The following is a 57,671-nucleotide window of genomic DNA, read 5'->3' on the forward strand; positions in this document are numbered from 1 at the left end:
CGACCTTCGGGTTATGAGCCCGACGAGCTACCAGGCTGCTCCACCCCGCGTCCGTGGAAGCGCACTATACGCTGCAAACATTATGATGCAACCTTTTTTTTGCCCTGGTACGCAATTAACGGAGATTATGTGTAAAAACAGTACAATTAGTTCGTTTTTTGCACGGAATTTGTGTCAGGTTGCGCTGACGCATTTCATTAGCGAGTGGGGTTTGTTATCTTCACCCCGCTCCGGGTTAACCAGAAGATGAGAGAGAATGAAAGGACGTTGGGTTAAGTACGCACTCACGGGAGCGATGGTTGCTATCCTCGCAGCCTGTACTTCTAAACCGACCGATCGCGGTCAACAATATAAAGACGGGAAATTTTCCCAGCCATTTTCCCTGGTGAATCAGCCCGACGCCGTTGGTGCCCCAATTAATGCTGGCGATTTTTCTGAGCAAGTGAGCCAGATTCGCAGCGCCGCGCCACGCCTCTATACCAGTCAAAGTAATCTCTATAATGCCATCCAGGATTGGCTGCGCGCCGGTGGTGATACGCGCACTCTGCGTCAGTTCGGCCTTGACGCCTGGCAGATGGAAGGTACCGATAATTACGGCAACGTCCAGTTCACCGGCTATTACACCCCGGTTATTCAGGCGCGCCATACGCGTCAGGGCGAGTTCCAGTATCCTATTTACCGTATGCCGCCCAAACGCGGCCGTCTGCCCTCACGTGCGGAGATCTATGCAGGTGCGCTGAGCGAAAGCTACGTGCTGGCTTACAGCAATTCGCTGATGGATAACTTCATTATGGATGTGCAGGGCAGCGGTTATATCGACTTTGGCGACGGCAGCCCGCTTAACTTCTTTAGTTATGGTGGTAAAAATGGCCATGCCTACCGCAGTATCGGCAAAGTGCTGATCGATCGCGGAGAAGTAAAGAAAGAAGATATGTCGATGCAGGCTATCCGTGAATGGGGCGCAAAACACAGCGAAGCGGAAGTGCGCGCACTGCTGGAAGAGAATGCCTCGTTTGTGTTCTTTAAACCGCAGTCCTGGGCGCCGGTAAAAGGGGCCAGTGCGGTGCCGTTGATTGGCCGGGCTTCTGTTGCCTCCGATCGTAGCGTGATCCCGCCGGGAACGACGCTGCTGGCCGAAGTACCCCAGTTGGATAATAACGGTAAATTTAACGGCCAGTATGAGTTACGTTTGATGGTGGCGCTGGATGTCGGCGGCGCTATCAAAGGCCAGCACTTCGATATTTACCAGGGTATTGGCCCGGATGCCGGTCATCGCGCTGGCTGGTACAACCATTATGGCCGCGTCTGGGTGCTGAAAAACGCGCCAGGCACGGGCGGCGTCTTCAGCGGCTGAGTGTGGTAAACTTCTTCCCTTGCCCGAATCCGGGCGAGGGGAGTTTCCTTGTTTTCATGTCTGAGGTTTTATGTCTGTAGTCATCAGCGACGCCTGGCGCCAGCGCTTTGGCGGTACGGCGCGTTTATACGGTGAAAATGCCCTGCAATGGTTTGCCGAGGCGCATATTTGCGTGGTGGGCATTGGCGGCGTTGGTTCCTGGGCGGCGGAAGCGCTGGCAAGAACGGGTATCGGCGCCATCACGCTGATTGATATGGATGATGTCTGCGTGACCAATACCAACCGTCAGATCCATGCCCTGCGCGACAACGTCGGCCTGGCAAAAGCGGAGGTGATGGCAGACCGCATACGGCAGATCAATCCGGAATGTGTGGTCACGGTCATTGATGATTTCGTTACGGTCGACAACGTGGCCGAACTGATGAGCCGTGGTTACAGCTATGTGATCGATGCCATTGATAGCGTTCGCCCGAAAGCGGCGCTGATCGCCTGGTGTCGTCGCAACAAGATCCCGCTGGTCACCACCGGTGGCGCGGGCGGGCAGATTGATCCTACCCAGATCCAGGTGAGCGATCTGGCGAAGACGATTCAGGATCCGCTGGCGGCAAAATTGCGCGAGCGGCTGAAAAGTGATTTCGGTGTGGTGAAGAACAGCAAAGGTAAACTGGGCGTGGACTGCGTGTTTTCCAGCGAGGCGCTGGTTTATCCGCAGGCGGATGGTTCCGTCTGTGCGATGAAAAGCACGGCGGAAGGGCCAAAACGGATGGACTGCGCCTCGGGCTTTGGTGCGGCAACTATGGTCACCGCGACCTTTGGCTTTGTCGCGGTGTCCCATGCGTTAAAAAAATTGATGGCGAAAGCCTCGCGTCAGGCCAGCGCCTGACGGGCGGCATCCTGTACGGCGGCGGCCAGCGCCGCCAGCCCCTGACTACGCGACGCGCTAAGCTGCGCGCGCAGACCAAGCTCATCAAACAATGCCAGCGGATCGCCTTTCAGCAGATCGGCGGGCTGCTTCCCTTCTATTGAGGTTAATAACACCGCCATTAATCCGCGCACAATCCGGCCTTCACTGTCGCCAAAGAAATGCAGGCGGCCATCGGCCGCAGGCGTCGCGCCCAGCCAGACACGATTTTCACAACCGGGAATTTCCCGCGCCAGGGCTTTGAGTTCGTCACTGGCTGCAGGCAGCTGTTTGCCCAGCATGATCAGCTGGCGGTATTTATCTTCCCACTGGGTGAGCGCACCAAAGGTCTGGCGCAGTGTTTCTTCGGTGATCACGGAGCCGAACGGGTGTCCGGCAAAAGCTGTGTTTGTCATTCATCCACCAGTATTTCCAGCGCGCGGTCAACAGCGTTCACCAACGCATCTACATCATGTTGCGTATTATACGGGGCGAAAGAAGCCCGCAATGTGCCTTTTACGCCAAGGGCTGCCAACAGCGGTTGCGCGCAGTGCTGCCCGGCACGCAGAGCGATACCGTAGCCCGCCAGCAGTGTCACCATATCGCTGTGATGGACGCCGGCAAAATCAAACGCCAGCAGGCTGGAGTCCTGGCAGCGGAACGAGCGAAACCCCGGACGCTGCGCCAGTTTCTCTTCCGCAAGCGTTGCCAGGCCCCGGCTATAGCTTTCTGCCTGGGCGTTATCCTGGGTGTTCAGCCATTCAAGGGCGGCGCTCAGGCCAATCACACCAGCCACATTTGGTGTGCCCGCTTCCAGTTTGTAGGGCGCAGGTTGCGTAGTAAAACCATCGAAAGAGACTTCGGTGATCATCTTGCCGCCGCCAAGCCACGGCGACATTGCCTCCAGCAGAGCGGTTTTTCCATACAGCACGCCGATCCCATTTGGGCCATACAACTTATGGCCCGAAAAAGCATAAAAATCGATATCCAGCCGCTGAACATCCGCCGGAAAATGCACCACGCCTTGTGCGCCATCCACCATCACGACCATACCCGCCGCATGCGCAAGGGTAATGGCACGCTGGAGATCCGGGCAGCCGCCAGTGACGTTCGACATTTGGCCCAGCGCCAGGATGCGGCTACGCGGGGTAATGAGCTGCGCAAGTTGCGCGATGTCTGGCAGGTGATCGGCGCCCAGCGGTAGTTTGACGACCCGTGCGCCAGTCTGCTGAGCGACCATCAGCCAGGGCACCAGGTTAGCGTGATGCTCGGCTTCGCTGACGATGATTTCATCGTCGGGTTGCAGCCGTGGCCGGCCATAACTCTGCGCCACCATATTGATGGATTCCGTGGTGCCGCGTGTCCAGACAATATTTTTACCGGAGGGGGCGTTAATCAGCGCTGCGACTTGATCCCGGGCGGCCTCATAGCGCGCAGTCAGTTGTTGTGCCTCGGCAAACTGGCTGCGGTGTACGTTTCCGGCACTCAGGCTGTAGAACTGTTGGGTGGCATCGATCACCGTCTGCGGTTTTAAGGCAGTGGCGGCGCTGTCGAGATAGACGCCAGCATCAGCAAGTGCCGGAAACTGGGCGCGAAAAAGCGATGGATTAAATGCGTTCATGGGATTCCTCATGCCAATGATGCGATCGTCGCGCAATTTTTCCCCCGGAGCAAGGATGTTGCGCACCATCAGAATTGTCTGTTTGTCCTGGCAGAGTCGGCGAAGCAGGTTATGCTGGATAATGTTAGTTAAATGTTTTGGCCTCTTCCCGGAAGAGGTTTTCACAGCATTAATTGCCAAAAGGAGAAGAAGATGAAAAAGGCTGCCGCAATTATATCTGCCTGTATGTTTACTTTTGCACTGAGCGCCTGTTCTGGTCCGAACTATGCCCTGCATACCAATGACGGGCGGACTATCGTCTCTGAGGGGAAACCGAAAACGGACGATCAAACAGGATTGATTTCTTATAAAGATGCCAACGGGAATGAGCAGCAGATTAACCGTACTGACGTGAAAGAGATGGTTGCGCTGGAGAAAAACTAAGCCAGTGCAGGGTAAAAAAAAGCACCGCAATTTTGCGGTGCTACATTAATCACTATGGACAGACAGGGTAAATGTACAGGAAGTGAAAAAGGGGTAGCGTTGCTACCGGGGTCTGAATAGCAGACCAATTGCAAACACAACAACACAACATCACAACCGTAAGCCAAAAGCCCTTCAGAACACGCATTCCAAAAAAAGCTTCTCGTTCCGGCTCAGGAAGTGCCGCCACTATAGGTATTTGCTGGTAGAAGCTCAACGGACAATTTATAATGGCTCAGATAAAAAAAACTAATAGGTTAACCATTGTTTCCTGTTTGTTAAATTGAGTTTACATCTAAGCCTGATAACCATGTCCAAGCGATTACCACCACTGAATGCATTACGTGTTTTTGATGCCGCTGCCCGCCATTTAAGTTTTACTCGCGCTGCTGATGAGCTTTTTGTGACGCAGGCCGCAGTAAGCCATCAAATCAAGTCTCTCGAGGATTTCCTCGGCCTGAAACTCTTCCGGCGGCGCAACCGATCGTTGCTGCTTACTGAAGAAGGTCAAAGCTATTTTCAAGATATCAAAGAGATTTTTTCTCAGCTGAATGAAGCGACCCGCAAGCTCCAGGCGCGTAGCGCGAAAGGGGCGTTGACGGTCAGTTTATTACCCAGTTTTGCCATTCAATGGCTGGTGCCCAGACTCTCAAGCTTTAACTCAGCTTATCCGGGAATCGATGTGCGTATCCAGGCGGTGGATCGTGAAGAGGATAAACTGGCGGATGATGTCGACGTGGCGATTTTTTATGGCCGTGGTAACTGGCCAGGCCTGCGCGTTGAAAAATTGTACGCAGAATATCTGCTTCCTGTCTGTTCGCCGTTGCTGCTTACGGGCGATAAGCCCTTGAAGAAACCCGAAGATCTGGCGCAGCACACATTATTACACGACGCATCCCGCCGGGACTGGCAAACTTATACGCGCCAGTTAGGTCTTAATCTCAACGTCCAGCAAGGGCCGATATTTAGCCATAGCTCAATGGTGCTGCAGGCGGCTATCCACGGGCAGGGCATTGCGCTGGCCAATAACGTGATGGCGCAATCCGAAATTGAGGCGGGTCGGCTGGTCTGTCCTTTTAATGATGTTTTGGTCAGTAAAAATGCGTTTTATCTGGTTTGTCATGACAGTCAGGCAGAACTGGGTAAAATAGCCGCCTTCCGTCAGTGGATACTGGCAAAAGCGGCAAACGAACAGGAAAAATTCCGTTTTCGCTACGAACAATAATTCGCACGCTGTTGCGTGTATGACTTTTAGGGTAACCACATGACCAGCCGTTTTATGCTGATTTTCGCCGCGGTAAGCGGTTTTGTGTTTGTCGCGCTGGGTGCGTTTGGCGCGCATGTTTTACAAAAATCATTGGGCGTGATCCAGATGAGCTGGATCCAGACCGGCCTCGAATACCAGGCATTCCATACGCTGGCTATTTTTGGGCTGGCAGTGGCGATGCAACGCCGCATCAGTATCTGGTTCTACTGGAGCAGTGTTTTTCTGGCGTTGGGTACGGTGCTGTTTAGCGGCAGTCTCTACTGTCTGGCGCTGTCGGGTTTACGCCTGTGGGCGTTTGTTACACCAGTCGGTGGTGTGTGTTTTTTAATCGGCTGGACATTAATGTTTATTGGCGCAATCCGTTTGAAACGTAAGGGCGTTGTTCATGAATAAAGTGGTGTTGCTGTGCCGCCCAGGTTTTGAGAAAGAGTGTGCCGCAGAGATTACCGATAAAGCCGGCCGCCGTGAGGTGTTTGGTTTTGCGCGTGTGAAAGAGAACGCGGGGTATGTGGTTTTCGAATGCTACCAGCCCGACGATGCCGACAAACTGGCGCGCGAGCTGCCGTTTAGCTCCCTGATCTTTGCCCGCCAGATGTTCGTGGTCGGCGAATTGCTAAAAGACCTGCCGCCGGAAGATCGCATTACGCCGATCGTCGGCATGCTGCAGGGCGTAGTGGATAAAGGCGGCGATCTGCGTGTTGAAGTCGCAGATACCAACGAAAGCAAAGAGCTGATGAAGTTCTGCCGTAAGTTCACCGTGCCGCTGCGTGCGGCGCTGCGTGAGGCTGGCGTGCTGGCGCGGAGCGATTCGCCGAAACGCCCGGTGGTGCATATCTTCTTCATTGCGCCTGGCTGTTGTTATACCGGCTACTCCTACTCCTTTAACAACTCACCGTTCTATATGGGCATTCCCCGGCTTAAATTTCCGTCCGATGCGCCGAGCCGCTCAACACTGAAACTGGAAGAGGCTTTCCACGTCTTTATTCCGGCGGATGAGTGGGACGAACGCCTGGCTAACGGTATGTATGCGGTAGATTTGGGCGCGTGCCCCGGCGGCTGGACCTATCAGCTGGTGAAACGCAACATGTGGGTCTACTCGGTAGATAACGGCCCGATGGCGCAAAGTCTGATGGACACCGGGCAGGTGACGTGGCTGCGGGAAGATGGCTTCCGCTATCGCCCTAACCGCAACAACATCTCCTGGATGGTGTGCGATATGGTGGAAAAACCGGCGAAGGTTGCCGCGTTGATGGCGCAGTGGCTGACGCAGGGCTGGTGCCGTGAAACCATTTTCAACCTTAAATTGCCCATGAAAAAGCGCTACGAAGAGGTGTCTAACAATCTGGCGTATATCCAGGCGCAACTGGATGAGCACGGTATTGCAGCACAGATCCAGGCCCGCCAGTTGTACCACGATCGTGAAGAAGTCACGGTGCATGTGCGCCGGATGTGGGCTGCGGTGGGCGGTCGCCGGGACGAACGCTGATCACCGTGCGCGTTTATTGCCTGAGCCCTCTGAAAAAAACGCCTGCGAAAGCAGGCGTTTTTTTTCAGGCTCATTTGCCCGCTTTTGCCAGCTCTTTAACTAACGGCAGCATAATGCGCATCACATCGCGGCTGCGGCGTTCAATGCGGCCTGGCAGGGCGTGGTCAATATATTGCTGGTTATCCAGCCGGGCATTGTGGCGGCTGATACCGTCCGGGAAGGCTTTCGATTTTGCCCGTTGTTGCTCGCCATCTTTATTACCTAAAGACCAGTTTGCGGCTTCCACCGACAGCACAGGAATGCCTGCCTTATCAAAAATCTCGGCGTCGTTGCAGCAACTGGTGCCTTTGGGGTAACGGGCATTCAACCCTAGATTACTGGTGGCCGCAATGCCCAGCGAGCGGGCCAGGGCTAAAGCCCGATCCCGCGTCAGTTTGCGCACGGAAGCGGGCGTATTCTTACCGCTGTTGAAATAAAGCTTATCGCCGACGATTAAATTATTCAGGTTGATCACCAACAGGGTGTGTTTCTTCTCTACATCGCTCATGCGATCCAGCAAGTTTGTGGCACCGAGCCTGCCTTCCTCTTCGCCGCTGGTGGCGATAAAACGGATGCTGTATTGCGTCTGCACGGGTTTAAGCGCCTGCGCCAGTTCCAGCATCACTCCCAGACTGGCCGCATTATCGTCAATGCCCTGCAGCGTTAAACCGCCCAGGTTGTTGTCGACATCGGCATCGCTGCGCGGCGCATACGTATCGAGATGCGCCATAATGATGATTTGCAGCGGCGACTTGCCACTGTGCGCGGCGATGACGGTACTGCCGGTCACGTTTTGCCAGCTCTGCTGATTATCTTTTGCCGTGTAGCTGTAACGCGTTTTGAATTTACGAATATTACTCTCGTACCCCATTTGCGTGAACTGCTGCTGAAGATAGTCAGCCGAGAGCATTTCTGCGGGGGTTCCGGTCATGCGGCCAGGAAATAGAGTGGCAATATGACGCGCCTGTTGGTTGGCAAACTCACCGGGCTGGGAAGGGCGGGCATGCGCCGGGAGGATAAAGCATACGCCGAGCGCCAGAGCAGCGGTACGGTGGCGCAATGCGGAAAACATAGAGAATCCTTTATGCAGTATTATTTTTGACGCGCTTAGTATGAAACTGTGACCCGCTTTACACAATTTCATTTTTCTTAACCTTGCGAAAATGCTGGCGTTAAGCACTTTTTGGTATTTGCTTTGCCTGAGCGTTATTCCTTTGCGGAACTACTCATTCCAATTCGTAATTTCATTCGTTCTAAGCCGCCCCCTATAGTCCCTCTATTACTGGCTGTGAGTGAGTTGTCGCGTTGTGGATTACCTGCCGTTATTTGCTGCTGTAAAAGACCGCCCGGTTTTGGTGATTGGTGGCGGCGAGATCGCCGCGCGCAAAATCACTTTTTTGCGTCGTGCCGGGGCACGCGTCCTGATCGTGGCGCGGCATCTGGAGCCAGAGCTTTTGACGCTTGCCGAACAGCAGGCGGTTCAGTGGCTGGCGAGCGAGTTTGATGAATCCCAACTGGACAATGTCTTTCTGGTGATAGCTGCGACCGACGACAGCGCGCTTAACCGCCGTGTTTTTGATGCCGCCAATGTGCGCCACCGTCTGGTGAACGTGGTGGATGACCAGCCGTTGTGTTCCTTTATTTTCCCGTCGATTGTTGATCGATCGCCCCTGTTGGTGGCCATTTCGTCCGGCGGCAACGCGCCGGTGCTGGCACGCCTGCTACGCGAAAAAATCGAGGCGTTACTGCCGGGCAATCTGGGGCGCATGGCTGAGGTGGCCGGGCGCTGGCGCACGCGCATTAAAGCTTTTCGTCGCTCGACAGATGAGCGTCGGCGTTTTTGGGAGAGCGCCTTTCGCGGGCGTTTTGCCAGTCTGATGGCTGCCGGAGATGAACCGGCGGCAGAAAAAGCGCTGGAAGCAGAACTGACGCAGCCTGGTTCTGCAGGCGGGGAGATTATCCTTGTCGGTGCCGGGCCTGGCGATGCCGGGCTGCTAACGCTTCGCGGTTTGCAAGTGATCCAGCAGGCGGATGTGGTTTTTTACGATCATCTGGTCAGCGCGCAAGTGCTGGAGCTTACCCGCCGTGACGCCGAAAAAATTTGCGTTGGCAAACGTGCCGGCGGGCATGCGGTAGCGCAACACGATACCAATCGAATGTTGGTAGACGCTGCCCGCGAAGGGAAAACGGTGGTGCGCCTCAAAGGTGGCGATCCGTTTATTTTCGGCCGTGGCGGTGAAGAGTTACAGGCCGCGGCGCAGGCTGGCATCCCTTTTCAGGTGGTGCCTGGCGTGACGGCGGCATCGGGCGCTACCGCGTATGCCGGTATTCCGCTGACGCACCGGGATTTTGCCCAAAGCGTGACTTTTGTCACCGGGCATTACAAGGCCGACAGCGCGCCATTCGACTGGTCACTGCTGGCGCAAAGCCGCCAGACGCTGGCTATTTATATGGGCACGATGAAAGCGGCGGAAATCAGCGCCCAACTGATCGCCCACGGGCGCGACAAAACAACCCCGGTCGCGGTGATCGCACGTGGTACGCGCACGGATCAACATGTGTCGACCGGCACACTGGAACAACTTGAGGAACTGGCGAAAGCGGCCCCCATGCCCGCTTTGTTAGTGATAGGCGAAGTGGTTCGGCTGCATCACGAACTCGCCTGGTTCCGGCATACGACAGGAACGGAAGCGTTCGACGCTTCTGTGATTAATCTGGCTTAAGGAATGGTTATGGACCAAAAACGACTCACTCATCTGCGACAACTGGAAGCGGAAAGCATCCATATCATCCGCGAAGTGGCCGCCGAATTTTCCAACCCGGTGATGATGTATTCCATCGGCAAAGATTCCAGCGTGATGCTGCACCTGGCGCGTAAAGCCTTTTACCCCGGCACGCTGCCGTTCCCGCTGCTGCACGTGGACACTGGCTGGAAATTCCGTGAGATGTATGAATTCCGTGACCGTACCGCGAAAGCCTACGGGTGTGAGCTACTGGTGCATAAAAACCCGGAAGGGGTGGCGATGGGGATCAACCCGTTCGTGCATGGCAGTGCAAAACATACCGACATCATGAAAACCGAAGGACTGAAGCAGGCGCTGAATAAGTACGGTTTTGATGCGGCTTTCGGCGGCGCGCGCCGGGACGAAGAGAAATCCCGTGCGAAAGAGCGTATTTACTCTTTCCGTGACCGTTTCCACCGCTGGGACCCGAAAAACCAGCGTCCGGAATTGTGGCATAACTACAACGGGCAAATTAATAAAGGCGAAAGCATTCGCGTGTTCCCGTTGTCGAACTGGACTGAACTGGATATCTGGCAGTATATCTACCTGGAAAATATCGAGATTGTTCCGCTGTATCTGGCGGCTGAGCGCCCGGTACTGGAGCGTGACGGCATGCTGATGATGATTGATGACGATCGAATCGATCTGCAGCCGGGTGAAGTGATCGCGCAGCGGATGGTGCGTTTCCGTACGCTCGGTTGCTGGCCGCTGACCGGGGCGGTGGAGTCGGAAGCGCAGACCCTGCCGGAGATCATTGAAGAGATGCTGGTTTCCACCACCAGTGAACGTCAGGGCCGCGTGATTGATCGCGACCAGGCCGGCTCGATGGAGCTGAAAAAACGTCAGGGATATTTCTAAGGAGCCGCCATGAACACCACAATTGCACAACAAATTGCTAATGAAGGCGGCGTCGAAGCTTACCTGCATGCCCAGCAGCACAAAAGTCTGCTGCGCTTTCTGACCTGCGGCAGCGTCGATGACGGCAAAAGTACGTTAATCGGCCGTCTGTTGCATGACACTCGCCAGATCTACGAGGATCAACTCTCCACGCTGCATAACGACAGTAAGCGTCACGGCACCCAGGGCGAAAAACTGGACCTGGCGCTGCTGGTCGACGGGTTACAGGCGGAGCGCGAGCAGGGCATCACCATTGATGTCGCTTACCGTTACTTCTCCACGGAGAAGCGAAAATTTATCATTGCTGATACCCCAGGGCATGAGCAGTACACCCGCAATATGGCGACCGGTGCGTCGACGTGCGATCTGGCGATCCTGTTGATGGATGCGCGTAAAGGCGTGCTGGATCAGACCCGTCGCCACAGTTTTATCTCCACGCTGCTGGGGATTAAACATCTGGTCGTTGCGGTAAACAAAATGGATCTGGTGGCGTTTAGCGAAGAAACCTTCGAAAGCATCCGTCAGGACTATCTGACCTTTGCTGAACAACTGCCGGGTAATCTGGATATTCGCTTTGTGCCGCTGTCGGCGCTGGAAGGCGACAACGTGGCCAGCCAGAGCGCGCAAATGCCGTGGTACAGCGGCCCGACACTGCTTGAAGTGCTGGAAACCGTTGAGATTCAACGTGTTGTTGACACGCAGCCGATGCGCTTCCCGGTACAGTATGTGAACCGCCCGAACCTGGACTTTCGTGGCTTCTCCGGCACGCTGGCCTCCGGCGTGGTGAGGGTCGGCCAGCGCATCAAGGTGCTGCCGTCTGGCGTCGAGTCGGCCATTGCACGCATTGTCACCTTTGATGGCGATCTGCAAGAAGCCGGTGCAGGCGAGGCGATCACGTTGGTGCTGAAAGATGAAATTGATATCAGCCGTGGCGACCTGATCCTGGATGCGCAGGAGACGCTACCCGCGGTGCAGAGCGCAGCGCTCGACGTCGTCTGGATGGCGGAGCAACCGTTGCAAGCGGGGCAAAGCTACGACGTAAAAGTCGCGGGCAAGAAAACCCGTGCCCGCGTGGATAACATTCACTATCAGGTGGATATCAATAACCTGACTCAGCGCCAGGTGGAAAGCCTGCCGTTGAACGGCATTGGGCTGGTGGATTTGACCTTTGATGAACCGCTAACGCTGGATGCCTACCAGCAGAACCCGGTGACAGGCGGCATTATCTTTATTGATCGACTGAGTAATGTGACCGTGGGTGCAGGGATGGTACGTGAAGTGTACCAGCAGCAACAGGCCAGCGCCGGGGAGTTCAGCGCCTTCGAACTGGAGCTGAATCAGCTGATTCGTAAGCACTTCCCGCACTGGGGCGCGCGCGATCTGCTGGGAGGTAAGTAATGGCGCAGCATGACAAAAACGTCGTCTGGCATGCTCATCCGGTCACGGCTGAGCAGCGCGAGCAACTCCACGGTCATCGTGGGGTTGTGCTGTGGTTTACCGGGCTATCCGGCTCGGGCAAATCCACTGTCGCCGGGGCGTTGGAAGAGGCGCTGCATCGCGCAGGGGTCAGCACCTATTTGCTGGATGGCGATAATGTGCGCCACGGCTTATGCAGCGATCTGGGCTTTAGCGATGCCGATCGTAAGGAGAACATCCGCCGGGTGGGCGAAGTCGCCCGTCTGATGGTCGACTCGGGGCTGGTGGTGTTAACCGCTTTTATTTCTCCGCACCGGGCAGATCGCCAGATGGTGCGCGAACGCCTGGGAGAAGGGCGTTTTATCGAAGTGTTTGTCGATACGCCGTTAGCGATTTGCGAAGCGCGCGATCCGAAGGGACTGTATAAGAAAGCGCGTGCGGGTGAACTGCGTAATTTCACCGGTATCGACTCGGTTTACGAAGCGCCGGATTCACCGGAAGTTCACCTCGACGGAGAACAATTGGTAACAAATTTGGTGAGCCAATTATTCGATCTCCTCCGACAGGGCGATATTATCAGATCCTGAGACGGTACTGGCGATACCCGCCATCTTCAGGTCACCCCGGCGTTTACTCACGCGCTTCCTGATGATTGCGCGTATCCCCTTTTGCCGGTCGTTCAGGTAACAGGATCAGATATGCGCAACAGTCAGAACATCACCCTCTCCCGGTCAGAGTCGCTAACGACTCCGACACACGACGAAACCACATGGTCGCTACCCGGCGCCGTAGTGGGATTCATCGCATGGCTGCTTGCGCTGGCGATCCCGTTCATGATCTATGGCCCCAATACCCTGTTCTTCTTTCTCTACACCTGGCCCTTCTTTCTGGCGTTGATGCCCGTTTCGGTGGTGGTCGGCATTGCGCTGCACTCGTTGCTGAGTGGTAAACTGCTGTTCAGTAGCGTGGCGACACTGCTCACCGTGATCGCGATGTTCGGCGTGCTGTTTATGTGGCTGCTTGGCTAAGCAGAGACCTGCTTCAAACGGTAACGCAGGTTAAGGCAATGTGTCCGGTATGTAGACTACGGATCGGCGTACAAATATGCTAAAGTCGGCGCTTGCGCGGTATCACCCGGCCCCGGAGTGGAGCCTGACAAAAAGTTATGGGATGATGATGCCGTTTTTCAGGGGGCAGGATGGGTAAACTAACGCTGCTATTGCTGGCTTTGCTGGTCTGGCTACAGTACTCGCTGTGGTTTGGCAAGAATGGTCTGCACGATTACGGCCGCGTCAGCGAAGATGTGGCAGCACAGCAGGCGACGAACGCCAAATTAAAAGCGCGCAACGATCAGCTTTTCGCCGAAATTGACGACCTCAATGGCGGTCAGGAAGCTATCGAGGAACGTGCACGTAATGAATTAACCATGACGAAACCGGGCGAAACCTTTTATCGTCTGGTGCCGGATGCATCGAAACGCACGCCGGGGTCAGCGCAAAACACACAAAATACACAAAACAGACCTTAACCAGTCCCGGATTTACGACATGTCAGCAATGATTCCGGACGTCTGTGCTGTGGTGCCGGCCGCCGGATTCGGCCGCCGCATGCAAACGGAATGTCCTAAGCAGTATCTCTCCATCGGCGATAAAACGATCCTTGAGCACGCGGTTTCCGCGCTGCTCGCGCACCCGCGCGTTGGCCGGGTGATCATCGCTGTGAGTCCTGGCGACGAACGCTTCGCCAGTCTTTCCCTTGCTCAACATCCGCAGATCACGGTGGTGGATGGCGGTGCCGAGCGTGCCGATTCCGTGCTGGCGGGGCTGAAAGCCGTCGCGGGCGCAGAGTGGGTGCTGGTGCACGATGCTGCGCGCCCGTGCCTGCATCAGGATGATCTCGAACGTCTGCTGCAATTGAGCGCCACCAGCCGCATTGGCGGCATTCTTGCAGCCCCGGTACGCGATACCATGAAACGCGCTGAACCGGGGAAAACCGCGATTGCCCATACCGTTGAGCGCAATGATTTATGGCATGCGCTGACGCCGCAATTTTTCCCGCTGGCGCTGCTGCATGACTGCCTTGTTCGGGCGATGAACGACGGGGCGGTCATTACAGATGAAGCATCGGCGCTGGAACATTGCGGTTTCCATCCGGAGCTAGTCGCCGGGCGAGCAGACAATATCAAAGTGACACGACCTGAAGATTTACGACTCGCAGAATTCTATCTGACCCATTCAGACCTCCAGGAGAAAGCATAAATGCGCATAGGACACGGTTTTGACGTACACGCCTTTGGCGGAGAAGGCCCGATTATTATCGGTGGCGTACGCATTCCCTATGAAAAAGGGCTGCTGGCGCACTCCGATGGCGATGTGGCGCTGCACGCGCTGACCGATGCCCTGCTGGGTGCTGCGGCGCTGGGTGATATAGGAAAGCTCTTTCCGGATACTGACGCGTCCTTCAAAGGCGCAGACAGCCGTGGGCTGCTGCGCGAAGCCTGGCGCCGTATTCAGGCCAAAGGTTATACCCTGGGTAACGTTGACGTCACCATCATTGCGCAGGCTCCCAAAATGTTGCCGCATATTCCGCAAATGCGAGTTTTTATTGCCGAAGATCTCGGCTGCCACATGGATGATGTCAACGTAAAAGCCACCACCACCGAGAAGCTTGGTTTTACCGGGCGTGGCGAAGGTATTGCCTGTGAAGCGGTCGCGCTGCTGGTAAAGGCGGCCAAATGATCGATTTTGATGATTTGACTTTTTTGCACGGGAAACCGGTTAGCAAGGGTGTATTGAAGGCCAGCCCGGAAGATTTTGTGGTGGTGGAAGATCTTGGCTTCAAACCGGATGGCGAGGGCGAGCACATTCTTGTCCGAATTCTGAAAAAAGGGTGTAACACGCGCTTCGTCGCTGACGCGCTGGCAAAATTCCTTAAAATTCATGCACGCGAAGTGAGTTTCGCCGGGCAGAAAGATAAGCATGCTGTCACGGAGCAGTGGCTGTGTGCGCGCGTGCCGGGTAATGCAATGCCGGATCTCAGCGCATTTCAGCTTGAGGGCTGCACAGTGCTGGAGTATGCCCGTCATAAACGCAAACTGCGTCTGGGTGCCTTACAGGGGAATGCTTTTACGCTGGTGTTACGTGAAATCAGCGATCGTGCAGATGTTGAAACGCGTTTGCAGACCATCATGGAGCAGGGCGTGCCTAACTATTTTGGCGCGCAGCGTTTTGGCATCGGTGGCAGTAACCTGCAGGGCGCGCTGCGTTGGGCGCAGAGTGATGCGCCTGTGCGCGATCGTAATAAGCGCAGTTTCTGGTTGTCGGCGGCACGCAGTGCATTGTTTAACCAGATCGTAAGCGAGCGACTGAAGAAAACGGACTTTAATCAAGTTGTTGATGGCGATGCGCTACAATTAGCGGGGCGCGGCAGTTGGTTCGTTGCCACCCCGGAAGAGCGGGTGGAACTGCAATCGCGCGTTGACGATAAAGCGTTGCTGGTGACCGCAGCGCTGCCGGGCAGCGGTGAATGGGGAACTCAGCGTGAAGCGCTGGCCTTTGAACAATCAGCCATTGCCGATGCGCCGGAATTACAGGCGCTGCTGCAGCGCGAGAAGGTCGAGGCCGCACGCCGTGCAATGCTGCTCTATCCGCAGTCGCTTTGCTGGGACTGGTGGGATGATACCACTGTCGAAATACGTTTCTGGTTGCCGGCGGGAAGCTTTGCAACCAGTGTTATCAGGGAACTCATTAACACATCGGGTGATTATGCGAATATTGCTGAGTAACGATGACGGGGTCCATGCGCCGGGTATCCAGACGCTGGCTAAGGCTCTCAGGGAGTTTGCCGATGTTCAGGTCGTCGCTCCCGATCGTAACCGCAGCGGCGCATCGAATTCGTTGACGCTTGAATCCTCGCTCCGAACTTTTACGTTTGATAACGGCGACATTGCCGTACAGATGGGCACCCCGACGGACTGTGTCTATCTTGGCGTTAATGCGCTCATGCGTCCGCGACCAGACGTCGTTGTCTCGGGTATTAACGCCGGGCCAAATCTTGGCGATGATGTTATCTATTCCGGGACTGTCGCCGCCGCAATGGAAGGCCGCCATCTGGGCTTCCCCGCGCTAGCGGTGTCGCTCAACGGTCATACCCACTATCAAACCGCGGCAGCGGTCACCTGCTCAATCCTGCGGGCGCTGAGCCGCGAGCCGCTGCGTACCGGACGGATTCTCAATATCAATGTGCCGGATCTCCCGCTTGAGGAGATCAAAGGCATCCGTGTTACCCGCTGTGGCAGCCGCCATCCGGCCGATCAGGTGATCCCGCAGGAAGATCCCCGTGGCAATACGCTGTACTGGATTGGGCCGCCTGGTGAGAAATGCGATGCCGGGCCGGACACCGATTTTGCCGCCATTGATGAAGGTTACGTCTCCGTCACGCCGCTGCATGTGGATTTAACGGCTTACAGCGCGCATGATGTGGTGTCGGGTTGGTTGGAGCGTGCCGGGGTGAACAGGCAATGGTAAGCAAACGCGTACAGGATCTTCTCGCTCAATTACGCGCGCAAGGCATCAAAAATGAACAGGTGCTTGAGGCGCTGTCATTGGTGCCGCGCGAGAAATTTATCGATGAAGCGTTTGAACATAAAGCGTGGGAAAACGTCGCGCTGCCGATTGGCCAGGGGCAAACTATTTCCCAGCCTTATATGGTAGCGCGAATGACCGAGCTGCTGGAATTGACCCCAGCCTCCCGCGTGCTGGAGATCGGTACAGGCTCCGGGTATCAAACGGCCATCCTGGCGCAACTGGTGCACCATGTCTGCTCCGTTGAGCGAATTAAAGGATTGCAGTGGCAGGCGCGTCGACGGCTGAAACAGCTGGATTTGCACAATGTCTCTACGCGGCACGGTGATGGCTGGCAAGGCTGGCAGGCGCGCGCGCCGTTTGATGCGATTATCGTCACCGCCGCACCGCCGGAAATTCCAGCTGCGCTCATGGCGCAGTTGGATGAGGGCGGCATTCTCGTTTTGCCCGTGGGCGATGAACAACAGCAGTTGAAGCGTGTTCGTCGGCGTGGCAGCGAATTTATTATCGATACCGTTGAAGCCGTGCGCTTTGTTCCGCTGGTAAGAGGCGAACTGGCCTGAGAAACAGAGTTTTCCTGGGTTTTTCAGGCAATAACAGCGTATGGTGGGCAAATTTGCCGCCGACGTTAGCGGTTATTTTTTAAGTCATTGGTAACATACATATTGTTGGGGGAAAAATGAGCACGGGAAGCCCTAAATTCACCGTACGTCGTGTTGCGGCAGTGTCGCTGGTTTCAATTTGGCTGGCGGGGTGTTCAAATTCCACTAACGCGCCAGCGCCTGTGAGTTCCGTAGGCGGCACTAGCAGCGCAAGTTCCGGTTCCAGTTCCGGCGGGATGCTGATTACTCCGCCGCCAAAACTGGGCACTTCTGCACAGCAGCAACCACAAATTCAACCGGTGCAGCGTCCGACTGTACAGCCCACACAGATCCAGCCTGTGGCTCAGCAGCCTGTGCAGACCGTGAATGGTCGTATCGTCTATAACCGCCAGTATGGGAACATTCCGAAAGGTAGCTATACGGGCGGCAGCACTTATACCGTTAAACGCGGGGATACGCTGTTTTATATCGCCTGGATCACCGGGAACGATTTCCGCGATTTGGCGCAGCGAAACCACGTTGCAGCCCCGTATGGACTGGAAGTCGGGCAAACGCTGCAGGTTGGCAATGCATCTGGTACACCAATTACTGGCGGAAATGCAATAACTCAGGCTGATGCAACTGCGCAAGGAATCGTCTCAAAACCTGCACAAAATTCAACCGTAGTGGTTGCTTCAAAACCGACAATTACGTATTCTGAGGATTCAGGTGAACAAAGTGCTAATAAAATGTTGCCTAATAACAAGCCTGCAACAGTAGTTACAGCGCCTGTTACTGCACCCTCTGTTAGCACAACCGAACCGACTGCCAGCAGTACTTCCACCAGTTCGCCAATCTCTTCCTGGCGCTGGCCGACTGAGGGCAAAGTTATCGATAACTTCTCTGCTACCGAAGGTGGCAACAAGGGGGTCGATATCTCGGGTAGCAAAGGACAGGCTATCGTCGCGACCGCAGATGGGCGCGTTGTATATGCCGGTAATGCGCTACGCGGTTACGGGAACCTCATCATTATTAAACATAACGATGATTACCTGAGCGCCTACGCCCATAACGATACGATGCTGGTCCGGGAACAACAAGAAGTTAAGGCGGGGCAGAAAATAGCTACCATGGGTAGCACCGGAACCAGTTCTACACGCTTGCATTTTGAAATTCGTTACAAGGGGAAATCCGTTAACCCGCTGCGTTATTTGCCGCAGCGATAAATCGGTGCAAAGTGTTTGAAACACGCCTTTGTTGAGCCGTTGCAGCGCGCGCAGATGCCGCTGCAACGGGCGAAATAAAGTGTGGTTTGGCGCTTTGCCCAGGGATCACGGGTAGGAGCCACCTTATGAGTCAGAATACGCTGAAAGTTCATGATCTAAATGAAGATGCGGAATTTGATGAGAACGGAGCAGAGGTTTTTGACGAAAAAGCCTTAGTAGAAGAGGAACCCAGTGATATCGACCTGGCCGAAGAGGAGTTGTTATCGCAGGGTGCCACCCAGCGTGTTTTAGACGCGACTCAGCTGTACCTGGGCGAAATTGGATATTCCCCATTATTAACGGCCGAAGAAGAAGTCTATTTTGCACGCCGTGCATTACGTGGAGATGTTGCCTCCCGCCGTCGCATGATCGAAAGTAACCTGCGTCTGGTGGTTAAAATTGCCCGTCGTTACAGCAATCGTGGTCTGGCGCTGCTGGATCTGATTGAAGAGGGTAATCTGGGCTTGATCCGCGCTGTTGAAAAATTCGACCCTGAACGTGGGTTCCGTTTCTCAACATATGCGACCTGGTGGATCCGTCAGACCATTGAACGGGCGATTATGAATCAAACCCGTACCATTCGTCTGCCGATTCACATTGTTAAAGAGCTGAACGTCTATCTGCGTACAGCGCGCGAGTTGTCCCATAAGCTGGACCACGAGCCGAGTGCGGAAGAGATTGCCGAACAGCTGGATAAACCCGTTGATGATGTCAGCCGTATGCTGCGTCTCAATGAGCGCATTACCTCAGTTGACACCCCGCTGGGTGGTGATTCTGAAAAAGCGCTGCTGGATATCCTGGCCGATGAAAAAGACAACGGCCCGGAAGACACCACGCAGGACGATGATATGAAGCAAAGCATCGTCAAATGGCTGTTCGAACTGAACGCCAAACAGCGTGAAGTGCTGGCGCGTCGTTTCGGTCTGCTGGGTTATGAAGCTGCGACACTGGAAGATGTTGGCCGCGAAATTGGCCTGACGCGTGAACGTGTTCGCCAGATTCAGGTTGAAGGTCTGCGTCGTTTGCGTGAAATCCTGCAAACGCAAGGGCTGAATATCGAAGCGCTGTTCCGCGAATAAGCACCTATTCAAGCCAAAAAGGCCGGTCGCATACGCTCCGGCCTTTTTCTTTGCCTGTTTTCCGGCTACTGCGCTTGTGCCGTTTCCTGCAAGTGACGCCAGACCCGCCGGTCGCCTTCCTGTCTGAATACTACCGTTGACCAGCGTACATTTCCCCCGGACGGCAGACTGTGCGTTTCCTGGTAGCGCAGCACGGCGCCATCCTGCCACTCCGCCAGTACTTCAATGCAGTCCACCTGGATACGCAGCCCCGGTCGGACACCGCATTGCGCACGGAAAAAATCCGCCAGCGTGGCGTTATCAAGGCATGCGCCGCTGAGCGTTACCATCGTGAAATCCGGAGCAAACCGCGCCAGCAATGGTTCAAGGGGGCCTTCCCCCCGGCTAAGCCAGTTCTCAATGGCGATATGGGCATTAATCACTTCTGTGATGTTCGGGTTCATAACTTCTCCTGACGAAGGTGGTGAAGGGTGTGCCGGTTATCCAGCCGGAATGCGGCAAACAGAGGCAAAAGTGAGATAAACGCCGCCGCGCTGAAGGTCCAGCGCCAGGCCTGCACCTGCGGCAGAACCTGCTGAAGCAGCCCCAGCCAAAGCGTCAGTGCAGTAGCGCCTGACAAAAAACTCAACTGTCGGTTGATGTTCCACAGTGCTGTGGCATCGGGCATATCCTGATGTGAGACGGTCAAAAAGGCGCTGCTTTGCGCAGTACTACTACACAAACTGCCGCCTGCGCCCATTAACCCAAACGCGGCAATAAGCATGCTGTACGCGCTCCCCGGCGTGATGGCGGTCAGCATCAGAATGCCGACGGCCTGCAGCAGACAGCCGCTAATAATGAGCGGCCTGGGGCCGACGCGATTGAAAAATTTACCGCTAACCAGAATGGCGATAAACGATGCCAGCGACCATGGGATCATTAATGCGCCGCTGGCGGCGGGCGTCATTCTCAGCGTCTGTTGCAGGTAAAACATCCCGACGACACTAATGCCAATAAACATCCCTGGCACGCAGAGGTAAACCACCATGGCAAAGCGCAGCAACGAGTTTCTTAGCAGCTGCAAGTGCAGCAGTCGCTTACTCCCTGCCGTTATCGGTGTTTCGTTAAGCCAAAGGCAGGCCAGCAGCAACGCCATGAGGGCTACAGGCACAGTAGCGAAGAAGGTCCAGCGCCAGTTTAAGGTTTGTACCAACAGTCCGCCGACCGCAGGCGAGCATGCAGGAGCCAGCAGGGCAACCAGCATAACCACGGAGGAGATTTTTGCGCGCTGATGCGGCGGGAACTGTTGCCACGTCAGAGCCTGTCCCACCGGGATCAGCAGACCACCGCCGACCCCCTGTATTACGCGCCAGAAAATCAGGCTGGCGAGCGAACCCGCGAGCCCGGCAGCAAGAGCGGCGGCGCTGAACACTGCCAACGACAGTATAAACAGCCGCCGTGCGCCAACCCGGCGTGTGAGCCATGCACTCAATGGCATGACCAGTGTCAGCCCGGCGATATAGCCATTGCTGACCCAGGCCAGTGCGGAGACGGAAGCCTGCAGTGTGGCCGCCATCGCCGGAAAGGCGACACTGGCAATAAACATATTGATTAAGTCGAGAAAAAAGCCCAGCAGGTAAACCACCGCGACTTTATTGCGATAAGCCATTCTTCATCCTCCGGAGTGGGTGCGGTAATGTAGCGGCCGAAAGCAGCGGGATAAACGGCGACAGCGGCGATATACTGTCAAATTATTTTTGACAGTAACGGGGCGCGCATGCTCAATTTGCAACGGATGACCTTCTTTGTGGCGGTGGTGGACAGCGGCAGTTTTACCGCCGCCGCCGCTGCGCTGGGGCAGACCAAAGCCGTGGTGAGTTTTAATATTCGCCAGCTGGAAAATGAGCTGGGAGTAACCTTGCTTCTGCGATCTACCCGCCGTCTGACGCTGACCGATGCGGGCACGCTGTTTTATCAACGAGGGGTGGAGTTGTTAAATGCCGCGGTGAACTTGCAGGATGAGGTGAGGGCCAGTCACACCGGGCTGAGTGGTGAACTGCGCATTACCACCACGCCGGAATATGGCGTGCAGGTCGTGATCCCTGCACTTGCGGCGTTCAGCCAGCTTCATCCGGCGCTGCGTATCCGTCATGTGGCGTCCTCGCATCATGCGGATTTGATTTCAGATCGTTTTGATGTGGCCATTCGTCTCGGCCAGCTTGCTGATTCTCGTTATCGCGCGGCTTTACTCTCGCAATTTGCGATTTTGCCCGTCGCCGCGCCGCAGTGGCTGGCGACACAGCCTGTCACCTCGCTGGAGATGCTCGCGCAGACGCAGTGGATCATCCACGAACGGCTCACTACACCGCTGCGCTGGCAGGTGTGCGATGCCAGTGGCAACAGTGAAACGCTGGAAATTAAAACCGCAATGCGTTTGTCGGCAGACAGTGCTCAGGCGTTGATGGCCTTTGCCCTTGCCGGGTGCGGAGTGGCTTTGCTGCCGGAGTGGCTGGTGAGACGTGCGCTGGCAGAAGGGCGGTTAGTCCACGTTTTGCCCGCATATACCTTTAGGCAGCAAGGAGTTTATGCTTTGTACGCAGATGCACAGCATGTTCCGGCTAAAGTGCGCGCTTTTGTCGACTTCCTGCGCGCACGGCTTGATTAGCGCGACATCATTATCCGGCCTGCAACGGAGACAGGCCGGATAAGCGGCCCGGTTTTACACCAGGCTTTTCAGTCGGTAAATCCACTCCAGCGCCTGACGGGGCGTTAAGGTATCCGGATCGAGACTTTCCAGCGCTTCCAGCGCCGGGCTGGTTTCTTCCGCAGTAGCCAGCAGGGACATTTGCGTACCATCAATCTGCGTGGCCGCCGCACCTGGTGACAGGCTCTCCAGCTCTCGCAGTTTGCCGCGCGCACGTTTGATCACCTCTTTTGGCACGCCGGCCAGGGCCGCCACCGCCAGACCATAACTTTTGCTGGCTGCGCCATCCTGCACGCTATGCATAAAGGCGATGGTGTCACCATGCTCGAGTGCGTCGAGATGCACATTGGCCACGCCTTCCATTTTTTCTGGCAGTTGCGTCAGTTCAAAATAATGGGTCGCGAACAGCGTCAACGCTTTGATTTTATTCGCCAGATTCTCCGCGCAGGCCCATGCCAGCGACAAGCCATCATAGGTAGAGGTGCCGCGTCCAATCTCATCCATTAACACCAGGCTATTTTCCGTGGCGTTATGCAGGATGTTGGCGGTTTCGGTCATCTCTACCATAAACGTGGAGCGCCCGCTGGCCAGGTCATCGGCAGCGCCGACGCGGGTAAAGATGCGATCGATTGGCCCGATCTCCACTTTCTGTGCCGGTACGTAACTGCCGATATAAGCCAGTAGGGCAATCAGGGCAGTCTGGCGCATATAGGTGCTTTTACCCCCCATATTCGGCCCGGTAATGATCAGCATCCGACGCTGGGGCGATAAATTCAGCGGGTTGGCAATAAACGGCTCTTTCAGCACCTGCTCCACCACCGGGTGACGCCCCTCGCTGATGCGAATGCCCGGTTTTTCGCTAAAAGTCGGGCAACAATAATTCAGCGTATCCGCGCGTTCCGCCAGGTTCACCAGCACATCCAGTTCTGCCAGCGCAGACGCGCTCTGTTGTAGCTCTGCCAGGTGCGGCATCAGCAGATCGAACAGTTCGTCGTAAAGCTGTTTCTCCAGCGCCAGCGCTTTGCCTTTCGATGTAAGGACTTTGTCTTCGTACTCTTTCAGCTCAGGAATAATGTAGCGTTCGGCGTTTTTCAGCGTCTGGCGACGCACATAATGGATCGGCGCAAGGTGGCTTTGCCCACGGCTGATTTGAATAAAATAGCCATGCACGGCGTTATAACCGACTTTGAGCGTATCCAGCCCGAGGCGTTCGCGTTCGCGGATCTCCAGCCTGTCCAGATAATCGGTGGCGCCGTCAGCCAGGCCGCGCCACTCGTCGAGCTCAGCGTTATAGCCTGGCGCGATCACGCCGCCATCCCGCACCAGCACCGGCGGCGCGTCGATAATCGCACGCTCAAGCAGCTCACGCAGTTCGCTGAATTCGCCCATTTTTTCACGCAACACCTGCACCGGCGCGCTGTCGACATCCGCCAGCAGGTTGCGCAGCTCCGGCAGTTGCTGAAAAGCGTAGCGCATCCGCGCGAGGTCACGCGGGCGGGCTGTACGCAGCGCCAGGCGCGCCAGAATACGTTCCAGATCCCCGACCTGGCGCAGAACCGGCTGCAATTCGGCGGTACGTTCCTGTAACGCGCCGATGGTTTGCTGACGTTCAGTTAACACGCGGGTGTCGCGTACCGGCATATGCAGCCAGCGTTTCAACATGCGGCTACCCATGGCGGTAACGGTGCAATCCAGCACCGAGGCCAGCGTGTTTTCAATGCCGCCGGCCAGGTTTTGGGTGATTTCCAGATTTCGCCGCGTGGCGGCATCCATAATGATGGTGTCCTGCTGGCGTTCCATCGTGATAGAGCGGATATGCGGCAGGGCGGTACGCTGCGTGTCTTTCACATATTGCAGCAGACACCCGGCGGCGCACAGACCGCGCGGTGCGTTTTCCACGCCAAACCCCACCAGATCACGGGTGCCAAATTGCAGGTTCAGTTGCTGGCGCGCGGTATCGATTTCAAATTCCCACAGCGGGCGGCGACGCAGGCCGCGACGGCCTTCAATCAGTGCCGTTTCGGCAAAGTCTTCTGCATACAGCAGCTCCGCCGGGTTGGTGCGCTGCAACTCAGCGGCCATGGTGTCGCGATCGGCCGGTTCGCTAACGCGAAAACGCCCGGAACTGATATCCAGCGTGGCGTAGCCAAAGCCTTTGTTGTCCTGCCAGATTGCCGCCAGCAGGTTATCCTGACGCTCTTGCAGCAGCGCTTCATCACTGATGGTGCCCGGCGTGACAATACGCACGACTTTACGTTCGACCGGCCCTTTGCTGGTAGCCGGATCGCCAATTTGTTCGCAAATAGCCACCGACTCGCCAAGGCTTACCAGCTTCGCCAGATAGTTCTCGACGGCATGGTGCGGAACGCCCGCCATCGGGATCGGTTCACCCGCCGAGGCACCACGTTTGGTCAGCGAGATATCCATCAACTGCGATGCGCGTTTGGCATCGTCATAAAACAGCTCGTAGAAGTCGCCCATACGGTAGAACAGCAGGATATCCGGATGCTGCGCTTTCAGCTTCAGGTACTGCTGCATCATTGGGGTGTGGGCGTCGAAATTCTCAGTCGTACTCATCAGCTTATGATGTCCATTTTCTTAAATTTTAATGAGTTAGTGATATTTATTGTTCTCATTGAGTTTCACATCATCTCATCAGATCTTCTGAAACACTGGATTTCAGTTTTCAAATGCGCAGAGTGCATGATAACGGAGTCTTGATAGCAGGAAAACAAGAGGAAACCACCGTCGTTGCAAACGACAGAAATGCTGAGTGCGGGGGAGAAAGATATCGGTGATGCCTGGCGCTCAGTATTTCTGCTGATTCTTAACCCTTGCAGCAGTTGAGCTGCGCCCGGTTACTATGAAGACAAAGCCGAATATGCCCCGCTACCCCTCAGGTTTTTGATACGAGGCTCGGCACGTGGGGAATAAATTGCGTCAGGTAATTCAAATATAAACCCAAGACGTGGCCCTCTTGTTACAAATTAAATAGTGATAATTTTTTCAGTTCCGCTTCCGGGTTTGCTTTTTTTACGGCCAGTAAAAAGCCCGCAAAGTTATGGTTAAACAATGTTAAATTGCTATAGAAATGAACCTCTTTTTTCTGGTTATGGATTAGATAGGTCACGCACCAGTTTCGTCTGTTATTTATTTTTGTAAAACCTGGTTTAACACGGATTATTTGAGAAAGCTGAATTTTATGCGGGTTATTATTTTTAACTTCATAAAAATAGTGATCATCATAATAATAGTCTGCATCCGAGGATGAACCTCCAAAATAGGAGGGTGATGATGATATTTTCATCATTCCGTTAGGTTCTGGAATGATTTTTTGGGGATGGTGAAGCATTCTGGAAAACCACTTTATCAGGATGATAAACAGAATAAAGGGCAACACCATCAACAAAAAAGTCACTAATTCATGCATATTTCACCTCAACTATTTGCTGGCGTGAATCTTCAACGATGGCATCAACACTGTCAACTTTGCAGGATGAAAACGTTGCGGTTCTGTCGTCAGTAAATGTGAACTCATCACAGCTGTTCATGGGCTTAACAGCGAATTTCTGATACCGCTTCTGGCTGTCGGATATACGGTTCCGGTTAATCAGCATGCCTGGCTATCAGGGCAAGAACGAAAAAAGTCTGTGTTCAGATAAATCTAAAGCGTCAGGAGTCTGCCATTATTAAATGGATTTACCTGCCATCGCCGCTCTGGTGGATGGGGCCAACGACTGAGACAACGGAATTTGCGATGAAAGTGATCCTGGTACGGCACGCCGAAACGGAATGGAACCAGCGTGGAATAATACAAGGGCACCAGGATAGCCCCTTAACCGCACGGGGCGTACTGGAAACTTCCGCATTACTTGCCGCATTAACGGATGCCGGGTATGCCGTTGAGTCTGTTTATGCTTCGCCTCTCGGCCGCGCCTGGCATATGGGCCTGGCGCTGGCGGAGCATTTCTGCTGCCCGCTGGTGGCGCAAGACGCCCTGAAAGAACAGGCGTTTGGTCTTTATGAAGGGATGACAACGCAGCAACTCCAGTGCGATCACCCGGGTCATGCCCGGGCGCTATTTGAACGAGACGCCGGGTTTTGCCCACCCGACGGCGAGTCGCTGGTGCAGGCTGCTTACCGGTTGATGGATTTTTTACGCCTTTTGATGGCGACGGCTTCTCATCAAACCCTCTGTGTCGTCACGCATGGACATGTGGTGCAAGGGGCGCTTGCGCTCCTCAAAGAGGGCAAGATTGACCCTTTCTCGCGTTATGCGCACCCAAATGCGAGTTATTCCGTATTAGAGATGCAGGAAGGTAACGCGATGGCGATCCGCTGGGGAATAGCCACGCACTTACTGGGTCTGCCTGAAAGTTAGAAAGACATAGCAGGTTTGAGACTGATGCCAACTGAAGAGTCTGCTGCATCGGGAAAGCGACTCTTTTTTACCTGCACATATTTGTAACCTCAGGATTTTAACCCGGCGGATCATTCAGTATTCACAGACAACGCTGTCACAAGCCGGGAAATCCCGGGAATTTCCAGGAAATACGCACAGGGAGCAATGGATGAACAAACAGTTAATGCCCTTACTGCTTTCAGGCGCAATGGCGATAATTTCTGCAGCGCAGGCTGCGGAACCACCGTTGCAGGTCACGCTCGCCGGCGGGGTAATTAGCGGGACGAAGCTCGATGGCACCCGAGCCTGGCTTGGTATTCCCTACGCTAAGCCGCCAACGGGCGATCGGCGCTGGCAGCCGCCGCAGGATGTCGAACCCTGGCACGGCGTTAAAGAGACACGCCACTACGGCGATGATTGCCTACAGAAGCCGTTTGAGGGGGATGCCGCGCCATCCGGTGTAGGATTCAGCGAGGATTGCCTGACGATCAATGTCTGGCGGCCCGATGAAGAAAGCGATCATTTACCGGTGATGGTGTGGATTTATGGCGGCGGATACGTCAACGGCGGATCGTCGCCAGCGGTTTACTCAGGTCAGGCTTTCGCCCGCCAGGGTATTGTCTTCGTCAGTTTTAATTATCGTGTTGGCCGTTTCGGGTTTTTTGCCCATCCTGCTCTTGCTGGCGAGAGCCTTCGCGGAAACTATGGGCTGATGGATCAATTAGCGGCGTTGCGCTGGGTGCAACAGAATATCCAGGCATTCGGCGGCGATAAAAACAATGTCACACTGTTTGGTGAATCGGCGGGGGGGATGTCGATTCATTCGCTACTGACCACACCGCTAAGCCGCGGCCTGTTCCAAAAAGCTATTATCGAATCGGGTTCCGGTCGCCACAATAAGACGGCAAATCAGAGCTGGCAGCAGGCAGAACACTATGGCGTGGCTTTTGCGGAGAAAAATGGCATTTCCGCAACGGATGCCAGTGCGCTGGCGAGCCTTCGGCAGTTGCCTGCGGCAAAACTGGTCGATGGCCTGAATATGGCGACAGTCCCCGATGGCACCTATTCCGGGCCGATGATTGACGGCAAGATCATCCAGGAAGAGCCGCAGCAACGCTACGACAGAGGCGATTTTATCCAGGTTCCTTTGCTGGTTGGTGTGAACAGTTGGGAGATTGGTTTCCCGCCCGCAGTGACCACCCTGGACGAGGCCTTAAAGCCGTTTCCGGAGGAGGCCGCTTCCCGCGCACAGCAGGCTTTTGCGGGCTTAACCCCGCAGGTCGCAGCCATGCGCATTGCGCAATATAAACTTATGACCGAACCGGCACGTTATGTCGCCAGAGTATGGGCAAAAAACAGTCTCCCGGTCTGGTCGTACCGTTTTGCTTATGTTGCCGATTCGATGAAAAACAGCTGGGGTGAAGCGCCGCATGCCAGCGAAATACCCTATGTGTTTGACACGATGGCGGCGCGGTTTGGCCAGGCGGTCACCCCGGAAGATCAACGTGTAGCGGATATTATGCATCGCTACTGGGTTAATTTTGCCAAAACGGGTAACCCGAACGCCGCTGACTTACCCAACTGGGAGCCTTACGACACGCAGAAAGACAACCTGCTTTCGATCCCGCCACAAGGTGCGGCAGACATCACGATGATGCCGGACCCGCTGCGTGAGCGTCTCGATCTGATCGAGGCCATTAACCGCTAACACTAAGCCTGCATTCGGGAGTGGGGGACTCCCGGATGCGTCCCGTCTGGACGCAGTGAGCAGGTTGCCACCCAAGCGAACGGAACGCGCTTTGTGCGTTCGCTTTCATTTTGGCTACGCTTTAAAGAAACACGTGACGGAGGTGGCAAATGAGTAAAACAATCATGCAGGAGTACCTTGTGCTGGGCGGTAAACATCACGGTGAAGTGTGGCGCGGCGTTTATCCGGCCATGGGGTTGAACCTGTCAAAGAAAGATGAGCGCTACGGGCAATTTTTTGACCGGGAGGGGCAGCAAAAAATCGGGCTGTCGCGCAAAGAGAACTATTTCATCTCGGAGTGGCTCTCGCCTGAAGGGCATACTTTTTTGCTGGCGACGGCAGAAGATCTGACCGAATTTAATATCGAAGACGAAATCGAACGCATTACCCCTCCGCTCAGGCCGCTGGATAACCCGGTCGAAGATTGGATCTGAAGGCTGAATTGATATTACACACCCTCAGCGCTATCCCTGATTTCCCTCTTTTGGCATCACTCATCATGCCCGCCTGGCGGGCGGGAGAGCGGTGCGATGTATTCGCCTGGCCCCCTTTATCGTCTGTATTCTTTTACTGGCAATTTGGCGACCGCACGGACCGTTCCCGCATGCGTAATAGGTTTTCCTCTTCCAGAAATAAATAATTTAATAGATTAAATAACATGTTTAATTAACGGTGGCTTGCGCTAAATAATAAGTTTTGCCATTGAATTGCTGTGATGAATGTATTATTTGTCGCTGTATTTATTTGCTGGCTTTGATATAGAATAAAGCCGCTCTTATTCAGGGGTTAATAAATAAAATTTTAATATATTGTTTATTCTTTCCAAATAATGGGCGCATTAACGGTTTATTCTAATTAATCACATGGATTGTCTGATATGAAAAAATCACTGCTCGTGCTGTTTATCTCTGCGGCCTGCGGTAACGCCTGGGCGCAGGCGCTGCCCGTTGAGGAGCGGCTTGCTCTTCTGGAACAAAAACTGCTGGAAAACTCCATTGAACTCAGCAAAACGCGTACGGAACTGGAACAGTATAAAAATGCTGCCAAACCAGTGGCCGGAATGATGAATTCACCAGCTAATAATCATCAAAACAATGCACTTAACACGCAGGTGGAAAATAAACCTGCCGACACAAAAAAAGTATTAACACTTAAAGAAATAAGCCAGTTTGTGAAAGAAGACATCGGTTTCTCATTCACGGGATATTTACGTTCCGGTTGGGGTACCGCGGATCACGGTGCGCCAAAAGAGTATGCCATTGGTTCGCTGGGGCGTTTTGGCAATGAATACTCCTCCTGGTTTGATCTGAAATTCACACAGAAAATGTACGAGCAGAATGGCAAATCTGCCCACGCGGTGGTGCAGCTTGATGGCAATGTTGGTGCGCAGTACGGCGATGCCTGGTTTGATAAAGGTTCCGAAAACATTCTCCAGTTCTCAGACATCTATCTCACCACCCATGGGTTTCTTGGCTTCGCGCCAGACGCAGATTTGTGGGTCGGTAAACACAATCTGCCGAAGTACGAAATTCAAATGCTGGACTGGAAAAGTCACCAGACCAGCAGCGGCGCCGGTATTGGCGTAGAAAACCTGCCCGTTGGCACAGGCAAGCTGAATGTGGCGCTGGTTCGCCAGGACCTGAACGCCCATCCGGTTAACGCGCCGGTAAACCAGGGGGCGATGCAGGTAAACGCCAATACGATTGATGTGCGCTATAAAGATCTGCCACTGTGGGATGACGCCACGTTGGAACTGCTTGGCCGCTACTCGCTGACTAATAAATCAGACGACTACAAATCCCATGAAAATAGCGGCAGCCATTACAGTATCAAAGATAGCTGGCTTGCTGGTGCGGTGCTACGCCACAACTTCCACAGCGGCGGTTTTGAAGAGGTCACATTGCAGGCGGCAGATAACTCCCTCGCCAGCGGTTTTGCCCTGATCTCCGGTGCCAGCCCTGGGTTGGGTAATGGCGATGATTACTATGGCGATCACAGCTACGGCAAAGCCTGGCGACTCATCTCTCAAGGGGAGTTTTACCCTGTTTCAAACGTGGTGCTGGCGCATGCGCTGGTCTGGTCGATGGGCCGCGATATCTACAGTTATGACACAGGCGCGCATACCGACTTTCAAAGCTACCGGGCCGTTGTACGTCCTGCGTATATCTGGTCGGATTATCATCAAAGTGGCGTAGAGCTGGCATGGTTTAAGCAAACCAACCAGCAGCAGGGCGTGGATTACCATGAAAAAGGCTATAAAGCGACGCTTTACCACGCCCTGAAAGTGGACACCAGCCTGTTGCAGTCCAGGCCGGAACTGCGTTTTTACGCCACCTGGATGCGCGCGCAGGACAATGCCATCAGTCAGTTTAAATTCGGCGATGGGCAGAAAGATCAGTTAACCATTGGAGCGCAGGCCGAAGTGTGGTGGTAAGCCACTTGCCTTGTGCAGTGTAATGATTGCGGCGCAAGGTGCGCCGCAATTTCACTTACACATCAAGAAAAGTCCCCAGACGATAGCCCCGCTCCGCAATTGCCTTCTTCAGGGCAGGAGAGGTCAATACCTCCAGCTCCGCCAGTCGGGGATAACAGTAGCTGCTCTGGCGAATCGCGTTATCGATAAATGCCGGGTGGCACATTATTTCCAGCGATGACTCTCCCCGCGTTGTTGAAGCGTCCAGCGTCTGTAAAAAGAGCGCCTCGCAGACATCTTCACCATAGAACTCACTGCTGAAACCCTGTGAACGGCGTACTGTCAGCGGTTTTTTCGCTTCGTCAGGCACCGTTTGCTGATCGACACGCAATGCCACACCGCGCTGCGCGGCAAATTGCGCCACCAGGGGAAACAATTGCGGGATCATATGCACGTGATGATGACTGTCGATATGGGTCGGTGCCCGGTCAAACAGATCGATAAATCGCTGATACTGACTTGCCAGTTCAGCGGCGATCTCTTCCAGCGGCAGCGCCCCTTTTTCTGCCTGCTGCCAGATCCATTTACCCAGTCGCCCGTTTTGCGCCAGGCCGGGCATGGGGGTCAGCGGTGTACCGAGCGTCAGTACAAAGTGCAGACCCACCGCGAGCCTGGGGTGTTCGCGCGCGATGCGCACGGCATGTTCTACCGCCGGGCCATTCACCAGCGCCGTCGTGGAGGTCACTACGCCATGACGGAAGCTCTCCAAAATGCCGTAGTTTTGCCCTTTGCTAAGACCAAAGTCATCCGCGTTGACGATCAGTAACTTTTCCATTGCTACTCCTGGGTCTGTTTCAGCGTCTTAATACAGTCAGCAAAATGAGGGAGCCACTTCTCATGCGCCAGCAGCATTTCACGCGCCAGTACCTGCGCATCACTGTCTGAATGGATCAACGGGCTAAGGCTCAGTGCCAGCAGCACGTCGTTAAACTCACCGCTCAATGCGGCGCGGCTGGCGGCGATTTCAAAGCCTTTAATGGTGTAGATCAGTCCCTGCACTTTTTCATCAAAATGGGTGAGACGGGGATGGGGTTTTGCACCATCGCGCCCAAGGATCGCCGTCACTTCAACAGCCCAGTCCGCCGGAATATTATCGATATGCCCCAGGTGGGGAATGTTGACGTAGTGCTCGGTTTGCTTATCGTTATAGATTGCGTTGATCACTTCACAAGCGGCATCGGAATAGTAAGCGCCGCCGCGTTGTTCCAGCTCTTTGGGTTTGATGTTCAGTTGCGGATCTTTATAGAGTTCAAACAGCTGTTTCTCAACTTTCTGCACAACTTGCGCCCGCGCACCGCCTTTGTAATATTCGCCCAGTTCAATGGCCAGCATCTCCTTTTGCTTCACGTAATAGAGCAAATAGGAGCACGGCAACAGATTCAGGGCACGGATCAGGCCTTCGCTGAAGGGCAGATCGAACACGTTTTTCACCGTCGAGGCTTTTAATTTGCCGGAGGCCACACCCTCCAGCAACTCCGCAAAGCGCGATGTGCCGTTCACCAGCACCTCTTTGATAAAGACCATGTGGTTGAGGCCAAAAAGATCTATTGACAGGTCATCGTCGTCGTTTAATTTCAGCACGTCGCGAATAAACATTTTCATGCCGATGGGGATGTTGCACACACCGAGGAACCGCTTAAAACCGGTGTGTCGATAGACCGCCTCCGTCACCATACCTGCCGGGTTGGTAAAGTTAATCACCCAGGCCTGCGGGCAAATCTCTTCGACGTCGCGGACGATGTCGAAAATAACAGGAATCGTGCGTAACCCCTTAAACAGGCCGCCTGCGCCGTTGGTCTCCTGCCCCAGATAACCATGACTGAGGGGAATGCGCTCGTCCAGCTCACGCGCTTTTAACTGACCTACACGCAACTGGGTGGTCACAAAATCAGCCCCCTGCAACGCTTCGCGGCGGTTCAGCGTTTTAACGAGTTTTAACGGTACGCCGGCTTTGTCTACCATGCGCTGGCAGAGGTCGAAAATGATATCCAGCTTCTCTTTGCCCTCTGCGACATCGACCAGCCACAGTTCGCTCACGGGCAATTCGTGATAGCGCTTGAGAAACCCTTCCAGCAGTTCCGGGGTGTAGCTGCTCCCGCCGCCAATGGTGACAATTTTTAATTTCTGGCTCATAACTCCTCCCTTCAGTGTGCTTCAGCCCGGTGCGGTAAAGAGCAGGTAAGCCGCAGGTACTTAGCGGACTGACGTAAATAGTGCGGTTACTGAACTAACTCGGTTAATCGCTTGCGGTAGCCATTGGGTGTAAAAGAGGTCATCTTTTTAAACGTCTTAATAAACAGGCTGGGGCTGCTATAACCCGATTCCCAGGCAATATCCGTTACCGAATAGTTGGTCATTTCCAGCTGTTTTTTCGCAAAATCGATGCGGATTTCATTAATGATCTGCATGGGCGTTTTGCTGTAATAACGTCGCACTGCCCGCGTCAAATACTCTTGCGATTTGCCCGATAACCGCACCATATTCTCGAGCGCACGCTCGCCAAACTGGGCCTTATCGTGCATGGCTTCGATGGTGGCTTTCAGCCATTGCGGCGTGTCGTCAATCACCTGTTCTTCACGGTAATGACGTAAGCGGTTGATAATGTGAAAAGTCACCGCTTCGACAAATTCATCCAGCCCGCTTTCCCGGAAATTGAGCGAAGCGATTACTGTTTCAACGTAAGTGAGAAAGGCGCTGGTAGTGCGATAGGCTTGCGAGGCGACAAAGCAGAAGGGCAGCAGGCCAAGATAATGTTGTTCAAAAAACGCCTTACTGATGCCGACATTAAGAATACGCGTCGCGCCGAATTCATAAAAACTCTGGTGGTGCGAACCCAGTGGGATAAAGACAAAATCCCCCCTTTCCAGCAATACCCGTTTACCGTTGATCGCCTGGTAATAGCGCCCGGTTAATACCAGCGTAAATTCGTAATAGTCATGCTGGTGCAACCCACTGGCGCTCTCTGTTTTGTTATAGATAAACACATGGAAATTTTTGCCGTTAAAAAGCTGCTGCTCACGGACGGTGGCGATCTCCTGCGGGATTGTCTGTGGTTGCATAATCGACTCCTTCTCGGCTCAGCATTGTGGCGCACGCGCCGTTCCGGTGTAGCCGGCATGCATTTCTGCATGCCGTTTACCTCAAAACTTCAGTGCGTTAGCGATGTCTTCTTCGCTCTCTTCCTCTTCAACAGCGTTTTGCGCTTTGTTCGCGACAACCACAAAGGGAAGATAAATCAGCGTGGCAATGGCCAGGTTGAATAAGGCCAGCAACAGCGCAGCCACACTGCCGTTGGTGTTAAAGAAAGCGCCCAACCCGGTTGGCATGGTCCATGGCGCAATATTTGTGATAGGCGGAATAAAGCCCGCATACCAGGCCAGCAGGGTGATCGCCGCCAGTACCGGCTGCACAAGAATAAACGGGATAAACATCACCGGGTTCATGATAATTGGCAGGCCAAACAGGATAGGTTCGTTGATCTGGAAGATACCGGAAGGCAGCGCCAGTTTCGCCACCTGGCGATAATCCGCACGCCGTGAGGCCAAAAAGATAGCGATGATAAGTCCCAGCGTTGCGCCACTGCCGCCGAGAAAGATATAAGAGTCCAGCATCGGTTTTGCCCACACGTGGAAGGTTTTACCGGCGTCCAGTGCCGCGGCAACCGATCCGTATTGCTGATAAGTGGCAATGTTTTCCAGAGCCCACGGCGTCATGATGCCGCTATCCAGAGCGGTCAGCGCCAGTGAACCATGGATGCCGAAGAACCACAGCAGCGGAACAAAAATCACATACACCCAACCCACCACGCTACCGAGCGATGCCAGCGGCGTCGAAATCGTATCCATAATGATTTGATGGAAGTTAGTGCCCGCATCCGCCAGCGCCCAGGCCACCACGCCCATCAGCGACAGGATAATAAAACCTGGGATTAGCGCTGAAAAGGAGCGTGAAACCGAGGCCGGCACACTATCCGGTAAGCGAATAACCCAGTTGCGGCGCACAATAAAGGTAAACATTTCCGCCACCACCAGGCCAATAATGATCCCGGAAATAATGTTCGCCCCACCCAGCCAGTTGGCTCCTACCGCATAGGCTTCGCCCACGCTGTAGGGCGTGACCGTCATAAAGGCCGCGATCGACAGCAGCCCGGCGGCCAGCGCATCCACTTTGCGCTCTTCCGCCAGCGACATGCCGATAAAGAACGGAGCCATCAGCGACATGATCCCCAGCGTGCCGTTGTAAACATTGCCGCCGATGCCTTTCAGACCATTAAGCGTCTCTATCGTTCCGGCATCGAGCCGGACGCCTAACGAGTAAAAAAACGACCCTTCGCCAAAACTCAAAAACACGTTATTGATTAAGACAAACATCGCCCCGGCGAGCGTTAGCGGCATTAAGCGGATAAACCCGTTTTTAATGGCATTCACGTGAGGTTGTTTGCTGATTTTTACCGCGAAAGGAAGCAGGATTTTTTCAAGCGAAGCAATGGCATTACTCATAGGAAAATACCTTTCGTTACCGCGCTAAGGCAGCGCGGTGAAACAGAGAGATGAGGCGTTGCCGGCAGAAATTAATGCGCCGCCGCTTTTTTTATGGTCGCAACTGCCGCTTTCAGTACGCCCAGACCATCGACTTTGCCGTACAGCAGCGGGTCGATCACTTCGACGGGTTTATCCGGTAACAGGCGCTGGATTTCCGGCAGCAGGTACGCAATTTGCGGGCCAAGCAGGATCACATCGGCATGCGGCCCTTTCTCTGCGGCGAGGGTTTCAGAAAATGCTTCGATAATGACCGGGACTTCATATTTCTCTGCCTGGGCGCGCATCTTTGAAACCAGTAAGGATGTCGACATGCCGGCAGAACAGAACAGATAAATATGTTTCTTTTCCATAAAAATGCCCCTTTTTGTCTGCGAAACTCCCTGCCGGGGCTTGCGTGGCGCGACACTGTTGTTGCGGTCTGGCAATCCGGCGGGCGCTGGAATACTTTTTTCATGTGCTGAAAGAAGTATACGGCAGCAGCAAGGGGAGGGGTATTTTCTCACGTAACCTAATTGTCTGTGGTTGACCTAGTGCCATGCACCGCTTCACAGTTTGGTGAAATAAAGAGGGGAAGTTTTTGCGATACAGCCCACGGAGGACAGGCTTCCTCCGTGAGCTGCGGAGGATCAGAACGAGGAACGTTTATAAGTGCTGTAGTCAGCATTCCACCAGGTTTTCTCCAGGCTCTGCCGCAATGCGTCGTCGCTCATTGCCGGCGCTACCCCTTCTTGCTGAGCAACACGGGCCACTTCAAGCGCAATTGCTCGCGAGACGGTTTCGATCATTTCGACTGGCGGCAGTAAACCGCCGCGTTCGGTGGTGGCCAGTGGGGAATGCGCCGCCAGCGTTTTGCTTGCTGCAACCAGCATACCTTCCGTCACGCGGCTGGCTTTGCCGGCCAGGACGCCTAACCCCAGCCCCGGGAAAATGTAGGCGTTATTGCACTGGGCGATTTCAAAATGTTCGTCCTGCCAGAATACCGGTGCGAACGGGCTGCCTGTGGCAATCAGTGCAGCCCCCTGCGTCCACTCGATCAAATCTTTTGGCTGGGCTTCGGCACGCGAGGTCGGGTTAGAGAGCGGCATAATGATCGGCCGCGGGCAGTGGCGGTGCATCTCCTTCACCACTTCTTCGCTGAAGAGGCCCGGCTGCCCGGAGACGCCAATCAGCACGGTAGGGTGCGCGTTGCGGACGACTTCCAGCAGCGAGATATTGCTCGACTCGACCTGCCAGTGCGCAATGCTTTCGCGCGAGGTCACGAGGTTTTGCTGGAAATCCAGCAAATTAGGCATGTCATCGGTCAGCAAACCGAAGCGATCGATCATGAAGATATTGTCGCGGGCCTGCTGTGGGGTCAGCCCGTCGGCGACCATCAGAGCCATAATTTTGTCGGCAATTCCGCAACCGGCGGAGCCGCTGCCGAGGAACACGACGCGCTGGTCCCGTAAGCGTGTCCCCGCAGCCTGAGACGCGGCCATCAAGGTACCGGAGGTCACTGCAGCCGTGCCCTGAATATCATCATTAAAGCAGCACAGCTGATCGCGATAGCGGTTCAGCAGTCGGGTGGCATTCTTCTGTGCGAAGTCTTCAAATTGCAGCAGGACGTTCGGCCAGCGCGTTTTCACCGCCTCAACAAACATGTCCATAAACTCCAGATACTCATCATCGCTGATGCGTGGATGACGCCAGCCCATATACAGTGGATCTTCCAGATGCTGTGTATTGTTGGTACCGACATCCAGCATAATGGGCAGCGTCGACGCGGGGTGAATGCCGCCGCAGGCGGTGTACAGCGAGAGTTTACCGATAGGAATGCCCATCCCGCCGACGCCCTGATCGCCGAGGCCAAGGATCCGTTCGCCATCGGTAACGACAATCACGCGGATATCGTTGCGTGAGAAGCTTTGCAGCATCTCATCAATATGGTGACGATTCGGCCATGAAATAAATAACCCACGCGCGCGGCGGTAAATTTCCGAGAAGTGTTCGCAGGCTTCGCCCACGGTCGGTGTATAAATAATAGGGAGCGTCTCCTGCATATGCTTGCGCAGCAGGTTATAAAACAAGGTTTCGTTGGTATCCTGAATATTGCGCAGATACACATGACGGGAAATATCTTTTTTGAAATGACAGAATTGCTTCCATGCCCGGTCAGTTTGTTCTTCAATGCTCTCAACATTATGCGGCAATAAACCGTGCAGGTTGAAAGACAGGCGTTCTTCTTCGCTAAAGGCCAGCCCTTTATTCAGTAACGGGTTTTCCAGTAATACCGCGCCGGTATAGGGCGTGTACAGAGTCTCTTTGCGTAACATTATTGCTGCTCCTGACTAAATAATAACGACACCACTGCCGTTGCATTGGCGAAAATTTTTCGCCCGTTAGGAAATCAGATAAATCATAATTCCCTCGGTTAAGACGCCGATCGCGGTGCCAATAAGAATGGAAGAGGATGCGGATTCAATATACGTATCGCTGCGCAGGGCAAACATGCCCGCAGCGATGGCAGAAGGGGTCGCGCCAATAATCACCACCTGCTGCATTAAGGTATGGCTCAGGCCAAAAGCCAGCCCGGCCGCAGCCATCATTGCTGGCTGTACCAGGTTTTTAATACTGATATTGGTGAACGTATGAATATTCAGTGATGGACGTTCGCCATAAAACAGCAGGCCGAGCGCGAACAGTGACAAACCGCCGGCAATTTTACCCACCATTTCGATGGGCGCGCTTAACAGATGCGGAATTTGCACGCCAGCCAGGCTCAGCAACACCCCGGTAATGGGGATCCAAACAATAGGATTACGCACGGCACGCAACAGGTTTTGCAGGATCAGTTTGCCAGGATGTAGCGCTTCGCTGTCGGCGTCTTTATCGCCCATACGAATAAGGATAATGGTCAGTGGGATCATGAACACGCTGGTAATTAAGTTGCCAATCAGCACGCCCAGGAACCCTTCCGGTCCGATCAACACCGCCAGTACCGGTGCGCCAAAATAGGCCATATCAGGGAAAGCGCACACCAGAGATTGTATTGCACTGGTCTTAATATCGTGGCGGAAGACATAACGCGACAACACCAGTGTCAGCAAATACGAGCCCATCAGGCCGATAATCAGCACCGCCATAAATGAGAAGTTTTTGATTTTGTCTGGATTGGTGTTCAGCGCGCCAATAAAAAGGTGGAAAGGCAGAGCAAAACGGATCACCACCGTGGCTAATACGGTGGCATCTTCGCGCCGCGTATAACCTAATTTCCCGCTTAACCAGCCTAAAAGCATAATAAAAACCAACGGGAATAAAGATTGTAAGAGTAGTGAAGGCATAAAAGTTTCCTGGGATTTGTTTTACATTGTTTTCAGGCGGCACTCTAACCAGCGCCTTTATCCCCGGAGGTGATTGCAATCACACTTCTTCTGTTTTAATTAGTTTCAAAAAGGCTACTTTAATTAATTGGAGGATGTCGGAGGGCTAACTTTCTATTTTTGTTGGGATTGTCTGAAACAGAGGGTTTACTGGTTACTTTATTTACAAATGACTGAGTTAAGTTATTTAAACGTAAATCACCACGACATTCACAATTTTAACATCGCTAATTCTCTATGCTATTTACAGATTGTCACGGTTAGTATTTATTCATAACCTTCTGGTGGCAATGTTTATTACGTTGGTTTTATTTTTTCAAGCAGTTTATCGATTACGAATAACCCTGAGGTTATTCCTGGCCCACTGTTATTTATTAATAGCGAATCAGGTGAAAATAATGAAAGATAATCCTCTTACCCCCTCTGTCGAAACATCTCCTGCCGGAGGGCAATTCGCCCGCCTGCAAGGGCTTGAAGTTGGCGCGGTACCGCTGCTGTTGTTTATGGGTATCGCCTCGATTGTCGCCGTATCGGCGGCCGCCGGATTGTTGCCAAAAAATATGATTGGTGGCCTGGCAGTGATCATGACGCTGGGGTTTGCCTTTGCCAAAATTGGCCGCATGCTGCCAGTGCTGAAAGACATTGGCGGCCCCGCCATCCTTTGCCTGATGGTGCCTTCGGTGCTGGTCTATTTTGGTCTGTTCGAACCGCATACCCTGGCCACTGTTCATCTGCTGATGAAGGAAGCCAATCTCCTCTACTTTGTCATTGCCTGCCTGGTGGTCGGTAGCATTTTGGGGATGAACCGGGTGATCCTGATCCAGGGGATGATCCGCATGTTCGTTCCGCTGGTTGCCGGCACCGTGATGGCGGTGGCGTCTGGCTTGCTGGTGGGTATGCTGTTTGGCTATACGCCTTATCACACCTTCTTTTTTATCATCGTGCCGATTATTGGTGGTGGCATTGGCGAAGGTATATTACCGCTGTCGCTGGCCTATTCTGCCATTCTTGGGCAAACACCGGATGTCTATGTCGCGCAACTCGCACCTGCGGCCGTGGTGGGCAATATTTTTGCCATCATATGCGCTGGCATATTGTCGCGTATCGGAATGCGCCGCCCGTCGCTGACAGGCAACGGGATGCTGATTCGCAGCGATGCCGACAACCGTATCTTTGCGCAGGCGCAAGGCGCGCAAAATACCGATTTCCAGTTAATGGGCGGCGGATTGCTGATGATTTGCGCCTTCTTTATTGTCGGTGGCTTATTCGAAAAACTGGTGCATATTCCTGGCCCGGTGCTGATGATACTCATCGCGGTATTGTGTAAATACGCTCAGGTGATCCCGGCCTCGATGGAGCAGGGGGCGCACAGCTGCTATAAATTTGTCTCGGCCGCGCTGGTCTGGCCGCTGATGATTGGCCTGGGCATGCTGTATGTGCCGCTGGAGAGCGTGGTCGCCGTGTTTTCAGTGGGGTATGTGGTGGTGTGCGGATCCGTGGTGATCGCCATGGCGCTGAGCGGCTACTTTATTGCCTCGTGGCTGAATATGTACCCGGTGGAAGCGGCGATCGTCACCAGTTGCCACAGTGGGCTGGGCGGTACCGGCGACGTAGCGATCCTCTCGGCGTCGAACCGCATGTCGCTGATGCCCTTTGCACAAATCGCCACACGTATTGGCGGGGCGTCGACGGTGATTGCGGCAACCCTGCTGATGAGCTGGGTGGTGTAACGCAACAAAAAGGCCAGATCGTCGCCGATCTGGCCTGGTTATTCAGTTACTGGCACCTGGCTGGCAACAATCAAACAAGATGACCGTGGTTAAGCTGGGTTAAGGGTTCGTTGATATCGAACAGTTTCCAGTTTACGTCATCCACGCCCAGGTCTTTCAGGCGCGCAACATGTTTATGTAAATAGGCCAGTGCGCTCCCTTCATCGGCAAAGAGATAAATACCGCCCGCTTCCTGGCTGCTTTCATTTTCCGTCCAGACTTTCCAGAGAAACCCCGGCTCCTGGTTAATAGATTCGGCAAGCGTTTGCAACTGGTGCGACATTGCCTCGCCAAAAGGCCCGTTAAAACTGAAATGAAGCTGTAACAGTTTTTTCGACATACATCCTCCTTGATAAAGATTGCGCTTAGCGCACTAACAACAGTAGCCAGACCGAGCTGGTGGCAAAACAGAGTAACGTCAGCAAAACCCAGCCTGCCAGAAAAAAGCGCCCGATGCTGTTGCGGGCTTTCAGCGCGCGGTAGTAGGTAAGGCTATATTCGACATACCAGATGAACATCGCCACGGCGATAAGCATACTCATCACCAGGTTTTCGCCGAATAATGCGCTGGAAAAGGCGTTAAAGACGGTTTGCGCCAGCATATTGAAAATATTTGCCAGCAGCCACCAGCCAAAGGTGGTCGGGTAGAATAACCGGTGTCGCCCCGGCGCAGCGTTATTCTGCATCGTCATTCTGCTTAGGTGATTGTTGTGCTTTAAGCAGTTCCAGTTTGACTTTCGCGGTGGCGATCAGTTTCTGGATCTCATCATGAGAATGGCTGCCAAAGCGTTCGATAAAAGCGGTATAGCTTTGTAGCGCTGCTGAGTGCTGGTTTTGTTTTTCATGGGTCATGCTCAGGTAGAACATGGCCTTAGCAACGGTATCCTGAATTTCATCTGCGTCATTATATTTAAAGGTTTCAATCACTTGCCCGTAAGATTCGGCTGCCGGTTCCCATCTTTCGGTTCTGAAGTACACGCTGGCCCGGTTAAAGATGGCTTTTGCTAATGCCTCCTGCAGGGCGGGTTCCGTGGTGCCATCGAAACAGGCAATCAGTTGGTTGTAGAGCTGGACTTGCTCTTCCGTCGCGCCCTGCCGGCCCAGAGAGTTGGCTTTATTATACAGGGCCTTGGCAACCTGCTCCTGCAGTGTCGGCGCGGTTGCGGTCTGGTAGCGGGCAATCAGTTGTGAGTACGCTTCCTGTTCTGCCGTTGTTTCACCGATTTTCCCCAGCAGGATGGCTTTATTTAACATTGCTCTGGCCACGCGTTCTTGCAGGAAGAGTTCCTCATTATCCTGGAGGCGGGCTATCAGTTGATCATTTGCGGCAATGCTTTCTCGTAGCAGCCCTTGTTTGCGCAGGAGCGAGGCCTTGTTGGTGAGGGCTCGTGCAAGGCGCTTAACCTGCTCCACCTCGTCACGGTTATTCACTTTCGCAATCAATTGATCATAAATTTTGAGGGCTTCCGATCCGTTACCTTGCTTATCTAAACAAAGCGCCAGACTCATCATCGCTTTATTTACACGATCCTGGATCTCTTCATCTTCGCAGGTTTGGTAGGTGGTGATTAACAATCGATAAGTGGCAATGGCTTCATCAACCTTATCCTGCCGGAAGAGAATGACCGCTTTATTGAGCATGGCCTTCGACACCTGCTCCTGAACGCCGGGTTCGCTGCATTCAGCCAGGGTTGTGATCACTTGCTCATACGCCTGCAGTTCTTCCTGCTCTTTTCCTTGTCGGCCGAGCGTAATGCCCTTATTCACCAGCGCCATGGCGACAGTTTCCTTAACATCGCTGTCGGAAGCATCCTTATATTTCTCGATAATCTGGTCGTAAATATGCAGCTCTTCTTCCGGTTTACCTAACTGGCCGAGGGTAATGGCTTTATTCAGCATGGCGGCAGCGACTTTCTTGATATGCTCTATTTCACCACTGTCCTGGTAGTTATCAATAATTTGATTGTACACCGCCAGCGCGTCTTCTTTTTTACCCAGAGCGTTAAGGGTGATGGCTTTGTTATATAAGCTTTTCGCCACCAGAATTTGGATTTCGCGGGCAGGATGATGCTGATAATCAGCAACTAAGCGATCGTAAAGGTCTATCTCTTCACTGGCTTCATCCATTTCACCGAAGGTAATGGCTTTAAAAAACAATGCCTTCACAGCCAGAACCTGTACTGCCAGTGTCGGATGATTGATAAACTGCTCAATGATAGCGTCATAAATCTCAATTTCACCGGTCGGATCGCCTGTTAAACCACGAGTAACAGCCTGATTCAGCAAATCTCTGGCGATGGCTTCCGCATCATCCTGTTCTGCGTCATTACTTCCAGATTCTTCCCAGGTGAAAGTCGAGGTTTTAGGGGGCGTTTTATCGACGCGGTTGGTAATCTCATTTTTCTCCAGCGACTCTTTTATCCACTCGGTCGTTTTAAGGTTTTCCATAATGGTGCTGGTATATTTGTCGGCATTGTCGGCTTTTTCCTGCAATAGTTTCAGCACATCGCTGGCCGCTGCAATCAGCGATGCCATTTGCTCGTTAATCTCACTTTGTCGTTTATCAAACCATTCGTCGACTTTCTTTTTGGCGGCGATTTCCGATTCTCTTTTGGCAATCTCTTCCGACTCTTTTTTCGTTTGTCGGTAACTCATAAAGCCCAGCCCGACAATGAAAAAGGTAACGAGTATTCCGGCAATGGCATAAAAGATGGCGTAGTAGAGCGACCACTGTTCGATATTCGTCACGCGAACCTCGACCAGCTTATCGGTGGCGCTGATTTTATCGTTAATAATGGCGATTTGCTTTGCCAGGTCGCTGTCGCTTTTGGCGGCATTACTCTTTATTTCGTCTGCGTTGGCGCGGACTTGCTCCTCCAGCTTCGCCTGCTCGCGGTTCAGTTGAATCAGTTGATCAACAGAGGGCCTGGTGTTCTGCTCAGCCGCCAGCGTTGGGCATGTCAGCAGGATCACGCTCAGAAATAAAGGAAGAAAACGCATGGTTTCTTTTGCTCGTCAATGAGAAAGCGAAAGAATAAGGTTCGCTAAGTCCGTAAGTCAATATGTGCAGATGGCAACTATTGGGCTGCGGATTATAGGCATGCCAACGTTTATATTACGCACACGTTAATGAGGGTGAAGAGGACGCTGAAATCCGCTGATTCCAGCGTCTGGCAATAGATAACGCATGACACAGGCTACGAAAATATATTCTCGCCTATTTCTGTTGCCCGCTGTAAACACATTTCGGGGCTACCCATATCTGGCAGCATTAATGTGGTATTGGTGGCAACTGGCGCGCCGCAATAATCAAAAATACCGTGAGCGATTTGCGTCTTCCACGATTGTGCATAGCCATGCTTTTCAAAAGTCTTCTGATCGGCACCGCCAAGCGCCACCAGGTGCACCGGCAAATGCCCGAGTTTTTTGGCGACCTTGCCATCAGGGCCTTCTTCATAGGCCCAGCCGTTCGCAAACACACGATCGATCCAGCCTTTTAATAAACCCGGCATTGTCCACCAGTAAATGGGGAAAACCAGCACCAGCGCATCGGCTCTTGCAATACGGGCCTGTTCCGCAAGTACATCGGCAGGGAGCGGGGCAGACAAGGTAAAAGCTGCCATATCTGCAGCAGAAAACACCGGGTTAAAACCTTCACGCGTCAGGTCGGCTACTTCAACACTGTGTTGCCCCTTTGCCTGAATGCCGTGCGCCACGGCCTGCGCAACGCTGTGAGTCAGTGAGTGCGTTAAGGGATGAGAAACCACGATTAATGCATGCATGTACAACCTCCTCAGTTGCTATCGTGCTTTAACGAACGTAATCTAATATACCAATGGTAACCTACTCATAGTAAGTTACTGTTGGTATATAAGACTGTCAAGGGGGAGAGATGACGGAGATCCGCGTGCGTCAGCGGCTGACGCGTGAAGAACGCTATACACAACTGGTGGATGTGGCCTGGCAGATCATCCGCAGCGAGGGGACAGAGGCATTGACCCTGGGGCATCTGGCCGAGCTGGCGGGGGTGACAAAGCCGGTGGTGTACGATCATTTTACCAGCCGTTCCGGCCTGCTGGCGGCGCTTTACCGTGAATACGATCAGCGGCAGAACCAGAAAATGGATGAGATCATCAGCCGAACCGAGCCGGAACTGGAGAAGTTGGCTGGGGTGATCGCCACGGCGTATATCGAATGTGTTCTGCTACAGGGTCGCGAGATGCCCAGTGTGCTGGCCGCGCTGGCCGGAACGCCGGAGCTGGAGAAAATCCGCCGTGATTACGCGGTCGATTTCACTGCCAAATGCGGCGCGCTGTTTGCGCCTTTTTGCGCCCAGCCGCTGGATGATGCCGCGCTGTGGGGGATTTTAGGCGCGGCGGAAGGGCTATCCTGGGCTGCTGTGCAGGGCGCGATCAGCGAAACACAGGCCAAAGAGGAATTGCGCACCGCGATTGTTATCCGGGTGCGTGGAGCTTAAAAACCTGCGCAGGGGCGCCATATTTCGCCTCTGCGACTCACATAGTCAGCAACAAATATACTTAGTGGCAGCATGACTTCGCACAAAAAATTATTTCTCCGCTTTTGGGGACTCTAACCTTAACGAAGGGCTGAACTTTTTCTTATTTCATCCACCTCGCCAAGAAGAGTGAACATTCTTGGTGTGAGCGCGTAAAACGCGGCACCTTTCTCCGAGAGTATAATTTTCCGGACGTCTTTTCCTCGTTTGACTAAATCAAATCCAATACTATTCTCCAGTTGTTGTAGGTTTTTGATAATAAGTAATTCATCTTCTCCAGTTATCACGGCTGTCTCTTTAATGCTCTTTGTTCGTACCAGCGTGATGAAGATCTTTAATTGCTCAATATTCATTCTGCCGCCTTGTCATGAGGCACGATTAATGTGCTGCTGCGATGTCATCTATAACATTATTTTTTTATGCTTAAAAGATTCGGCGAATGGAAAGGGGCGTGATTATTATGTGATTTTCTTTGGGTTTTCTATTTCATAATGAAATTCAGTCATTTCATTATGGTATTTTTCTGTAATTTCAAAAGCCAGAATTGTGAAATATATCACTAATTAAAAAATATTCCTGAAAGTTAATTTCTTTTAATTTCAGTGGTTTGCTTGATTTTTCTTAATGTTTTTTTATTTTGGCACATGAAGTGCAATTAAAAGGGGGTAATCAACACTGGAGAAATTTTAATGACGTACAAAATTTTACTTCCTCAGGAAATTATGCGTGAAGGAAGAGAGTATCTTGAAAGCCGCGGCTATCAACTCATTGATGGCTCAGGAATGGAAGAAGAGGATATTATTCGTGATATCCCTGACTGTGATGGCATTATCGTTCGTCTTTCCAAAATGTCTGATCGCGTATTTGAGGCAGCGAAAAAACTGAAAGTTGTGGTTCGCCATGGCGCTGGTTACGATACGGTAGATCTGGAGTCTGCAAAGCGCCACGGTGTTATTGTTCTCAATGCCCCTCTTGCCAATAGTATGTCTGTTGCTGAACTGGCAATTTTTTATATGTTGCACTGTTCGCGTAATTTTAAACTGGTAGAAGAAAAGATGCTCGAAGACTATTACTGGGCAAAATTACGCACACCAAAAGTAGAATTAGACGGTAAAGTTTTGGGTTTAATTGGCGTAGGTAATATTGGTTCACGTGTTGCGATTAAAGCACTGCATGGATTCAATATGAAGGTTATTGCCTATGATCCCTATAAAACAGCGGAACAAGTTCCCGAAGGCGTTGAGCTTACGAATGATTTTGACCGTATCTTCAAAGAGAGCGACTTCGTCTCATTACACTGCCCGACCACAGCGGAAACAATTGATTTTATCGGTGAGAAACAATTCTCATTGATGAAGTCGGATGCTTTTTTAATCAATACTGCCCGTGGCAAGCTTGTTGACGAAAAGGCGCTTTATCACGCCCTTGCAAATAATCTTATTGCCGGTGCAGGTGTCGATGTATTGAAGAAAGAGCCTTTCGATGCTGCCGACCCTATATTCAAACTGAACAATATCGTTATTGGTCCACATATTGGTGCGGCAACACAAGAAGCGACCGATCGGGCGTCTTTACATTCTGCAATTGGTATTGATGAAGTTTTATCTGGCAAAAAACCATCCTGGCCGGTCCCGGGGTTTTAAGGAGAATATATGTCTATTGGTAATCGTGTATTTACTCAACGCCCGGCATTTGATGTGGAATTATTAAAGCATTATGAGCAACTGCCTGCCGCCAATATCGCGGATACGATGAATCGTATTGCTGTACTGGGAAATGGTATTAAACGAATCTCTTCGCCCAAAAAGCCGATTATGGCCGGTTATGCTATTACCGTGAAAGCCCGGGCTGGCGACAATTTAATGCTGCATGCCGCGCTTGATATGGCAACGGAAAATGATGTGATCGTTGTATCCAACGAAGGCGATCGTTCCAGGGCGCTGATGGGCGAAATTATGGTAGCGTATGCGCAATGCACCAAAAAGGTTGCCGGTATTGTGCTGGACGGCCCGATCCGCGATATTGATGCGCTTTCTGTACTGGATTTTCATCTCTACGCCACCGGTTCGAACCCTGCAGGCCCGTTCAAAGAAGGTCCGGGAGAGGTTAATACCCCCATCGCTGTAGGAGGCGTCGCAGTTTGTCCAGGAGATCTGATTGTTGGCGATGCTGACGGGGTGATTGTTATCCCTCTCAATGATGCTGCGGCCTTGCTAGATAAAGCAAAAGAATATTCCAAATTCGATGCGGGTAAAGTCGAGGCCGCAAAAAATGGCACCGCAAACCGCGCGTGGGTAAGAAAGTCATTGGATGAAAAAGGCGTTGAGTTTATTGACAGCCTGTATCGTTAAAAATGATTAGATAATTAAAAGCCACACCGCCGCATGCGGCGTGTGGCTGATAAATAAAGGTAATCGAATATGCTTTATCTGAAACTCCTGCCCATTATCTTTTTTCCAATCTTATTCTGGATCACCCCCCATCCTGAAGGTGTATCAGCACAAACATGGGAAATGGTAGGTATTTATTTAGCCATGTTGTGCGGCCTGGTCTTAAGACCATTTACTGATTCAGTAATTATGCTGATCATTTTGGGTTTTGCTTCACTGGTTATTGAACCCGGCCCACTTTTTGCCGGTTTCGGTAGTCCAATGGTCTGGTTTATTATTAGTGCATTTATTATCTGTAAAGCCTTTGTCATTACCGGCCTCGGTAAACGTATCGCCTATATGTTATTGAAGCGCTACGGCAAAAATACCCTGACGCTGGGCTATCTGATGATGGTTACCGATACCGTGCTCGCTCCTGCTACGGGATCGAACATGTCGCGTTCAGGTGGTATCACTTTCCCTATCTTCAGGAACATAGCCGAAGCGTTAGGTTCAACGCCGGAAGAGGGAAGCCGGAAGATAGGCGCTTATTTAACCATACTGATGTATGTGGTATCGATGGGTACCTCCAGCCTGTTTATGACCGGCATGGCCACCAACTCCATTACCGTTTCGCTGGCGAATGAGATCATGAAAGTCCACCTTGAGTGGATGGTATGGTTCAAGGCCGCGATCGTTCCTGCCGGGTTAGTGTTACTGCTTGCGCCATGGCTACTGTATAAGCTGTATGCGCCGGAACTTAAAACCATCACTAATGTAAATGAAATCGCGGAGCAGGGGCTGCGTGAACTGGGACCGGTGAAACGCGAAGAGAAACTGCTCATCGTTTTCTTTGTTCTGGGGATCATCGGCTGGATGACCGGATCGGTAACAGGCATTGATTTTATTCCCGTAGGACTGGCTTTCCTCGCCTGCCTGCTGCTGTTTGGTGTGTTGAGCTGGAACGATGTGGTCAGTGAAAAAACCGCCTGGCAGACTTTCGTCTGGTATGGCGCATTCTATGGCTGTGCCGTTGCGCTCTCGAAGGGCGGGTTTTATGTCTACCTGGTTGATGTGATCAAAGGCTATCTCGATTTGTCACAGCTGAGCGAACTCAGTGCAATTGGCGTGCTGGTCTTTATTAGTCTTGCCGTCCGGTACTTCTTCGTTTCGAATAGTGCGTTTGTTGTTTCGTTCTATCCAGTGCTGTTCACGCTTGGCATGACAACACAGGCCAACCCCATGTATATCGCGCTCTCGCTGGCATTTTCGGCAGGGTACGGCGCACTGCTCACCCATTATGGCAACGGCGCAGGTGTATTCACCTTTTCGAGTGGTTACGTGCCGCAAAAAACCTTCTGGTTACTTGGCTCGATCATGGTGCTGGTTAACGTGCTGGTCTTTTTCCTGATCGGCATTCCTTACTGGAAGTTTATCGGTATCTGACAGGAGTAATACGATGAAACTGGATATCCTGATCAAAAATGGCCTGGTGCCGGATATTGATAATGACAATTATGTTAACCGCAATATTGGCATAATAGGCAACCGCATTGTCGATCTGAATCAGGTAGATGCCTCGTCGGCAGAAACGATCATTGATGCGGCTGGCTGTATTGTGCTTCCTGGATTAATCGATTTTCACGCCCATGTATTTCATGGCGGTACAGCTATTAGCGTTAATCCCGACGTCACCTGTTTGCCTAACGGCGTTACCAGTGTGGTGGACGCAGGAAGTAGTGGTTGGGTGAACTATGCGCTTTTTCGCAATACTGTTATTAACACTGCAATGGTAAAAATAAAAAGTTACCTGAATGTGGTTAATATTGGGTTATCCACGTTAGGCGGTGGTGTGACGGGCTATCTTGAAAACACCAATCCAGCAAACTATAACGTCGAGCGCATTGCCCGCACACTGGCAGAAAACAGCGATAATATCCTCGGCCTTAAGCTGCGTTACAGCCAGGATATTGCAAAGGACAAAAATTATTCCAGCGATCCTTTTTTCGCTTCGGTGGCGCTGGCACGGGAGCTGGGAACCAGCCTCTGTGTGCATGTCACAGATTCATTGCTTGCGGCGAATGAGCTTATAGGGCATTTCGCAGCTAATGATATTTACGCGCACTGTTTTCACGGCACTGGGAACGCATTGCTCGACGCTCAGGGAGAAGTGTTCCCCGAAATTTTTGCGGCGAAACAGCGTGGTGTAGTATTTGACTGCTCAAATGGCGTAGCCCATTTTGATTTCAATATTGCCCATAGTGCCATGGAACAGGGATTTTACCCGGATATCATCAGTACGGATTTAACCCAGAGAAACTGTTTACGCACAGATAAGGTGTATAGCCTGTTGTTTGTTATGTCGAAGTACCTGAATATGGGCATGTCCTTTTTTGATATCATCCGTGCGGTTACCGCAACACCGGCCAGGTTGATGAAAATGCAGGGGCAAATCGGTGTCCTGCAACCGGGAGCCAGCGCAGACATCTCTATCGTCAAACTTCGCCAACACAAAATTGTCTTTGAGGATACGAGAGGCTCGCGCGTCACAGGTGATCGTTATATCGACAACTGTGCCACGCTGGTTAACGGCGCGATCGCGTACCGGCGCTTACATTTCTAATGCTTTGCTGCGATACGTTTTCTGTTATGCCCTGCTTTGGCAGGGCTTTTTGCTTTGGGTTAAGGATAACCTGAAGCTCAGTGTATTAATGAGAACACCCTGTTAGTATGACGTGATGTACATCATATAAATATGAGAAATATATGCAGAACCATGATATTGCAATTTTTTCAGTTTCCAGGACAATTACACAACGCATCTCCAATGTCCTAATTGAACGAAAGCTGGATATCCCGGTTTACGAAATTTATTATTTTGATGTCATCGAAAAAGCGCATGAACTAATCCAGCGCGGGACTAAAATAATCATTAGTCGCGGAGGTACTGCGGCACTGCTGAGAAGCCATATCACTATTCCCGTGATAGAAATTGCGCATGATTTGCATGGTATTTACCGAATCGTACAAGAAGCGAAAAGCAAATCTCAAAAGATTGCAGCCGTCGGCTTTCCTCAATTTTGCAATGTGCTGCGCCATTATCAAAATATGACCGGTGATGAATTCAAAATATGCCAGGTTTATAACCATAACGATATAGAATATGTTGTTAAGAATCTGGCTGACAACGACTATCAGCTGGTTATTGGTGGTTTAACGGTAGCTGAGATGGCGAGGAAATATTCACTTAATGTCGTTATGGGTGATACAGATATTATTTCCATTGAGCAGGCACTAAATGAAGCATTCAGTTTGTTAAAATACATTGAAGCAGAAAGTAGCAAGCTTGCAATTAGTTATGCCGCGCTGAACCAGTCTCGCGAAGCGATTATGTCTATCGATCAGACAGGGGAGGTGATAGGTGTTAATACAGCCGCGCAGACGCTGTTTCGCTGTCAGCGCGGTGACAAAATATTCAAAAAAGACCTCTTCAAAAATAGTTACGAAAGCATAATTAACGAAATTGATGTAAAAGACCAGCCTATTGAAGTCGATGGTGAAATCATCCTCTTGACCATCAAGCATAGCGCTCATAGGCATAACATTTATAGTGTGATTACCGGTGTCAGGCAGGGTGGAACCACAAATTCTGGCTTACACAACCATAAAAAAAATACTGCCAAAGGGTTCGTTGCTACCTATTCTTTTGCTGATATAGTGGGCGAGTCTTCTTCGATTTTATCCGCTATCGAACGGGCGAAAATTTATGCCCGGCATGATTTACCCGTCAGTATTTTGGGGGCGACGGGGACTGGCAAAGAGTTATTTGCTCAGAGTATTCATAATGCCAGCGCCCGAAGCTCGGAGCCTTTTATCGCCATTAACTGTGCGGCCATCCCTGAAAGCATGCTTGAAAGCGAGTTGTTCGGTTATTCTGAGGGGGCATTTACAAATGCACGGAAAGGCGGTAAGCCCGGTATTTTTGAAATGGCGATGAACGGCACTGTCTTTATTGATGAAATCAGCGAGGCACCTTTATCTGTTCAGGTTAAATTACTGCGCGTCTTACAGGAAAAACAGTTTAGCCGTATTGGCGGAGATGCGCTGATAACGGCCGATTTTCGCTTAATTACAGCCAGTAATAAAGATATACAGCAGCAAATTATCAACGGAGAATTTAGAGAAGATCTTTACTACCGTATTAATATTCTTGAGCTCAGGTTACCTGCCTTATGTGAACGGCCTGGCGATGTGCCATTAATTGTTGCATCCCTGTTATCCCGACATGGCAGAAAACTCAATTTTACTGACGATGCCATCGCCTATCTTAATCAATACCCCTGGCCTGGCAATGTTCGCGAGTTACAGGCAGTCATCTACCGTCTTATGGTTCTGCTTAATGGTGAGCAGGTCGATAAAACGCTGTTGCAGACTATCAGTAAAATTTTGCCTTCTGTGGAAAGTGAGAGCGCAACCGAAGAGGGAAGCGATCTATTGAAAAAGCAGGAGCGAAAATTGATTGCCCGTGTTGTGAAAGAATGTGAAGGCGATCGTAACAAAGCGTCGGCAATCCTCGGTATTAGCCCGACGACCTTATGGCGAAAAATAAAAGAGTATAGCCTTTAAAAACGAGCTTTTTCAGCAGGCCTGGCGCGCCGCTTGCATCGGTAAAGTGAAGACTTTCCGGGAGCCCGTGCATGATAGCCAATTCATCGACGACCATTCGTTTCCTGCTCGCCTCGCGCCAGTGCGAGCTGAATAACCTGCGCTACCTGCTGCAAAGCGGCGAACTGGTGGGCAACATCAGCCAGTTGGTTCATATGCTGCAACGTGAGCGGGGCACATCGAACATGTTTCTGTGCGCCAAAGATGGCCAGTTTACAGATGAACTGCTGCTGCGTGAGAACGAGGTGGCGCAAGCGCAGGCACCCTTAATGGAACATCTGGACAGGCTGGAAAGCCAGATAACGCTGCTGCCGCAGGCGAGCCGCCTGTTCAGCCATGTCGCCAGCGTGGTGTATGCGCTCAGCCTGCTGCCCACCCTGCGCCAGCAGATCCGCCAGCGCGCGCTGCGTATACCGCAGGCGATGACCTTTTTTAATGACATTATTCGCCACTTACTGTCACTGGTGTTCGAGCTTTCCGACACCGCCGCAGAGCCGGCCATTTCACGTGCGCTGATTGCCATGTTCAGCTTTATGCAGGGCAAAGAGTACGCCGGGCAGGAACGGGCCATTGGCGCGGCGGCCTTTGCCGTGGGCACATTCAGCGATGAGACGCAGCAAAAGCTACAGGATCTGATTGAGCGCCAGGAGCGCTATTTCGCCACCTTCGCCGATTTTGCCGACGAAACGCACCGATTACGCTGGCAGCAATTAGCCACCGACAGCCAGTTTGAGCGCTTACGACGTATTGCCTGCACCGGGCGTGAGGTGATGGAGGCAGACAGTTGCCTGCGCTGGTTCGCGCTGGCCACGCAGCGCATCGATCAGATGAAAGCGCTGGAGGATACGCTGGCGGAGTCGCTGATGGCGCATTGTCAGGCCCGGATCGCGCAAACGGAGCAGGCCAATAGTGAACAGCGGGCCGATCTGGAAAGCCTGACTCTCCCGCAGGAGAGTGAAGAGAGCCGCTACTCGGTGTTTATTGATTCTCACGGCTGGCTGGAAAGCGGTGGTGTTCGCCCGCAACTTGGGCGATCGCTATTAACGCTGGTGCAGCAACAATCCCGGCGCTTACAGGCGCTGGACAGCGAACTGGCGACGCTGCGCGAAACGCTGAATGAACGTAAAACCATTGAGCGGGCCAAAAGCATGCTGATGCAACACCAACAGATCAGTGAAGAAGAGGCCTATAAAACCCTGCGCCGGATGGCAATGAACCAGAATAAAAAGCTGGTTGAGATTGCCAGCGCGATGGTGGCGGTAGCCGATGTTTTTCACTCTACTCCCTAGGGAGTATTTGCACGTGAAGTGTGCGAAATCTGCCCTTTGATAGTGCGTTAACGCGAGCGGCATCGGTCTGTTTTTGCGTTGCAGGCCAGAAAAAAAGCCCGTCTGCCATCCTGGCATAGCCCTTGCTTTACTCAACAGGTACATCAGACATAACGCAGTCACGGCCAACGGCGGTCGGAACAGCGTAAACCGGACAACGGCGTCCATAAGCGTGCAACTGAGCACGGGCTTATGGGCGTCGTTTTTTTTTGCGTTCCCGCAAGGGTGAGCAGCGCGAGGGTGGCAATGAGTAACAACAACAGCAAAGGTATGGCGGTTTCCCGTCGTCAGTTTTTACTGGGCAGCGCAGCGCTCGGCGGCACGCTGTTGCTGCCTTCGGTCATGAACCGTGCATGGGCTGCCGGTTCCGACGCGCCGGAGTTGAATGAGATCCGTGTCGGGTTTATTCCGCTGACGGATTGCGCATCAGTGGTGATGGCCGCAGTAAAAGGGTTCGACAAGAAATACGGCATTACCCTTGTGCCCAGCAAAGAGGCCAACTGGGCGGCGGTACGTGACAAGGTGGTATCCGGTGAACTGAGCGCCTCGCATATGCTGTACGGCCAGCTTTATGGCCTGCAAATGGGCTTGTCCGGTGCGCAAACGGCGATGGCAGTGCTGATGACACTCAACCAGAACGGGCAGGGGATCACACTGGCAAATCAGCTACATGACGCAGGTGTCAGTGATTTGCCGACGCTGCAAAAGCACATCGCCGCCAGCCCGGCAGGCACTTTTACGTTTGCGCAAACCTTCCCGACGGGCACCCATGCCATGTGGCTCAACTACTGGCTTGCCAGCGCGGGCATTCATCCGCTCAACGATATCCGCAGTGTAGTGGTGCCGCCACCGCAAATGGTCATGAACATGAAGATTGGCAACATGGTGGGTTACTGCGTGGGTGAACCGTGGAACCAGCGCGCCATCAGCGACAATCTGGGGTTTACCGCTGCCACCAGTCAGCAGATCTGGCCGAATCATCCGGAGAAAGTGCTCGGTACCCGTGCCGACTGGGTAGAGAAACACCCGAACAGCGCCCGTGCGCTGACCGCCGCTATTCTCGACGCCTCCCGCTGGATCGATGCCTCAGAGGATAACCGCCGCGAAACGGCACGTGTCATCGCCGGGCGCGCTTACCTCAATACCAAAGAGGAAACCATCCTCGGTCGTATGCTCGGCCAGTACGACAACGGCATCGGCAAAAGCTGGAAAGATGATCATGCCATGCGTTTCTTCCACGACGGTTCCGTCAACTTCCCCTGGCTCTCAGATGGTATGTGGTTCCTCACCCAGCATAAACGCTGGGGCATGCTGACAACCGACCCGGACTATCTTGCTGTCGCCCGCCAGGTTAACCGCATTGATATCTACAAACAGGCCGCCGCCGCTGTTGGCGGTGTGTCACTGCCGGACAGCGACATGCGCAGCAGCGTGTTGATGGACGGCATTCGCTGGGACGGTAGCAACCCCGCTGCCTATGCCAACAGTTTTAGCGTGAAGAAGTGAGAGGTTGCATATGAAAAGTCAGGCGAAAATTATTCCCATCCCACAGGACCTTACCCCCACCGCAGCGCCGCAGGCGGAAGTGGTTGCGCTGCCCGCCAGTGTGCGGGTGCGCCGCCGCCCGTCATTGCTGCGCCCGTTGATGCAGCGCGTGGTACCGGCGCTGCTCGGCCTCGGCTTGCTGCTCTGTTTGTGGCAAGTGGCGGCGCTGAACAGTAAAAACTTCCCTACGCCGTGGCAGACCTGGCAGGCGGCTCTGGTGATTTTTGCCGATCCGTTTTATGTCGCCGGGCCTAACGATCAGGGTATTGGCTGGAACGTGCTTGCCTCGCTGCAACGTGTGGCGACAGGATTTGGTCTTGCTGCGCTGGTGGGCATCCCTGCCGGGTTTCTGATCGGGCGCTTTCGTTTTGTTGCCAACATGCTCAACCCGCTGATCTCGTTGTTACGCCCGGTCAGTCCGTTGGCCTGGTTGCCGATTGGTTTACTGCTGTTTCAGCGCGCTGAACCGGCGTCCAGTTGGACCATCTTTATCTGCTCCATCTGGCCGATAATCCTCAATACGGCAGAAGGCGTGCGGCAGATCCCGCAGGACTACCTGAACGTGGCGCGGGTCATCAAGCTTTCGGAGTTCGCCATTATGCGCAAAATCCTGCTGCCCGCCGCGCTGCCTGGCATTCTCACCGGCATGCGCTTATCCATCGGCATTGCCTGGCTGGTGATTGTCGCCGCCGAAATGCTCACCGGCGGCATCGGCATCGGTTTTTGGATCTGGAACGAGTGGAACAACCTGAACGTGGAAAACATCATCATCGCCATTGTGGTGATTGGGGTAGTCGGCCTGCTGCTGGAGCAGGGGCTGATGTGGATAGCCAGCCGTTTTAACTACAGCAGCCGCTAAGGGGGCCATGATGCGTACAAATCCCATTATTCAGGTACAGCAGGTCAGCCAGCGTTTTCACACCCGCAGCGGTGAGTTTCTTGCGCTGGATAACGTCAGTTTTGATATTCACAGCGGCGAAACCCTCAGCCTGATTGGCCATTCCGGCTGCGGTAAATCGACCCTGCTGAATTTGATCGCCGGGCTCACCCTGCCGACCAGCGGCGGTTTGCTGTGCAATAACCGCGAAATCGACGGGCCAGGGCCGGAGCGCGGCGTGGTGTTTCAGAACCATTCATTGCTGCCGTGGCTGACCGCTTACGACAATGTGGCACTGGCGGTGCGCCAGGTATTTCGCGGTGAAATGGGCAAAGTGGAGATGCATGAATGGATCATGCACAACCTCGATCTGGTGCATATGTCTCATGCATGGAATAAACGCCCGCACGAAATTTCCGGCGGTATGAAGCAGCGGGTTGGCATTGCCCGCGCGCTGGCGATGAAACCCAACGTGTTGTTAATGGACGAGCCTTTCGGTGCGCTGGACGCCTTAACTCGCGCGCATCTGCAGGATGCAGTGATGGAAATTCAGCAACGTCTGCGCACCACCATTGTGCTGATCACTCACGACGTTGACGAAGCCGTGCTGCTCTCAGACCGGGTGCTAATGATGACCAACGGCCCGGCAGCAACGGTTGGTGAAATCATGACCGTCGAGCTTGAACGCCCGCGCTCGCGCGTGGCGCTGGCGGAGGATGTGCACTACCAGCGTTATCGCCAGCAGGTACTGCATTTCCTGTATGAAAAGCAGCCAAAAGCGGCCTGACCTCTCTTCACTTCTGTCGATGTAAGGATCGGATGATGAAAAAGCCTGTATTAGTGGTGGTAGGGCACGGCATGGTCGGCCACTACTTCCTTGAACAACTGGTGGAACGTGAGCTGCACCAGCACTATGACATCGTGGTCTTTGGTGAAGAGAGATTACCCGCCTACGACCGCGTACACCTGTCGGAATACTTCGCCGGGCGCAGTGCCGGGTCGTTGTCGCTGGTCAGCGAAGGCTTCTTTGAGCAGCACGGCATCGCCCTGCGCAGCAGCCACAAAATTGTCGCCATTGACAGTCAGCGCAGTTGCGTGCGCGACGAGCAGGGGGAAGAAACCCATTATGACAAACTGGTGCTCGCCACCGGCTCATACGCTTTTGTGCCGCCTATTCGCGGTAACACCCGCCCCGGCTGCCTGGTCTATCGCACGCTGGACGATCTGGATGCCATCGCCACGCAGGCAAAAAACGCCACCACCGGCGTGGTGATTGGCGGCGGGTTGCTGGGGCTGGAAGCGGCCAATGCGCTGCGTCAGCTAGGGCTTGAAACCCACGTTGTGGAGTTCGCACCGCGCCTGATGGCAGTGCAACTGGATGAGTGCGGCGCCGCGATGCTGCAACGCAAAATCGAAGCATTGGGCGTGAAAGTGCACACCCGCAAAGAGACACGCGAGATTGTTGACGGCGAGCAGGCGCGGCACCGTCTGTGTTTTGCCGATGGCAGCTGGCTGGAAACCGATCTGTTGCTGTTCTCGGCGGGTATTCGCCCGCGGGATGAACTGGCGCAGAGCGCGCCGCTGGAAAAAGGGCCGCGCGGCGGCATTGCCATTAACGACCATTGTCAGACTTCAGATGCGTCGATTTACGCCATTGGTGAAT

55 protein-coding genes (1 of these 55 running past the window's edge) are annotated in these 57,671 nt (G+C 53.2%); 36 read left to right on the plus strand and 19 right to left on the minus strand.

The window, feature by feature from the left end:
* The first annotated feature begins 256 nt into the window (after positions 1-256).
* Complete coding sequence (mltA, locus tag RTX30_RS16610; RefSeq protein WP_312691268.1) at positions 257-1,354, plus strand: murein transglycosylase A; 1,098 nt, start codon at positions 257-259, stop codon at positions 1,352-1,354.
* 70 nt (positions 1,355-1,424) lie between these two features.
* Positions 1,425-2,237, plus strand: coding sequence for a tRNA cyclic N6-threonylcarbamoyladenosine(37) synthase TcdA (gene tcdA / locus RTX30_RS16615; protein ID WP_312691269.1), 813 nt, complete (start codon positions 1,425-1,427; stop codon positions 2,235-2,237).
* Here the strand turns inward: tcdA and csdE are convergent.
* Positions 2,222-2,671 carry a cysteine desulfurase sulfur acceptor subunit CsdE gene (gene csdE, locus RTX30_RS16620; protein WP_312691270.1) on the minus strand — a complete coding sequence of 150 codons (450 nt, stop codon included), beginning with the start codon at positions 2,669-2,671 and terminating at the stop codon, positions 2,222-2,224. The genes tcdA and csdE overlap by 16 nt on opposite strands.
* Complete coding sequence (gene csdA, locus RTX30_RS16625) at positions 2,668-3,876, minus strand: cysteine desulfurase CsdA (RefSeq protein ID WP_312691271.1); 1,209 nt, start codon at positions 3,874-3,876, stop codon at positions 2,668-2,670. The genes csdE and csdA overlap by 4 nt, the downstream gene beginning before the upstream one ends.
* Positions 3,877-4,068: 192 nt before the next feature.
* Here csdA and RTX30_RS16630 point away from each other — a divergent pair, with 192 nt between their 5' ends.
* The 4 genes from RTX30_RS16630 to rlmM all read left to right on the plus strand — a co-directional run bounded on the left by RTX30_RS16630 (position 4,069) and on the right by rlmM (position 7,091).
* A complete protein-coding gene (locus RTX30_RS16630) occupies positions 4,069-4,299 on the plus strand; it encodes a YgdI/YgdR family lipoprotein (protein WP_312691272.1) in 231 nt (76 codons plus the stop codon).
* Positions 4,300-4,648: 349 nt separating this feature from the next.
* The gene (gene gcvA, locus RTX30_RS16635) at positions 4,649-5,563 is read left to right on the plus strand and encodes a glycine cleavage system transcriptional regulator GcvA (RefSeq protein ID WP_312691273.1); all 915 of its coding nucleotides are present in this window, start codon (positions 4,649-4,651) and stop codon (positions 5,561-5,563) included.
* 39 nt (positions 5,564-5,602) lie between these two features.
* On the plus strand, positions 5,603-5,998 hold the full coding sequence (locus RTX30_RS16640) for a DUF423 domain-containing protein (protein ID WP_312691274.1): 396 nt from the start codon (positions 5,603-5,605) through the stop codon (positions 5,996-5,998).
* Positions 5,991-7,091: a 23S rRNA (cytidine(2498)-2'-O)-methyltransferase RlmM gene (gene rlmM, locus RTX30_RS16645; protein ID WP_312691275.1), complete on the plus strand. Its 1,101-nt coding sequence runs from the start codon at positions 5,991-5,993 to the stop codon at positions 7,089-7,091. The genes RTX30_RS16640 and rlmM overlap by 8 nt, the downstream gene beginning before the upstream one ends.
* Positions 7,092-7,161: 70 nt before the next feature.
* Here the strand turns inward: rlmM and RTX30_RS16650 are convergent, their stop codons facing one another.
* Positions 7,162-8,202, minus strand: coding sequence for an aminopeptidase (locus RTX30_RS16650; RefSeq protein ID WP_312691276.1), 1,041 nt, complete (start codon positions 8,200-8,202; stop codon positions 7,162-7,164).
* Positions 8,203-8,437: 235 nt separating this feature from the next.
* Between RTX30_RS16650 and cysG the strand changes: the two genes are divergently transcribed.
* The 13 genes from cysG (at position 8,438) to rpoS (ending at position 19,734) form a co-directional block, all read left to right on the plus strand.
* Positions 8,438-9,853, plus strand: a complete 1,416-nt coding sequence (gene cysG / locus RTX30_RS16655; RefSeq protein ID WP_312691367.1) for a siroheme synthase CysG — start codon at positions 8,438-8,440, stop codon at positions 9,851-9,853.
* Between the two features lie 9 nt (positions 9,854-9,862).
* A complete protein-coding gene (cysD, locus tag RTX30_RS16660; protein WP_312691277.1) occupies positions 9,863-10,771 on the plus strand; it encodes a sulfate adenylyltransferase subunit CysD in 909 nt (302 codons plus the stop codon).
* A gap of 9 nt (positions 10,772-10,780) precedes the next feature.
* Positions 10,781-12,208 (plus strand): sulfate adenylyltransferase subunit CysN, encoded by a 1,428-nt coding sequence (gene cysN / locus RTX30_RS16665; RefSeq protein WP_312691278.1) that lies wholly within the window; start codon positions 10,781-10,783, stop codon positions 12,206-12,208.
* On the plus strand, positions 12,208-12,813 hold the full coding sequence (gene cysC / locus RTX30_RS16670) for an adenylyl-sulfate kinase (RefSeq protein ID WP_312691279.1): 606 nt from the start codon (positions 12,208-12,210) through the stop codon (positions 12,811-12,813). Before cysN ends, cysC begins: the two co-directional genes overlap by 1 nt.
* A gap of 111 nt (positions 12,814-12,924) precedes the next feature.
* Positions 12,925-13,254 (plus strand): DUF3561 family protein, encoded by a 330-nt coding sequence (locus RTX30_RS16675; protein ID WP_312691280.1) that lies wholly within the window; start codon positions 12,925-12,927, stop codon positions 13,252-13,254.
* 170 nt (positions 13,255-13,424) lie between these two features.
* Complete coding sequence (ftsB, locus tag RTX30_RS16680) at positions 13,425-13,754, plus strand: cell division protein FtsB (RefSeq protein ID WP_312691281.1); 330 nt, start codon at positions 13,425-13,427, stop codon at positions 13,752-13,754.
* Between the two features lie 19 nt (positions 13,755-13,773).
* Positions 13,774-14,484 carry a 2-C-methyl-D-erythritol 4-phosphate cytidylyltransferase gene (gene ispD / locus RTX30_RS16685; RefSeq protein ID WP_312691282.1) on the plus strand — a complete coding sequence of 237 codons (711 nt, stop codon included), beginning with the start codon at positions 13,774-13,776 and terminating at the stop codon, positions 14,482-14,484.
* On the plus strand, positions 14,485-14,964 hold the full coding sequence (gene ispF / locus RTX30_RS16690) for a 2-C-methyl-D-erythritol 2,4-cyclodiphosphate synthase (RefSeq protein ID WP_312691283.1): 480 nt from the start codon (positions 14,485-14,487) through the stop codon (positions 14,962-14,964).
* Entirely contained in the window at positions 14,961-16,010 is a 1,050-nt protein-coding gene (truD, locus tag RTX30_RS16695; RefSeq protein ID WP_312691284.1) for a tRNA pseudouridine(13) synthase TruD, read from the plus strand. Before ispF ends, truD begins: the two co-directional genes overlap by 4 nt.
* The gene (gene surE, locus RTX30_RS16700) at positions 15,991-16,752 is read left to right on the plus strand and encodes a 5'/3'-nucleotidase SurE (RefSeq protein WP_312691285.1); all 762 of its coding nucleotides are present in this window, start codon (positions 15,991-15,993) and stop codon (positions 16,750-16,752) included. Before truD ends, surE begins: the two co-directional genes overlap by 20 nt.
* A complete protein-coding gene (locus RTX30_RS16705) occupies positions 16,746-17,372 on the plus strand; it encodes a protein-L-isoaspartate(D-aspartate) O-methyltransferase (RefSeq protein WP_312691286.1) in 627 nt (208 codons plus the stop codon). The genes surE and RTX30_RS16705 overlap by 7 nt, the downstream gene beginning before the upstream one ends.
* Before the next feature lie 116 nt (positions 17,373-17,488).
* Complete coding sequence (gene nlpD / locus RTX30_RS16710) at positions 17,489-18,616, plus strand: murein hydrolase activator NlpD (protein WP_409429826.1); 1,128 nt, start codon at positions 17,489-17,491, stop codon at positions 18,614-18,616.
* A 125-nt stretch (positions 18,617-18,741) separates the two neighbouring features.
* Positions 18,742-19,734, plus strand: a complete 993-nt coding sequence (gene rpoS / locus RTX30_RS16715) for an RNA polymerase sigma factor RpoS (RefSeq protein WP_312691287.1) — start codon at positions 18,742-18,744, stop codon at positions 19,732-19,734.
* Between the two features lie 65 nt (positions 19,735-19,799).
* Here the strand turns inward: rpoS and RTX30_RS16720 are convergent, their stop codons facing one another.
* Together RTX30_RS16720 and RTX30_RS16725 are read right to left on the minus strand one after the other, a co-directional pair.
* Positions 19,800-20,177 carry a DUF4440 domain-containing protein gene (locus tag RTX30_RS16720; RefSeq protein WP_312691288.1) on the minus strand — a complete coding sequence of 126 codons (378 nt, stop codon included), beginning with the start codon at positions 20,175-20,177 and terminating at the stop codon, positions 19,800-19,802.
* On the minus strand, positions 20,174-21,382 hold the full coding sequence (locus tag RTX30_RS16725) for an MFS transporter (RefSeq protein WP_312691289.1): 1,209 nt from the start codon (positions 21,380-21,382) through the stop codon (positions 20,174-20,176). Before RTX30_RS16725 ends, RTX30_RS16720 begins: the two co-directional genes overlap by 4 nt.
* A 108-nt stretch (positions 21,383-21,490) precedes the next feature.
* Between RTX30_RS16725 and RTX30_RS16730 the strand changes: the two genes are divergently transcribed.
* Positions 21,491-22,378: a LysR family transcriptional regulator gene (locus tag RTX30_RS16730; protein WP_312691290.1), complete on the plus strand. Its 888-nt coding sequence runs from the start codon at positions 21,491-21,493 to the stop codon at positions 22,376-22,378.
* 54 nt (positions 22,379-22,432) lie between these two features.
* Here the strand turns inward: RTX30_RS16730 and mutS are convergent, their stop codons facing one another.
* Positions 22,433-24,994: a DNA mismatch repair protein MutS gene (mutS, locus tag RTX30_RS16735; protein WP_312691291.1), complete on the minus strand. Its 2,562-nt coding sequence runs from the start codon at positions 24,992-24,994 to the stop codon at positions 22,433-22,435.
* A 403-nt stretch (positions 24,995-25,397) separates the two neighbouring features.
* A complete protein-coding gene (locus RTX30_RS16740; protein ID WP_312691292.1) occupies positions 25,398-25,847 on the minus strand; it encodes a hypothetical protein in 450 nt (149 codons plus the stop codon).
* A 327-nt stretch (positions 25,848-26,174) separates the two neighbouring features.
* Between RTX30_RS16740 and RTX30_RS16745 the strand changes: the two genes are divergently transcribed.
* The 4 genes from RTX30_RS16745 (at position 26,175) to RTX30_RS16760 (ending at position 31,000) form a co-directional block, all read left to right on the plus strand.
* Positions 26,175-26,798 carry a histidine phosphatase family protein gene (locus RTX30_RS16745; RefSeq protein ID WP_312691293.1) on the plus strand — a complete coding sequence of 208 codons (624 nt, stop codon included), beginning with the start codon at positions 26,175-26,177 and terminating at the stop codon, positions 26,796-26,798.
* 190 nt (positions 26,799-26,988) lie between these two features.
* Complete coding sequence (locus tag RTX30_RS16750; protein WP_312691294.1) at positions 26,989-28,527, plus strand: carboxylesterase/lipase family protein; 1,539 nt, start codon at positions 26,989-26,991, stop codon at positions 28,525-28,527.
* 149 nt (positions 28,528-28,676) lie between these two features.
* Positions 28,677-29,000: a hypothetical protein gene (locus RTX30_RS16755; protein ID WP_312691295.1), complete on the plus strand. Its 324-nt coding sequence runs from the start codon at positions 28,677-28,679 to the stop codon at positions 28,998-29,000.
* A 443-nt stretch (positions 29,001-29,443) separates the two neighbouring features.
* Positions 29,444-31,000, plus strand: a complete 1,557-nt coding sequence (locus tag RTX30_RS16760) for a carbohydrate porin (RefSeq protein ID WP_312691296.1) — start codon at positions 29,444-29,446, stop codon at positions 30,998-31,000.
* A 55-nt stretch (positions 31,001-31,055) separates the two neighbouring features.
* Here the strand turns inward: RTX30_RS16760 and chbG are convergent, their stop codons facing one another.
* From chbG to RTX30_RS16795, 7 genes are all read right to left on the minus strand, one after another.
* Positions 31,056-31,814: a chitin disaccharide deacetylase gene (gene chbG, locus RTX30_RS16765; RefSeq protein WP_312691297.1), complete on the minus strand. Its 759-nt coding sequence runs from the start codon at positions 31,812-31,814 to the stop codon at positions 31,056-31,058.
* A 2-nt stretch (positions 31,815-31,816) separates the two neighbouring features.
* Positions 31,817-33,172 carry a 6-phospho-beta-glucosidase gene (locus RTX30_RS16770; RefSeq protein ID WP_312691298.1) on the minus strand — a complete coding sequence of 452 codons (1,356 nt, stop codon included), beginning with the start codon at positions 33,170-33,172 and terminating at the stop codon, positions 31,817-31,819.
* Positions 33,173-33,258: 86 nt separating this feature from the next.
* The gene (gene chbR / locus RTX30_RS16775) at positions 33,259-34,098 is read right to left on the minus strand and encodes a transcriptional regulator ChbR (RefSeq protein WP_312691299.1); all 840 of its coding nucleotides are present in this window, start codon (positions 34,096-34,098) and stop codon (positions 33,259-33,261) included.
* An 81-nt stretch (positions 34,099-34,179) separates the two neighbouring features.
* The gene (chbC, locus tag RTX30_RS16780) at positions 34,180-35,538 is read right to left on the minus strand and encodes a PTS N,N'-diacetylchitobiose transporter subunit IIC (protein WP_312691300.1); all 1,359 of its coding nucleotides are present in this window, start codon (positions 35,536-35,538) and stop codon (positions 34,180-34,182) included.
* A gap of 71 nt (positions 35,539-35,609) precedes the next feature.
* Positions 35,610-35,936, minus strand: coding sequence for a PTS sugar transporter subunit IIB (locus RTX30_RS16785; RefSeq protein ID WP_312691369.1), 327 nt, complete (start codon positions 35,934-35,936; stop codon positions 35,610-35,612).
* 270 nt (positions 35,937-36,206) lie between these two features.
* A complete protein-coding gene (locus RTX30_RS16790; protein WP_312691301.1) occupies positions 36,207-37,892 on the minus strand; it encodes an NAD-dependent malic enzyme in 1,686 nt (561 codons plus the stop codon).
* Positions 37,893-37,958: 66 nt separating this feature from the next.
* Positions 37,959-38,900, minus strand: a complete 942-nt coding sequence (locus tag RTX30_RS16795; protein WP_312691302.1) for an AEC family transporter — start codon at positions 38,898-38,900, stop codon at positions 37,959-37,961.
* A 437-nt stretch (positions 38,901-39,337) separates the two neighbouring features.
* Here RTX30_RS16795 and RTX30_RS16800 point away from each other — a divergent pair, with 437 nt between their 5' ends.
* Positions 39,338-40,669 (plus strand): 2-hydroxycarboxylate transporter family protein, encoded by a 1,332-nt coding sequence (locus RTX30_RS16800; protein WP_312691303.1) that lies wholly within the window; start codon positions 39,338-39,340, stop codon positions 40,667-40,669.
* A 70-nt stretch (positions 40,670-40,739) separates the two neighbouring features.
* Here RTX30_RS16800 and RTX30_RS16805 read toward each other — a convergent pair whose 3' ends face one another.
* The 4 genes from RTX30_RS16805 to RTX30_RS16820 form a co-directional block, all read right to left on the minus strand.
* Positions 40,740-41,048 (minus strand): monooxygenase, encoded by a 309-nt coding sequence (locus RTX30_RS16805; protein WP_312691304.1) that lies wholly within the window; start codon positions 41,046-41,048, stop codon positions 40,740-40,742.
* Between the two features lie 25 nt (positions 41,049-41,073).
* A complete protein-coding gene (locus tag RTX30_RS16810) occupies positions 41,074-41,394 on the minus strand; it encodes a hypothetical protein (RefSeq protein ID WP_312691305.1) in 321 nt (106 codons plus the stop codon).
* Positions 41,384-43,708 (minus strand): tetratricopeptide repeat protein, encoded by a 2,325-nt coding sequence (locus tag RTX30_RS16815; protein ID WP_312691306.1) that lies wholly within the window; start codon positions 43,706-43,708, stop codon positions 41,384-41,386. The genes RTX30_RS16810 and RTX30_RS16815 overlap by 11 nt, the downstream gene beginning before the upstream one ends.
* 197 nt (positions 43,709-43,905) lie before the next feature.
* A complete protein-coding gene (locus RTX30_RS16820; protein WP_312691307.1) occupies positions 43,906-44,490 on the minus strand; it encodes an NAD(P)H-dependent oxidoreductase in 585 nt (194 codons plus the stop codon).
* A gap of 110 nt (positions 44,491-44,600) precedes the next feature.
* Between RTX30_RS16820 and RTX30_RS16825 the strand changes: the two genes are divergently transcribed.
* Entirely contained in the window at positions 44,601-45,185 is a 585-nt protein-coding gene (locus tag RTX30_RS16825; protein ID WP_312691308.1) for a TetR/AcrR family transcriptional regulator, read from the plus strand.
* Positions 45,186-45,304: 119 nt separating this feature from the next.
* Here RTX30_RS16825 and RTX30_RS16830 read toward each other — a convergent pair whose 3' ends face one another.
* Positions 45,305-45,577: a LysR family transcriptional regulator gene (locus RTX30_RS16830; protein ID WP_312691309.1), complete on the minus strand. Its 273-nt coding sequence runs from the start codon at positions 45,575-45,577 to the stop codon at positions 45,305-45,307.
* Between the two features lie 336 nt (positions 45,578-45,913).
* Between RTX30_RS16830 and RTX30_RS16835 the strand changes: the two genes are divergently transcribed.
* From RTX30_RS16835 to nirB, 10 genes are all read left to right on the plus strand, one after another.
* Positions 45,914-46,867, plus strand: a complete 954-nt coding sequence (locus RTX30_RS16835) for a hydroxyacid dehydrogenase (protein ID WP_312691310.1) — start codon at positions 45,914-45,916, stop codon at positions 46,865-46,867.
* A gap of 9 nt (positions 46,868-46,876) precedes the next feature.
* Complete coding sequence (locus tag RTX30_RS16840) at positions 46,877-47,575, plus strand: RraA family protein (RefSeq protein ID WP_312691311.1); 699 nt, start codon at positions 46,877-46,879, stop codon at positions 47,573-47,575.
* A 69-nt stretch (positions 47,576-47,644) separates the two neighbouring features.
* The gene (locus RTX30_RS16845; protein ID WP_312691312.1) at positions 47,645-49,039 is read left to right on the plus strand and encodes a DASS family sodium-coupled anion symporter; all 1,395 of its coding nucleotides are present in this window, start codon (positions 47,645-47,647) and stop codon (positions 49,037-49,039) included.
* Positions 49,040-49,052: 13 nt separating this feature from the next.
* A complete protein-coding gene (locus tag RTX30_RS16850) occupies positions 49,053-50,216 on the plus strand; it encodes a metallo-dependent hydrolase (protein WP_312691313.1) in 1,164 nt (387 codons plus the stop codon).
* A gap of 143 nt (positions 50,217-50,359) precedes the next feature.
* Positions 50,360-52,219, plus strand: coding sequence for a sigma 54-interacting transcriptional regulator (locus RTX30_RS16855; RefSeq protein ID WP_312691314.1), 1,860 nt, complete (start codon positions 50,360-50,362; stop codon positions 52,217-52,219).
* Between the two features lie 71 nt (positions 52,220-52,290).
* Entirely contained in the window at positions 52,291-53,547 is a 1,257-nt protein-coding gene (locus tag RTX30_RS16860) for a nitrate- and nitrite sensing domain-containing protein (protein ID WP_312691315.1), read from the plus strand.
* Between the two features lie 285 nt (positions 53,548-53,832).
* On the plus strand, positions 53,833-55,092 hold the full coding sequence (locus RTX30_RS16865; protein WP_312691316.1) for a CmpA/NrtA family ABC transporter substrate-binding protein: 1,260 nt from the start codon (positions 53,833-53,835) through the stop codon (positions 55,090-55,092).
* 10 nt (positions 55,093-55,102) lie between these two features.
* Complete coding sequence (gene ntrB / locus RTX30_RS16870) at positions 55,103-55,990, plus strand: nitrate ABC transporter permease (protein ID WP_312691317.1); 888 nt, start codon at positions 55,103-55,105, stop codon at positions 55,988-55,990.
* Positions 55,991-56,000: 10 nt separating this feature from the next.
* Complete coding sequence (locus tag RTX30_RS16875) at positions 56,001-56,795, plus strand: ABC transporter ATP-binding protein (RefSeq protein ID WP_312691370.1); 795 nt, start codon at positions 56,001-56,003, stop codon at positions 56,793-56,795.
* Between the two features lie 35 nt (positions 56,796-56,830).
* Positions 56,831-57,671 carry the beginning of a nitrite reductase large subunit NirB gene (gene nirB / locus RTX30_RS16880; RefSeq protein WP_312691371.1) on the plus strand. 2,072 nt of this gene lie beyond the right edge of the window, so 841 of the gene's 2,913 nt are visible here — the first part of the coding sequence; it begins with the start codon at positions 56,831-56,833; its stop codon lies beyond the right edge, outside the window.

It is taken from the genome of Kosakonia sp., from assembly GCF_032052965.1.
Taxonomy (GTDB): domain Bacteria; phylum Pseudomonadota; class Gammaproteobacteria; order Enterobacterales; family Enterobacteriaceae; genus Kosakonia.

Bases quoted from the DNA above. Each gene is read 5' to 3' on its own strand.
- mltA (WP_312691268.1), top strand. From the start codon at position 257: ATGAAAGGACGTTGGGTTAAGTACGCACTCACGGGAGCGATGGTTGCT.
- tcdA (WP_312691269.1), top strand. From the start codon at position 1,425: ATGTCTGTAGTCATCAGCGACGCCTGGCGCCAGCGCTTTGGCGGTACG.
- csdE (WP_312691270.1), bottom strand. From the start codon at position 2,671: ATGACAAACACAGCTTTTGCCGGACACCCGTTCGGCTCCGTGATCACC.
- csdA (WP_312691271.1), bottom strand. From the start codon at position 3,876: ATGAACGCATTTAATCCATCGCTTTTTCGCGCCCAGTTTCCGGCACTT.
- RTX30_RS16630 (WP_312691272.1), top strand. From the start codon at position 4,069: ATGAAAAAGGCTGCCGCAATTATATCTGCCTGTATGTTTACTTTTGCA.
- gcvA (WP_312691273.1), top strand. From the start codon at position 4,649: ATGTCCAAGCGATTACCACCACTGAATGCATTACGTGTTTTTGATGCC.
- RTX30_RS16640 (WP_312691274.1), top strand. From the start codon at position 5,603: ATGACCAGCCGTTTTATGCTGATTTTCGCCGCGGTAAGCGGTTTTGTG.
- rlmM (WP_312691275.1), top strand. From the start codon at position 5,991: ATGAATAAAGTGGTGTTGCTGTGCCGCCCAGGTTTTGAGAAAGAGTGT.
- RTX30_RS16650 (WP_312691276.1), bottom strand. From the start codon at position 8,202: ATGTTTTCCGCATTGCGCCACCGTACCGCTGCTCTGGCGCTCGGCGTA.
- cysD (WP_312691277.1), top strand. From the start codon at position 9,863: ATGGACCAAAAACGACTCACTCATCTGCGACAACTGGAAGCGGAAAGC.
- cysN (WP_312691278.1), top strand. From the start codon at position 10,781: ATGAACACCACAATTGCACAACAAATTGCTAATGAAGGCGGCGTCGAA.
- cysC (WP_312691279.1), top strand. From the start codon at position 12,208: ATGGCGCAGCATGACAAAAACGTCGTCTGGCATGCTCATCCGGTCACG.
- RTX30_RS16675 (WP_312691280.1), top strand. From the start codon at position 12,925: ATGCGCAACAGTCAGAACATCACCCTCTCCCGGTCAGAGTCGCTAACG.
- ftsB (WP_312691281.1), top strand. From the start codon at position 13,425: ATGGGTAAACTAACGCTGCTATTGCTGGCTTTGCTGGTCTGGCTACAG.
- ispD (WP_312691282.1), top strand. From the start codon at position 13,774: ATGTCAGCAATGATTCCGGACGTCTGTGCTGTGGTGCCGGCCGCCGGA.
- ispF (WP_312691283.1), top strand. From the start codon at position 14,485: ATGCGCATAGGACACGGTTTTGACGTACACGCCTTTGGCGGAGAAGGC.
- truD (WP_312691284.1), top strand. From the start codon at position 14,961: ATGATCGATTTTGATGATTTGACTTTTTTGCACGGGAAACCGGTTAGC.
- surE (WP_312691285.1), top strand. From the start codon at position 15,991: ATGCGAATATTGCTGAGTAACGATGACGGGGTCCATGCGCCGGGTATC.
- RTX30_RS16705 (WP_312691286.1), top strand. From the start codon at position 16,746: ATGGTAAGCAAACGCGTACAGGATCTTCTCGCTCAATTACGCGCGCAA.
- nlpD (WP_409429826.1), top strand. From the start codon at position 17,489: ATGAGCACGGGAAGCCCTAAATTCACCGTACGTCGTGTTGCGGCAGTG.
- rpoS (WP_312691287.1), top strand. From the start codon at position 18,742: ATGAGTCAGAATACGCTGAAAGTTCATGATCTAAATGAAGATGCGGAA.
- RTX30_RS16720 (WP_312691288.1), bottom strand. From the start codon at position 20,177: ATGAACCCGAACATCACAGAAGTGATTAATGCCCATATCGCCATTGAG.
- RTX30_RS16725 (WP_312691289.1), bottom strand. From the start codon at position 21,382: ATGGCTTATCGCAATAAAGTCGCGGTGGTTTACCTGCTGGGCTTTTTT.
- RTX30_RS16730 (WP_312691290.1), top strand. From the start codon at position 21,491: ATGCTCAATTTGCAACGGATGACCTTCTTTGTGGCGGTGGTGGACAGC.
- mutS (WP_312691291.1), bottom strand. From the start codon at position 24,994: ATGAGTACGACTGAGAATTTCGACGCCCACACCCCAATGATGCAGCAG.
- RTX30_RS16740 (WP_312691292.1), bottom strand. From the start codon at position 25,847: ATGCATGAATTAGTGACTTTTTTGTTGATGGTGTTGCCCTTTATTCTG.
- RTX30_RS16745 (WP_312691293.1), top strand. From the start codon at position 26,175: ATGAAAGTGATCCTGGTACGGCACGCCGAAACGGAATGGAACCAGCGT.
- RTX30_RS16750 (WP_312691294.1), top strand. From the start codon at position 26,989: ATGAACAAACAGTTAATGCCCTTACTGCTTTCAGGCGCAATGGCGATA.
- RTX30_RS16755 (WP_312691295.1), top strand. From the start codon at position 28,677: ATGAGTAAAACAATCATGCAGGAGTACCTTGTGCTGGGCGGTAAACAT.
- RTX30_RS16760 (WP_312691296.1), top strand. From the start codon at position 29,444: ATGAAAAAATCACTGCTCGTGCTGTTTATCTCTGCGGCCTGCGGTAAC.
- chbG (WP_312691297.1), bottom strand. From the start codon at position 31,814: ATGGAAAAGTTACTGATCGTCAACGCGGATGACTTTGGTCTTAGCAAA.
- RTX30_RS16770 (WP_312691298.1), bottom strand. From the start codon at position 33,172: ATGAGCCAGAAATTAAAAATTGTCACCATTGGCGGCGGGAGCAGCTAC.
- chbR (WP_312691299.1), bottom strand. From the start codon at position 34,098: ATGCAACCACAGACAATCCCGCAGGAGATCGCCACCGTCCGTGAGCAG.
- chbC (WP_312691300.1), bottom strand. From the start codon at position 35,538: ATGAGTAATGCCATTGCTTCGCTTGAAAAAATCCTGCTTCCTTTCGCG.
- RTX30_RS16790 (WP_312691301.1), bottom strand. From the start codon at position 37,892: ATGTTACGCAAAGAGACTCTGTACACGCCCTATACCGGCGCGGTATTA.
- RTX30_RS16795 (WP_312691302.1), bottom strand. From the start codon at position 38,900: ATGCCTTCACTACTCTTACAATCTTTATTCCCGTTGGTTTTTATTATG.
- RTX30_RS16800 (WP_312691303.1), top strand. From the start codon at position 39,338: ATGAAAGATAATCCTCTTACCCCCTCTGTCGAAACATCTCCTGCCGGA.
- RTX30_RS16805 (WP_312691304.1), bottom strand. From the start codon at position 41,048: ATGTCGAAAAAACTGTTACAGCTTCATTTCAGTTTTAACGGGCCTTTT.
- RTX30_RS16810 (WP_312691305.1), bottom strand. From the start codon at position 41,394: ATGCAGAATAACGCTGCGCCGGGGCGACACCGGTTATTCTACCCGACC.
- RTX30_RS16815 (WP_312691306.1), bottom strand. From the start codon at position 43,708: ATGCGTTTTCTTCCTTTATTTCTGAGCGTGATCCTGCTGACATGCCCA.
- RTX30_RS16820 (WP_312691307.1), bottom strand. From the start codon at position 44,490: ATGCATGCATTAATCGTGGTTTCTCATCCCTTAACGCACTCACTGACT.
- RTX30_RS16825 (WP_312691308.1), top strand. From the start codon at position 44,601: ATGACGGAGATCCGCGTGCGTCAGCGGCTGACGCGTGAAGAACGCTAT.
- RTX30_RS16830 (WP_312691309.1), bottom strand. From the start codon at position 45,577: ATGAATATTGAGCAATTAAAGATCTTCATCACGCTGGTACGAACAAAG.
- RTX30_RS16835 (WP_312691310.1), top strand. From the start codon at position 45,914: ATGACGTACAAAATTTTACTTCCTCAGGAAATTATGCGTGAAGGAAGA.
- RTX30_RS16840 (WP_312691311.1), top strand. From the start codon at position 46,877: ATGTCTATTGGTAATCGTGTATTTACTCAACGCCCGGCATTTGATGTG.
- RTX30_RS16845 (WP_312691312.1), top strand. From the start codon at position 47,645: ATGCTTTATCTGAAACTCCTGCCCATTATCTTTTTTCCAATCTTATTC.
- RTX30_RS16850 (WP_312691313.1), top strand. From the start codon at position 49,053: ATGAAACTGGATATCCTGATCAAAAATGGCCTGGTGCCGGATATTGAT.
- RTX30_RS16855 (WP_312691314.1), top strand. From the start codon at position 50,360: ATGCAGAACCATGATATTGCAATTTTTTCAGTTTCCAGGACAATTACA.
- RTX30_RS16860 (WP_312691315.1), top strand. From the start codon at position 52,291: ATGATAGCCAATTCATCGACGACCATTCGTTTCCTGCTCGCCTCGCGC.
- RTX30_RS16865 (WP_312691316.1), top strand. From the start codon at position 53,833: ATGAGTAACAACAACAGCAAAGGTATGGCGGTTTCCCGTCGTCAGTTT.
- ntrB (WP_312691317.1), top strand. From the start codon at position 55,103: ATGAAAAGTCAGGCGAAAATTATTCCCATCCCACAGGACCTTACCCCC.
- RTX30_RS16875 (WP_312691370.1), top strand. From the start codon at position 56,001: ATGCGTACAAATCCCATTATTCAGGTACAGCAGGTCAGCCAGCGTTTT.